Below are 57,671 nucleotides of genomic sequence, written 5' to 3'. Positions count from 1 at the left end.
TATTGATATCATCACAGCACAACTCGGACGCACTCCAAGCGGCATTAGTGCCATTGCTCATTATTCGCCTAGCGGCATACCTCAAGTATTAGAGATGGAGACTTGGGTTTTCGAGCAGCCATTCCCAACTCTATATTGGCTTTCTAGCAAAGCCATCGACAAAGCTTTGGCAAAAATAGAAAGTCATGGTGTTGTAAAAGAGCTTGAGCAGCGCATCAAAGACGACGAAACATTGCGAGAAGCACATCATGCTTCTCACCGCGATTACATCGCAAGGCGTTGGGAAGTAATGAGCGCTGAGCACAAAGCCATTATTGAAAAAAAAGGCTTCAAGCCTTTGTTTGATAAGCTTGGAATTGGCGGCATTGCGAATTGGGATCAAGTACGATGCTTACACATGCAATATGCACATCACCTTGCCGGTAACAATGTTATCGGGCGTATTCTAGACGAAGAATACGGCATGAAAGCCATCGCTGACGCAGAATAAATCCAACCAAAAGACAGATATAAAAAAGGGGAAAGACCTATCATGCCATTCCCCTTTTTATTTTTTAAACCTTGAGTTTGAAATAACTACTTATTTCAAACTTTTAAGAATGGCTCTCAATTCATCAGCGGTAGTTGCCTTTGGCAAAACTTCACGGATACGATTAAAAGCGGCCTGAGCAACAGCTGCACGCTGAGCATAAGTAGTCAATGCGCCACCAGTCCAACCTGCTAATTTCACCATTTCATTCTTGAAGTTATTACCACCAACACCATGTCCGCCTAGCGACATCAATGCATCTTCGATTTCTAAGTAGCTTGGACGCTCACCACCAAACTTCATAAAATCATCTTGCTGTACTTCGGCAAACTGTTTCGACATTCTCTAAACCCTTTGTGAATAAACATCCATTGTTAAAGTTAGCCATATTTGCCTTATCACACAAGACAAAGCATGTATCAAATCGTAAAAATTAGTCTCGTGTACGCACACGATCCACTGCTTTTTGCCAACCTTGATACAATTTATCGCCTGTGCCTTTTGCCATTGTGGGCTCAAAACATTTATCTGCTTTCCACAAGACTTCAATCTCATCCAAAGACTGGTAAAGGCCAACCTGCAAACCCGCTAAAAATGCAGCGCCCAATGCAGTGGTTTCAGTCACACAAGGACGCTCTACCGTGATTTCTAACAAATCACTTAAGAACTGCACCATCACATCATTTATAACCATTCCACCATCGACACGTAAAGAGCTGAATGTTGCGCCATCTTGCGCCATGGCACCAACTAAGTCTTTTGTCTGGTAACACACAGAACGCAAACCAGCACTAACGATATCAGCGACACTAGTATCACGAGTTAACCCAATCATGGCACCACGGGCATCAGGATCCCAATATGGCGCGCCTAGCCCTGTAAAAGCGGGGACGAGATACACCGAATCATCATTCAAAGCCTGCTTCGCCAAACTTTGCGTTTCTTTGGCATCAGCAAATAGCTTCAAGCCATCTCGTAACCATTGAATCGCGGCGCCAGCCACAAAAATACTACCCTCTAATGCATAAGTGACTTTGCCATTTAGGCGATAACCTACGGTAGTGAGCAACTTATGTTCAGATCGAATCGCTCTATCACCGGTATTCAAAATCATGAAACAACCAGTACCGTAAGTACTCTTCACCATACCGGGCGTAAAGCAAGCTTGCCCAATTAAAGCGGCTTGTTGATCACCTGCGATACCATTGACTGGAATTTCAGCACCTAACCATGCAGCATCAATGAGACCAAAATCAGCACTACAATCCATCACTTCAGGAAACAATACATCACCAATTCCTAATAGCTCGATCAGTTCATCATCCCATTCCTGCGTATGTATGTTAAACGCCATAGTACGAGCGGCATTTGTTGCATCGGTTTTATGGGACTTGCCATTTGTCAGTCGCCATAATAAAAAGCTGTCAACCGTACCAAAAGCCAAACGACCTGACTGAGCTTTTTCGCGTGCACCATCAACATTATCTAAGATCCAACGAATCTTAGTTGCAGAAAAATATGGATCGATTAACAGCCCGGTTTTTTCTTGTACTTTTTCACCTAATCCTTGATCACTCAAAGACTGACAAAATCCACTGGTACGTCGATCTTGCCAAACAATTGCATTATAAACAGGCTTTCCAGTGTCGATGTCCCATAAAATGGTGGTTTCGCGCTGATTGGTGATACCTATAGTTGCTATCGCTTGTGCGTCGATCCCTGTATCCTTGAGAACAGAACGACACACAGCTAAAGTAGATGACCAAATATCTTCGGGATCATGCTCAACCCAACCATCATCGGGGAAAATTTGTGGGAATTCTTGCTGAGATTGGCCAACACGAGAGCCTTTTTCATCAAATAAAATAGCCCGAGAACTGGTGGTGCCTTGATCAATAGCCAGAATATAATGTGTCATGGTGAATTCTCTTTGAAATCACAGTCACTCAAAAAAGTAAGCGACTCAATTGTTGTTTTGTTTTTTGAACATGAATATTCAAATACGAATATTCCCTATTAAAAACCAATGCGCACTCGTTTAGCAAGCTTCGTTTAACAAGTAATGTCTTTTATCAGGAGAAGAAAACAAGATGGGCCAACTCTCTCGCCAAGACAATATTGTCGCCATAGTGAAAGAAAAGGGATATGTGACAATCGATGAATTGGCCAGCCAGTTTGCTGTCACACCGCAGACCATTCGCCGTGATATTAATGAGTTGGCAAAGGCAGATCAAATACGCAGACATCATGGTGGTGCGAGTTACGATTCTAGTACTACCAACGTGGCTTATGCGACTCGACAAATTTTGCAACTACCTGCGAAAGAGCAAATTGCCAAACGAATCGCCGCCGAAATTCCAAATAATGCCTCTTTGTTTATTAATATTGGCACTACAACCGAAACCGTTGCACGTGAACTATTGAATCACCAAGGTTTGCAAGTTATTACTAACAATCTCAACGTTGCTGCGATTTTAAGCGGAAAAGAAGACTTTACAGTGATTATTGCGGGCGGTACCGTTCGCTCACGGGACGGCGGCGTTATGGGTGAAGCCACTATCGACTTCATCAATCAATTCCGTGTTGACTTTGGCATCATAGGTATTAGTGGTATTGACCCTAACGATGGCTCACTATTGGATTACGACTACCAAGAAGTTCGAGTAGCGCAAAGTATCATCAATAACTCACGTACTGTTTTTCTCGCTGCTGACAGCGCTAAATTTGGTCGCAATGCCGTTGTTCGTTTAGGCAACATCACCCAAGTAGACCGACTCTTTACAGATGAGCAGCCACCAAAGGCCATCATCAAACTAATGAAAGAGCACAAAGTTCGATTGGAAATCTGCACGCCCAAGTAACCCTTGGGCCCAGTACCATCAGGGTAATTCACTCAGCTGACTTCAATTTTCACCCTTCTTCAAACCTAAAAAAGATCAAATCTTCACCAAAACTTCACAAAGCGTTATTGTCATAATCGCTTTAGAGGTTTAATATCGAACACAAATGTTCACTTTCGAACATAAACATTCGCATTTTAGATCGTGAGGCTTAGTATGAATCACTCCCATTTTGACCTATTTGTTGTTGGCGGCGGCATTAACGGCACAGGAATAGCCGCTGATGCAGCAGGACGAGGCCTAAATGTGGGTCTTTGCGAAATGGGAGATTTGGCTCATGCTACGTCATCGTCGAGTAGTAAATTGATTCATGGCGGTTTGCGCTATCTTGAGCATTACGAATTCCGCCTTGTAAAAGAAGCCCTAACAGAACGTGAAGTATTGTTAAATGTCGCTCCTCACCTTGTGACGCCGATGCGCTTTCAAATGCCTCACAGACCACACCTACGTCCAGCTTGGCTAATTCGTATTGGCTTGTTCCTTTATGACAACCTCGGTAAGCGCGAGACACTGTTAGGTTCAAAAGGCGTCAAGTACGGTGCAGATAGCCCATTAAAAGACGATATTACGCAAGGTTTCGAATACTCAGACTGCTGGGTTGATGATGCTCGCTTAGTGGTAACCAATGCGCTTAGTGCTCAGCAAAATGGCGCGTCTATTTTTGCTCGCACTCGTTGCACTTCTGCTAAACGTATCGACAACCAATGGCACATCAGCCTAGAGGATCAAATAACCAAAGAAACTCATGAGATAACAGCCAAAGCCTTAGTAAACGCTGCAGGCCCTTGGGTATCGTCGTTTATCGAAACGAAACTAGAACAAAAAGCCCCTTACGGCATTCGCATGATCAAAGGCAGCCATATTGTTGTACCGAAGCTGTATCAGCATTCAAACGCTTTCATTATGCAAAATACCGACAAACGTATCGTTTTCGCGATTCCTTACCGTGAACACTACACACTGTTAGGCACAACCGATGTTGAGTACAAAGGCGATCCAAACGATGTAGCGATTTCAGAAAATGAAACTCAATACATATTGAAAGTGGCGAACGATCATTTCAAAAAAACACTCACACCAGCGGATGTTGTCTGGAGCTATTCAGGCGTAAGACCTCTATTGGAAGATGAGTCGTCTGATCCTTCGGCCGTCACTCGCGATTACACATTGCACCTTGACGACAAAAATCATCAAGCACCATTGCTAAGTATTTTTGGCGGAAAAATCACTACCTACCGCAAACTAGCCTTATCTGCGATGAAAAAGCTTACACCCTACTTTGATAACCTTGAAAGCGAATGGACTCACAGCAAACCACTACCTGGCGGTGACTTAGGTATGTCTCTTGATGGTTTTGCGATGAAATTACAACAAGATTATCCTTTTATCGGTGCACACCTTGCCCATCGATTCGCCAATAGCTACGGTACACTAACTCATGCATTACTAAATAAAGCGAATTCAGAAAGCGACCTTGGCCAGCACTTTGGCAATCAGCTTTATCAAGTGGAAGTGGATTATTTGATCAAGCATGAATGGGCGCATTCAGCAGAAGATATTCTATGGCGTAGAACTAAGCTTGGCCTTGAATTTACTCCGAATCAAGAAAGCACTCTCGAAAGCTACATCCAAACAAAAATTTAATTTAGTTCGATAAAATACTCTACTATTACTACTCATTAGCCCGCCTAAACGATTGTCTAGGTGGGCTTTTTTTGCTCTACTAAAAAGCATCGTACATCTATCCCTACAGGAATAAACACTCAATGGACTTTGTTTTTTTCGATATCTCTATTTGGATCTATCTTGCACTCTTTGCTGCCGCTTTTTTTGCAGGCGTCATTGATGCCATTGCAGGCGGTGGTGGCTTAATTACTGTGCCGGTTCTATTAGCAGCAGGACTGTCACCAGCCGAAGCGCTAGCAACCAATAAGTTACAAGGTTGCGCGGGGACAGTATCGGCGTCTTACCACTTTATAAAAAAAGGACAAGTAAAGCTGTCTGATATGTGGCTCCCCATTTTGATGACAGCCATCGGCGCTATCTGCGGCACACTATTAGTCTCTTATTTAGACAGTAGCCTACTGCTAAAAGCCGTTCCAATTATCTTAATCGCGGTAGCCATTTTCTTTTTCTTCTTACCCAAGGTTCAGCCTTACATTGCCAGTAAATTTTCCCTTACTCACATACAGTTTGCGGTAATTATCGGTACCAGCATTGGCTTTTATGATGGATTGATTGGACCAGGAACTGGCGCTTTCTTTTCTACTGCTTATTTGTGTTTGATGGGGCTCACTGTCGTTTCAGCAACGGCTCATACAAAAGTACTCAACGCGACCAGTAACCTAGCCTCTTTGGCCATGTTTGCCTTTAGCGGTCACCTTATTTGGGCATTGGGTATCGTAATGGGAATTGGACAATGGTTTGGTGCGCAAATTGGCTCACGCCTCGTTATCACCAAAGGTGCGAAGCTTATTCGCCCAATGGTGATTATTATGTGTTTGGCGATTTCAGTTAAATTACTATTAGATAACTAATTATAACGAAATCAGACCATCGGGTGTCGTCAAAGCATCCTCTGGTGAATATTCGTAGCATTGCGCGACTAACCAACTGAGTAACTGCTGAACCGGCTCTCGCTGACGCTGCATTTCGGGACAAACAAATAGATAGGCATGACCTTCATCTAATGTTTCTGAAAACGGCCTCATCAATCTTCCCTGCTGAATATCATCCATCACCAAAGGCGTTCTCCCTAAAGCAACGCCTTGTCCAGCAACAGCTGCTTGCACAGCAAGATCACCACGATTAAAACTGATGCCGCGCGAAGGCTTAATGCCTTTTGCATTAGCCAATAACAGCCACTTCTCCCACTCCGCATATGGACTAGAAAAACGCCACTCAGAGTCATCATTTAATAAAGGCACTTGCGCTAATTGGCTTGCTTCAGTCAAAGCTCGCTGCTCTGCAAATGCAGGACTGCAAACGGGAAAAACCTTATCTTTCATTAAGGGAACAATATGCCCTTTTGAGCTATGCACATGGCTATGCACTATCGCTACATCAATTCTGTCGCGCTGGAAATTCACCTCTCTATCATTGGCCTGAATGCGTAGCTGTAAATCAGGATAGGCTTCTTGCAAACTCCCCAGACGAGGAATCAACCACTTAGTTGCAAAGGACGGCATAACAGAAACCGTCAAAATATTAGACGTTTCTTCTTCCTGCAACTCTAAAACCAAATCATTAATTTCAGTAAAGCTATGATTCAATTGCACAGCCAAACGCACACCGGCCACGGTCAGCTCTAGACGTCGATGATAACGAACAAACAAAGTAAGTTTTAAACGCTCTTCTAACTGACGAATTTGCTGGCTCACGGCCCCCTGTGTAAGGTGCAGTTCTTGCGCGGCTTTAGTGAAACTCAAATGACGAGCCGCGATAGCAAATGTACCCAGCCCAGCTAAAGGAACAGACTTCATAAAAAAACCACCATAAGACGATCTCAGCTACTGCAAAATTAGACATACACTGAATTAAAAAACCAATGAAAATAAAGCTAAAACTGCAAAAAACACATCATAAATATGAAATAATTTTTTAATAAACAAATACTTAACAAAAAAAATATCACTTAATAAAAAATCAAAATCATTGATTTAAAAATGCATCCTATATTTTGCATTAATTCAGCTAATCCAACAAATCAATTTATATCGTTTGTAACACCGATCCAAAAAGATAGAATTAGTTAATCTCTTAGGTTGAACAGCGACCTAATATTTACTGATACAGCCCTAACTGTATTACTTCTAAAACCTGTCCCACAGTCATGTTTTAGATGAATATCACCATTCCCCACAGGATGATGTTATTCGCAACTGCTAGTTACTTTTGTTGAAGCCGGATTTTATCCGGCTTTTTTTTGCCTCGAAATTATGTCTGTAAATTTGAGGCAAAAAAAACGGCGACTCAAAGGCCGCCGTTAAATAACACACGTTAAATGTGTCCGGTCATATCTTAAGCTGCTTTTGCTTTGTCTTCGAGCAATTCAGCCTTAGTAAAATTTGCCTGTGCAAGCTTCTCCATCAAACGCACAACCTGACAGCTGTAGCCATACTCGTTATCGTACCAAACATATAAAGTTGCTTGATTGCCACGAACTTTCGTCGACAAAGAATCCAAAATACCTGCTTGCTGAGAACCGATAAAGTCAGAGCTTACCGCATCACGTTCTTCGCTGTAGCCGATCTGACCTGTCAATTCAGCGCTATTTGATGCCGCTTTCAACAACTGATTAATCGCTTCAACCGACGTCGCAGACTTCAAGTTCAAACTTAATACCGCAATCGAAACGTTGATAACAGGAACACGGATCGCACTACCGCTCAACTTACCTTCTAGAGAAGGAATCGCTTTTGATACCGCTTTAGCCGCACCAGTTTCAGTCATCACCATGTTCATGCCTGCAGCACGACCACGGCGATCACCTTTATGGATATTATCGATTAGGTTTTGGTCATTAGTATAAGCATGAACCGTTTCTACGTGACCAGATTCGATGCCGTATGTTTCCTCTAGTACAGACAAGATAGGCGTAATCGCGTTTGTCGTACAAGATGCAGCAGAAACAATACGGTCTGCGTCTGTTACATCGCTATCGTTTACACCGAAAACGATGTTTTTCATTTCCTTACCAGGTGCAGTCAGTACAACACGCTCAATACCTGGACGATTTAAGTGAACACTCAAACCGTCATGATCACGCCAGCGACCTGTGTTATCAACAAGCAAAGCATTATTAATACCATGGGCTTGGTAATCAACTTCAGCAGGATCAGAAGCATAAATAACTTTTACTGGCGAACCATTGATGATCAGAGTTTGATTCTCTTCATCAACTTTTACTAAACCGTCATATATACCATGAACAGAATCGTATTTAAGCAAACTAGCACGTTTAGAAAGATCATCATCACATGCTTTACGCACAACAATCGCAGCTAATGCCATGCCTGGAGTTGTATGGCCAAGCGTACACATACGACGTGCAAGTAAACGACCGATACGGCCGAATCCATATAAAACAACAGGAGTTTCTGTGCCATCGTTTGGCTGAGCAGCTAGTACAGACTCAACATCCGCTTCCGCAATCAAAGATTCTAGTTCTACAACGGTATGAGCGGTGTTACTTGCTAACACTTGCTCCAACACTTGATAAACTTGGACAAGGTCTAATTCAGGATGCTGATCAAACGCAGCCATCAGACCAGTCACAGAATCCGCCATTAAGGTGTTTCCTGCCAACTGAACTTTTACCGCTTTTTCGCGACCAAGTTTACCTAAAAGAGGAATCATAGATTCTGCTTGTGAAAGTGCTTGTAACCAAGTGCTTGTCATTTTCTGCCCCCGAAAAAAGACTCTGTTATATCAATATGGGCGCAGTCTAACGGCAGATTAGGACAAAAACAAATTGTAAGAAGACTACAAAAAACCTTTAAAATCGGGTATTTAGCGTGTTTTTTTATAGAAATAACGAAATAACAAAGAAGGTCTAGAAACTTTACTACATAATCACGCAATTACATGGCTGATCCATAGTAATGGTGCGATTATGTTGTAATTTGGCAACGAAAACTGACAGGAAATTTCATGAATTATTTTACAAATGACGCTTTCTTTCAGCCAAAACACCCAAAAGACAAAAACAAAATAGGATTAAGACCGGTCGATACACCAAATCAACTCGTGTAATTCCCCAATATATTAATGGCTGACTCCATAATGTCAGAAGCCCATAACCAAAAGTACACATCAAAATAAACGCCATCACTCGAGCAAGAAACACCCAAGAAGACACCAAGCTTTTAAGAAAACCATTCACCTTATCCCCGTAAACCACCAAACAGGTTGCTACCAAAGCTAAAGAAATATCCTGAAGATAAGGTTGAAGAAAATGGGCAAAACGAAGATTGAGATCAAGAATAAACATAGATAATTAACTACACGATAAACAAACTATAAGATTATTGCTTTTTACGAGACAGGGCTTCAACATCAATTTGCCCAGATCGAATTGCTACCTTTGGACTTTCATCAACGTACATGAGAGAGACGTCATAAGTCGTGTTATGAAATTCTATCATGGTGCCATCTTTAAACAGCCATTTCGAACGCCCAATACCATTACTAAGAAAACCTTCACTAGGTTTACCGTATTTTTGTGCAAGCAACTCACCTAGCGCTTTACGTTTTTCACTGCTTTCCACAACACCGGATAACAGCGCCTGACGAACATAACCCGATCCATTGGAATAAATAGTCGCGTTTGTGACTCCTAAAATACCTTCAGGCCCTAAGCTGTAGCTTATAACACCATCTTTATAAGACGGATAACTATGCAATCCCATACTATTAAGCTGATTTTCTAATTGAGATACTCTCAGATCATTTAATGGTAAACCAAACAACTCTGCCACATTAGAGGATCGAGAAACATCACTTGCTTCCGCCTTAACTAATGTCGCAGTCCCCATAGAAAGAGCAAAAATAAACGAAGCAAACATTGGAGCAACTTTCGTACGCATTAATCCTTCCTTTGAGATTTCATGCTTCAGTTTGACAGGCAAAAATGATCAAACCTGATATATAATACAACATTATAAACTCCTTAAACTCAAGGAGTACCAAAACTTTATTTTCTGAGGTAATACATGGCTCTTGTTATTGGCATCACCGGCGTATCCGGCAGCGGAAAAAGCCGACTTTGTTCTTTATTAGCGGAAGGCCAAGGTGACAAAATCACAACCCTATGCCAAGACAGTTTTTACAATGGATGCGGCAGTATTGATCCAGACGTTTACAACTTTGACGACCTAAGCTCGTTAGACCTTGAAAGCCTCACTCTGGCTATTCATAACTGTAAGAACCGTCAGCAACCAAATGAAATTCCGGTTTACGATCACTCACAACACAGACGTATAGGTTATCGCAATCTAGATCCAACACATGTTGTTCTAGTGGAAGGTCATATGATGTTCCAAGACGCCGGGATACGAGATGCTGTTGATTACCTTCTGTACGTCGATACAGATATGGATATCGCCGTAGTACGACGCTTAAAGCGTGACATTGCAGAACGTGGACGCGACGTCAATGAGGTTACCAGCCGCTATATGCGCCATGTACGCCAAGCATCACTTAAAACCATCGACATTCGCAACAAAGCGGACTTTATTATTCCAAATAATAAAAGCTTCACCAATGCAGCAAGCTTATTACGCAACCATATTGACTACCTACTAAAAGAGAAAGGCGCCAAATAGGCGCCCTTCTCTTTTATATTGCCGAGGTAATAAAGTTTTATTTCTTAATATCATCAAAGAAACGCTTCACACCATCAAACCAGCTTTTCTGCTTAGGTGAATGATCTGTTCCTTCACCCATACTTTCAGCCAATTCCGTGAATAGCTCTTTTTGACGGGACGTAAGATTTACTGGCGTCTCAACAACGACCTTACAAATCAAATCGCCAACTGGACCACCACGAACAGGTTTCACGCCTTTATTACGCAAGCGGAACAACTTGCCAGACTGACATTCAGCAGTCACTTTCAAACGCACACGACCATCTAGCGTCGGTACATCAATTTCGCCACCTAATGCCGCTGTTGTAAAGCTAATTGGCACTTCGCAATATAGGTTCGCACCATCACGCTCAAAAATGCTATGCGGTTTAACAGAGACTTGAACAAACAAATCACCTGCAGGACCGCCATGAGTTCCTGCTTCGCCTTCACCAGACAAACGAATACGATCGCCTGTGTCTACGCCTGCAGGAATTTTTACATTAAGAGTTTTGTATTCTTGTACACGGCCTTGGCCATGACAATCTCTACAAGGATCACTGATCACTTGACCAGCACCATGACATTCTGGACAAGCCTGTTGAACAGAGAAGAAACCTTGTGACATACGTACTTGGCCTGCACCACCACATGTTCCACATGTCTTAGGCGTTGAACCTTTTTTAGCACCAGAACCATCACAGGTATTACAGTTCACCAAAGTTGGTATGCGGATTTTTTCTTCACATCCCCAAACCGCTTGTTCAAGATCAAGCTCTAAGGTGTAACGTAAATCGGAACCGCGACGAGTTCGGCTTTGACCGCCACCACCGCCGCCAAAAATATCACCGAATACATCACCAAAAATATCACTAAAACCACCCGCTCCAGCGCCGCCGCCATAGCCACCAGCCTGACCATTTACGCCGTCATGACCAAATCGATCGTAGGCTGCGCGTTTGTCATCAGAAGACAGTATTTCATAAGCTTCAGCCAGCTCTTTGAACTTATCTAGTGCTTCTGGGTTGTCTGGGTTCTTATCTGGGTGGTACTTATTCGCCAAAGAACGATAAGCTTTTTTAATGTCTTTCTTATCCGCGTCTTTGGCCACCCCAAGAACGTCGTAATAGTCTCTTTTGCTCATCGCAAGCATTCCTGAATTGAAAAGTCTGAATTAAAAAGTCTAAATCTAAAAAAACTGAATTTTAAAAATCGTCAATCTCATATTTTGCAAACAGCAAAGCACGGTCTAAAACCGTGCTCGCTATAAACAACCCCATTATTAATGGGCAAATAAGTGCTTAGCGCTTATTTTTTATCTTCTTTCACTTCCTCGAATTCTGCATCAACAGCATCATCCTGAGACTTAGCTTGCTCGCCTTCAGCTGGTTGTGCACCAGCTTCAGCTTCTGCATACATCTTCTGAGCCAAAGTACCAGATGCTTGAGTCAACGCATTAGTTTTCTCTTCGATCTTCTCTTTGTCGTTAGATGTTAGAGCTTCTTCAAGCTCCGTGATCGCTGTTTCAATCGCCTCTTTCTCTTCAGCCGTTGCTTTATCACCAGCATCAACCAGAGTTTTACGAGTTGCGTGAATCATGCCATCAGCTGTGTTACGAACTTGTACAAGCTCTTCGAACTTACGGTCTTCTTCAGCATTCGCTTCAGCGTCTTGCACCATTTTTTCAACTTCTTCATCGCTCAAACCAGAAGAAGATTTGATAACGATAGACTGCTCTTTACCAGTCGCTTTATCTTTCGCAGAAACACTCAAGATACCGTTGGCATCTATATCGAAGCTTACTTCGATTTGTGGCACACCACGTGGAGCAGGTGGAATATCAGCCAAGTCGAAACGACCTAGAGATTTGTTCTGAGACGCTTGTTTACGCTCACCCTGCAATGCGTGGATAGTTACCGCATTTTGATTGTCTTCTGCTGTAGAGAAAGTCTGAGATTTCTTAGTAGGAATCGTCGTGTTTTTCTCGATCAATGCTGTCATAACACCACCCATTGTCTCGATACCTAGAGACAGTGGAGTAACGTCTAGAAGAAGAACGTCTTTCACATCACCAGAAAGTACCGCACCTTGGATAGACGCACCGATTGCAACCGCTTCATCTGGGTTCACGTCTTTACGTGGCTCTTTACCGAAGAACTCAGTTACTTTCGCTTGCACTAGTGGCATACGAGTCTGACCACCAACCAAGATAACTTCATCAATATCAGAAGCAGTCAAATCAGCATCTTTCAATGCTTGACGGCAAGGCTCAAGAGATTTCAATACTAACTCTTCAACCAAAGACTCCAACTTAGAACGAGTCAATTTCACGTTCAAGTGTTTAGGGCCAGTTGCATCTGCAGTGATGTAAGGCAAGTTAACTTCTGTTTGAGAAGAAGAAGACAACTCAACTTTCGCTTTCTCACCCGCTTCTTTCAAACGTTGTAGAGCTAATGGATCGTTGTGTAGATCGATACCAGACTGTTTTTTGAATTCAGCTGCCAAGTATTCGATAACACGCATATCGAAATCTTCACCACCTAGGAAAGTATCACCATTTGTAGACAATACTTCGAATTGTTTCTCGCCATCTACGTCAGCGATTTCGATGATAGAGATATCGAATGTACCACCACCAAGGTCATAAACCGCGATAGTAGAGTCACCAGAGCTCTTGTCTAGGCCGTAAGCCAAGGCAGCCGCTGTTGGCTCGTTAATAATACGTTTTACTTCTAGACCAGCGATTTTACCAGCGTCTTTTGTTGCTTGACGCTGAGAGTCGTTGAAGTAAGCAGGAACAGTGATAACCGCTTCTGTTACTTTCTCGCCTAGGTAGTCTTCTGCTGTTTTCTTCATTTTCTTAAGAACTTCAGCAGAGATTTGTGGTGGCGCTTTCTTATCGCCTTTTACTTCTACCCACGCATCGCCGTTATCTGCAGCAATAATTTTGTAAGGCACCATAGAGATGTCTTTTTGAACCACGTCATCTTTAAATTTGCGGCCGATCAAACGCTTAACCGCATACAAAGTATTTGTTGGGTTTGTTACCGCTTGACGTTTTGCAGATTGACCTACCAAGACTTCGCCGTCTTCGGTGAAGGCAACAATAGAAGGTGTGGTGCGATCGCCTTCAGCGTTTTCAATAACGCGAGCCTTTTCGCCATCCAAGACGGCAACACAAGAGTTTGTTGTACCTAAGTCAATACCAATGATTCTACCCATGGTTTGTATCTCCAATAAATTCGTTTATGACGATGATAATTCTGTATTTGGGTACGCTTAAAAGTATTTCAAGCGTCCAGTGTCAAAAAAATGACAGTATTTTTTTAGGCTGCGCTTGAAACCACTACCATTGCAGGACGTAATAAGCGGCCATTAATTGTGTAACCCTTCTGCACTACATCCATAACGGTGTTCGCTTCTAACTCAGGGTTTGGCACCATAGTGATAGCTTGATGCAACTCAGGGTTGAACGGTTCACCATGTGGATCAACCACTTTCACTTCAAAACGAGCCAAAGTCTCAAGCAAATCTTTTAACGTTAGCTCTACACCTTCACGAACAGGGTCAGATTCACCTGTATCTGGTGCAGAAGCTAAAGCACGCTCTAGATTATCCGCCACGTTCACAATCGATTTAGCAAACTTTTCTAAACCAAACTTGTGCGCTTTCTCGACATCTTGTTCTGCACGACGACGTACGTTTTGTGCATCCGCATGAGCGCGAAGTGCCGCTTCTTTATACTGAGCGACTTCTTCTAATGCTTTTGCAAGCTCATCATTTTCAGTAACTTCTTCTAAAGTCTCTACTTCAGGCTCTAAAAGTTCTTCTACTGTTTCGTTTTGCGTTTCGCTTTTCAAATCATGCTCCGCGTCTAGATTAGGATTTTTTTGCTGCTCACTCATTTTCAACTCCAAATAACAGAAACAATGCTTCCTATGTGCAGGGTATATGGGGTCAGCTTTTAACCTTTCAACACTAAAGCCGTATTAATTTCATGGGAATTAAATTTGCGATCAAGACTTGTCAAAAAACAACCAAGTACTGTATAAATAACCATATAAATATATTCTCTCTTTGGAGCCCTCTATGCTGACCAGCATCGCTATTTCCAACTTCGCCATTGTTGAATCCCTAGAATTGGAGTTCAAGAAAGGTATGACCGTGATTTCAGGTGAAACAGGGGCAGGTAAATCCATCATGGTGGATGCCTTGTCACTTTGTTTAGGTGATCGTACCGATGCTGCTGTCGTAAGACATGGGCAAAAAAGAGCAGATATCAGCGCAAGCTTTGATATACAAAACTATCCACACGTACATAAATGGCTAGAAGAAAGAGATCTAGAACACGATCAACATTGTATATTACGCCGTGTTATCAGCAAAGAAGGTCGTTCTAAGGCTTACATAAATGGTCGCCCTTGCACGCTAAGCGATCTAAAGGACGTTGGTAGCCAATTAGTTGATATTCATGGCCAACACGAGCATCAGTCATTACTCAAAAAGAATGCCCAAAGACAACAAGTTGATGAATATGGCCGACTCACTGAGCTAAGTAAAAAAGTCAGTCAGCAATACGCAACATGGCGACAACTAAAAGAAGAATTGTCTGCTCAGCAGAATCGCTCATCAGAACAAGATGCCAAAATCCAACTATTGTCTTATCAAGCACAAGAGCTGCAGCAGCTTGATCTAAAAGAAGGCGAAATCGAAGAATTAGAGAACGAGCAAGCGTTTTTGTCGAACATTGCCGATTCACAATTTAAAGCCTATCAAGCCAGCGGTATTTTGATAGACAGCGACGAGGGCAATATTTGCTCTTTGTTGCATCAAGCAATTAATAACGCCAGCCAAATTCGTCCAGCCACAAAAGAATTAGAAAATGCGTTAGAAATGATGAACGTAGCCCTAATTCAGGCACAAGAAGCGGCAGATAGTTTGCATCACTACCAAGATACTTTGGAGCAAAACCCCGAACGCCTTATCGATATAGAACGTCGCTTATCTGATATTTACGATACCGCTCGCAAACACAGAACCTTACCAGAAGGACTTTTATCCTTACGAGAAAGTGTGGAAGCAGAACTGGATAGCTTACAAGGCAGCGAAGAAAGCCTAGAGTCATTAAAAGAAAAAGAAGAGCTAGCCTACGAAAAGCTCACTGCCCTTGCCACCACATTGACCGAAAAACGCATTATCGCAAAAGACGAACTAGCGCAAAAAGTTGAAGAGCAAATACATGGATTGGGTATGCCATATGCGCGTTTTTTTATTCAATGCCAACCACTAAACCAAGTCTCGGCAAATGGTTTTGAAGACATCGAATATATGATCGCATCCAACCCAGGCCAACCTGCTCAACCATTACGCAAAGTTGCCTCAGGTGGTGAGTTGTCACGTATTAGTTTGGGCATTCAAGTGGTTACCGCACACACCTCCATTATCCCAACATTGGTATTTGATGAAGTAGATGTGGGCATCAGCGGTGGTATTGCTGAAGTCGTTGGCCGCATGCTGCGCTCTGTAGGCAAACGCGGACAAGTCTTTTGTGTGACTCACTTGGCGCAAGTGGCAGCGCAAGGCAATCAGCATCTACGTGTCAGTAAACTGGTTGAAGATGAAGCAACTTCCTCTCAGGTCGAGCTACTCAAGGATCAAGACCGCACACAAGAGATCGCACGTTTATTAGGTGGATTAGAACTTACCGAACAAACCTTAGCTCACGCTCGCGAAATGCTTGGCAATGTTCAACTGCAGTAGCATTTCATTAAGATAAAATTGAAGCTAAAACAAAAAAGGGCCTAAACTCTGCTATTTAGGCCCTTCTCATGCATTACCCTTAGGTAAACGAACTTTTATTTCTTCTTTGGACGCACGTAGATAATCAAGCTGTGATCTTCAATATCAAAACCATGCTCTTCTGCGATTTCACGCTGACGTTTTTCAATAATTGGATCAACGAATTCAATGACTTTGCCAGTTTCTAGACAAATCATATGATCGTGATGGTCCCCCTTCGCCAACTCAAAAACAGCTGTTCCTGCTTCAAAATGGTGACGCTGCACCAAACCCGCAGTTTCAAACTGAGTTAGCACACGGTAAACTGTCGCCAAACCAACATCTTCACCTTGATCAAGTAGAGTGCGATAGACATCATCAGCACTCATATGGCGGTCGCCCGCACCTTCAAGAATTTGTAAAATTTTCACTCGTGGTAGAGTTACCTTGAGTCCCGCTTTCTTTAGCTCTTGATTTTCGCTAGTCATGAGTCATTCTCTATTCGATCTTGTTGATAATTACTTTATCATTAGCACACCGGAGTAAGGATAATACAAATGAAAAAATCAGTTTTAATATTATGCGCAGCACTTTCACTTAGCGCATGCAGTTTATTTCCACCACCTTACAAGGTTCCAGTAACACAAGGAAACCTTGTAACGAAGGAACAACTATCACAGTTACAAATTGGCATGTCTGAATCTCAGGTCACTTATCTACTGGGTAACCCCATGCTAAGAGACACTTTCAAGCCAGACGAATGGCATTACCTATATACAGTTCTATACGCAACACCAGACACCAAGAAAAGTGATGCAAACGACCTAGTGCTAATTTTTAGCGACGGCGTTTTAACACAAATCAAAAACAACTAATCTTTAGTTGTTTTTGCTGCACGGTTGGCCCTAGCTTGTTTTGGGTCAACCTTCAGCTCACGATATAACTCAACTCGCTCGCCTTCTTTTAACTCTTGCTCTTCTGCATTTCGCACGGCTTTACCGAAGATACCCACTTTTACGGTCTCCACATCCACATCAGGAAAGAAAACTTGGATATTCGAACGGCGCACAGCATCACGCACGGTACAACCATCTTCAACCTCTAGAGCAATAATTTTTTGCTTCTCAGGCAAAGCATAAGCTACTTCAACTCTCATACTATTCACCGTATACCACTTTTGCACGCTTGCTAAAAGAATCCACCATCGTATTGGCAATTTGGCTAAACACGCCGCCAAAGGCAAATTTCAGCATACCGCTTAATTCAAACTCAATACTCAGCATGATTTTACAACTCGTCGGAGACAACTCCGTGAAAGTCCATACGCCATGCAAACTCTTAAACGGCCCTTTTACCAAGGTCATCTCTATTCGACTAAAATCTTCCAGAAAGTTCCTCGTGGTAAAAGATTGCCTAACTGGTCCCTTACCTACATCCAAAGACGCAACGATTTCCGTTGGCGTTTTTGAAATTAATGTAGAACTCAAACACCCAGGTAAAAACTCAGGATAACCATCGATGTCGTTTACCAAGGCAAACATTTGCTCGCAACTGTAATTAACATGTGCGAAGCGTTCTATATGACTCAAACTACACTCCTATCCAGCCAGCAAGAGTAATCACAATCATTGCTGGAATACTTATGTATTTCAATGTCTTATACCACCATTGAAAATGATTTGCTTGTTTTGTGATCATCTCATTTTGCAACATAGAATGTGGAATAAACCAAGCCACCAAAACAGACAACAAAATAGCTCCCACTGGTAAAAGAATCAAAGACGTAAATTCATCCAACAATTCAAAGAAATTTAGCCCAAAGACAATTTTGCTGTCCCAATGATTAAAAGACAACAGTACCGCAATACCAACAAACCAAACGGCAATCCCCATCAGTAGCGCAGCCTTCAAACGGGCGATATAAAATTTTTCATGCAGCCAAGCAACGAACAATTCTAACATGGATATGGCTGACGTAAGAGCAGCAACCACAAGTAATAAAAAGAACACTCCTGCAAAAAACTGACCGCCTGGTAAACTACCAAAAATGATAGGCAAAGACACAAAGGTCAAACTTGGCCCAGCTTCGACATCAATATTAAACGAGAACACCAATGGAAAAATAACCAAACCTGCCAAAATAGCCACTAGCAGATCCACACCGACGACTATGCTACAAGCTCGGGCAATAGACATACGCTTACTCATATAAGCGCCATAAGCAAACATTGCACCCATTCCGACACTCAAACTGAACAAAGCAAGTCCAACTGCAGATAAGACAACCTCAAAGGTAATATCCTGCCAAGACCAACGAAACATAAAGTTCAGCGCTTCATTCATATTACCAATAGTCATGGAATAAAATGCTAACAACAGTAACGTCACTACCAAAACCGGTAACAAAATCCGTACTACAGCAGACAAACCACGCGTCACCGACTGTCCGACGGTTAACACCACCAATCCCATAAATACAGAATGCCATAACAACATTTCTGTCGGTGTGGCTAACAAATTATCAAACATGCTGGCCGCGCCAACTTGCGTGATGTCTTTAAAGTCGCCAGACACTGCACGATCTAAATAGGCAAGAGACCAACCCGCAATCACACTATAAAAAGTCAGAATTAAAAAACCTGTTATACCAGCCAACCAAGGCACAAACACCCAAGCTGGATGAACAATACGACGCTCACTTAAATCGTTTACCGTATCAATTGGATTAGAACGAACCGTACGACCCAAAGCAACTTCTGCCATTAACACAGGCAAACCAACGAGTAACAAACAGAAGCAATACACCAACAAAAATGCACCGCCACCGTTTTGCCCGAGCACATAAGGAAACTTCCAAATATTCCCTAATCCCACTGCAGATCCACTGGCCGCAAAAATAAATATCCACGGACTTGACCAGATACCTTGTAAACATCGACTTTCCGGCATAAATTTAGGCTCTAAATACACAAGATGTGTTTAAGGATAGGAATAAAACGTAAACGTGGCCAACACATCCTCGCTACCTAACCTGACAAATTAATTAACAAGTGCGAATTTTCCAACATTCAGGCGCATACCTCAAGAAAAGCATAGGTTTTTGCCACTATCGACCGTATAATTTGTAACTATGAGTAAAGTAAAGAAAAAATCCACCAGCACGGGCACCATCGCGCTTAATAAACGTGCAAAATACGACTACTTTGTCGACCAGAAATTCGAAGCCGGTTTGGTTTTGTCTGGTTGGGAAGTAAAAAGCCTGCGCGAAGGCAAAGCCCAATTAGTAGACGCATTCGTCATCATCCACCAAAACGAAGCGTGGCTCGTCGGTGCGCGTATTACGCCACTGCTTAGTGCCTCAACGCATGTCGTTTGTGAACCGATGCGCCAACGCAAATTGCTATTAAACCGCAAAGAGCTTGAGCGCATCATCCAAGTCACCGAGCAAAAAGGCAAAACTTGTGCGGCCATGGCGCTGTACTGGAAAGGCAACAAAATCAAATGCGAAGTCGCCTTGGTAACAGGCAAAAAAGAACACGATAAACGTGATACCGAGCGTGATCGTGATTGGTCAAGAGACAAAGAACGACTAATGAAACACAATGCTTAATAGACGCCATTCAAAATTAGGTTGAATTAAGCATTTCAGCGTTATCTCTAGCGTAAGCAGATTGTTTGCGCTAGACTAACGTTACTTTTTGGGGGCGACATGGTTTCGACGTCGGTTACAAACCCAAAGGTGCATGTCGAGAGTGATGCGTGATCTCGTTAATCCCCCGCATCAATTTTATAGTCGCAAACGACGAAAACTACGCTTTAGCAGCCTAAACCGCTGCTAGTGTGCTGCCCTCAGGTTGCTTGTAGCCAGAGATTCTGCAGTATCATAAATTACAAGATGCTAACTGATGCCCCGCCTAGGGATAAGGTTCTAAGATTAAGTAGGCTCGCCATTAACACCCTGTCCTTCGGGCGGTTCGTGGTCAAATAATAGAAGTGACTATGCATGTAGAGCCGATGGCAGAGGACTGACGGACGGGGGTTCGACCCCCCCCGCCTCCACCACTTAAACGGTTGTTTTTAGAAGGGTTTGCACTTTTTAAAAGGAACTGGATGCACGTATGAAGCATCGAATTTAAAACCACCTTCGGGTGGTTTTTTATTGCCTGAAATTTATTACCTCTTTGTTAAATATTAAGTCTAGCAAGTCATATACCTTACAAACCTCCTTAAACTCTATCATTTAAGTGCTACGTTAGAGTAAGGTTTTTGAAAAACACGTGGAAGGTGGGACGCTTATCTCGGTTTTGTGTGTTATCTGTGTTTTGATGTTGGTCGGAAAATTGTTTTTGATACGCAATGGAGAACGCGACTATGAGACTTTTCATTTTTTTTGTGCTGTTTTCGGCTCTTCTCTCGGGCTGTTCATCCAATGTAAAGTTGGCAGGACAAAATGTCAGTAATGTTGACTCGAATGTAGATATTGATAAATCCGCTACGATTGCTGTGGTTCCAAGCAAAGAAGGCGATGATCTGACGAATAAGCGATACATCCCCGATATTATCAATGCATTGAAAGAGCGCGGCTTTACTAATGTCTCGGATTCTCAAAACAATCCTGACTATCACCTATCGGTTAACTTTACGTCTGAAGAAACCACAGAAACGAAGAAGGTTCCTGTGTTTAATAACGAGCGAAATATTCCTTATACCGTTTGCCATAGAAACCCAAGCACAGACGCTCGTACCTGTGTCACGCGTTATCGTCAATTTATGGAGCCCATTGTTAGCGGTTACGATAAGGTAGAAACACCAACGAAGGTTTATACCTTTCAGTACAAGTTGACGGATAAGAAAAACAAGTTAATTTTAGATTCTAGCAATACTGTGGTTCACCCTACTTGTTCAAAATGGAAAATGTTTGAGTTCTTAGCCAAAGAAACCATCGCCAGAGCCAATTTTAATGATCCAGTCGACAAACCTTACAGTGTTGAGATGAAACAAGACTATAACTGCCAATAGTTTAAACAAGAAAAGGAAGGATGATTTAAATCCTTCCTTTTCTTGTTTTGAGATTGGTGACAGACACCGTATTAGAGAGTCAATTCACTGAACACTGCATCTAACGTAGAGAGGATAAAATCTGCTTCTGTTTGCGTTAATGTCATGACGGGACACAAGCAAAGAGTATTGTTGAGCTTTTCAAAAGAACGATTGGTTCGTCCTATAATCAAACCTTTCTGCATACACATACTGGCAATTTTCATCGCAACTTGCTCAAGCACAGGCGTTTTTTCTTGTCGATCTGTCACCAGTTCAATCCCTAGTAGCAGACCTTTACCGCGAACATCGCCGATAATATCAAATTTCTCTTTTAAGTTGCTCAAGCCGTCAAGAAGGTATTTCCCCATGACGGCACTGTTTTCTACTAAACCTTCGTCTTCAATAATACGCATGTTTTCAATGGCTGCAGCAGGCCCACCAGTACAACCAGCGTAGGTACTGATGTCTCTGAAATACACATCTTTATCAGTGCCCTCACCTAGGAATTCATTAAAGACTTCTTCTGTCGTAACGGTACAAGAAATAGCGGCATAACTCGATGCTACGCCTTTTGCCAAAGTCACAATATCTGGTTTGATGCCATAGTGCTGATAACCGAACCACTCTCCTGTACGACCCAAGCCACACACGACTTCATCAATATGAAGCAGCACATTATACTGCTTACAGATTTCCATAACTTTGGGCCAGTAGCCTTCTGGTGGCGTAATCACGCCACCACCAGCGGTAATGGGTTCTAGGATGACGGCGCCAACCGTATCTGCACCTTCTCGTAAAATCGCTTTTTCAAGCTCTAATGCAGCCAGCTCACCGTAATTGTCCACTTCGCCAAACTGACTACGATATTCACAGCAATGTGGAAACTCGACAAAACCCGGTACAAACGGACCATATTGCTCACGACGCTCTTCTTGTCCGGTAGCGCTCAATGCAGCAATAGTCGAACCGTGATAATCGCGCTCGCGATATAAGATTTTGTATTTTTTGCCACCGTATTTCTTATGGGAGATTTGACGAACTATTTTAAAGGCTTTTTCATTCGCTTCTGATCCTGAACTAGCATAATAAACTCGGCTCATGCTTGGCATTTTACTCACCAATTTTTCGGCAAACTTAGCTCCTGGAATTGTTCCCGCTGTACCTGCGAAGTAATTCAACTCACAAAGCTGATCACGAATCGCATCAGCAATCGACGTACGTCCATAGCCAACATTGACACACCAAACACCACCAGCAGATGCGTCTAGATAAGAGTTTCCTTTGATATCCCAAACACGAGAACCCTCGCCTTTCACCATAATCATAGGATCTTGTGATTTTAATACACTATGTTGGCTAAGGTGATGCCATACATGCTTCCTATCTTGTTCAATGGTTTTATTATCAACAACAGACATAGGTTTCTCCGCTAATTCGATTCAATGTTTTTAACAGTTAAACCCAGCTTAGCCCATGTCTCTACGAGGCTTTAGAACCAACAAATGCAATCAATGGAACCAGACAGAAAAGATCAAAATCTGGCGCTATGAAGACTGCTAATTGGTTCTAGTAAGAAGACAAAAGTAACTGAGATACTCTCTCCTTATTTACTTTTATTGAGACCTGCCTTACATGGAAAATTTAGCCTATTTAGTCCCTATCGTTTTTTTTGCGGGTATCGTCAGAGGGTACTCTGGTTTTGGTTTCGCTGTGATTGCTGTGATTGGGCTGAATCTTTTTTTGGCACCCGCTGAAAGCGTGCCAATAGTTTTAGGATTAGATTTTATTTGCAGCATTGGCGTACTAAAACAAGCATTAAAACAAGCCCATATAGACACCTTTAAAATGCTAGTCACCGGTTCGGTGGTCGGTATTCCAATGGGGTTATTATTGCTTTATATCGTACCTGCCAATTGGCTAAAGCTTGTCATTTGTGCCCTTGTATTGGTTCTGGTCATTCTTTTATTACGCAAGCCAAAGCCAATAAAAAACGATTCGACTAGAAGGAAGTTCGTCACTGGCGTCGCATCAGGAGCAGGTATATCGAGCGCTTCTATTGGTGGCCCTATGGTGTTGTTTTATATTTTATCCAGTCCACTGGATGTGAAAACACAACGCGCCACCATGATTCTCTTCTTTATCGTTAGCGATCTAATGGCGCTGATCGGCCTTGGTTTAAGTCAATCGTCTAACCATACTGTTTTTCTCTATCTCGCTTGGCTTCTACTTCCTACGCTAGCAGGTGTTAAAGTAGGTCAATACCTTTTCAATAAACAACCACCTAAATCCTTTAAAACACTGTCTCTGCCATTAATGGTAATAGTGGCTGTGATCGGCTTGGTCAACGCATTTGATGCGCTTTATTAGCATCAGCTACTGTCTCCAACACTTTTTAGTGGCAATAAAAAACCAATGCCGTTTTATCGGCATTGGTTTTTAAACGAAATGAGTCAGCCCTTATTTCATGGCAGCGTCAACATACTCAGAATTAACAAACTCCGCGTAATTGTCTTTTAATCCACTTATCTTCTTCTGTTCAAGCAAAAACTCAGAGGTCGCTTTAAGCGAAGCAACCGCGCCACTTTTATCGCCACAACCTAACCAAGCACAAGACGCTTGCTCTTTTAATGATGGGTATTCGTATAATGCCATAACCTCTGGCACCGTACTCACATCACCACCAGTCACCTTACTAATCGATTTAGCAATGGGACTTTCAGAAGTAAAACTTGCTTTGTTGTCGTTGTACTCTTTATCAACAGAAGCAATCATTTTAACAAAATCCACTAAAAACGCTTTATGTGTTATCGCAAATTTCTTATTAGCAACAAGTCCATCAAACGTTGGTTTCCCCCAAGAACTTAAGGTTTTAGAAGTAACCAACACATGGCCGCTTTGCTTAATTTGCCCTAATACTGGATCCCAAATAAATGCTGCGTCAATATCGCCTCTCTGCCAAGCGGCATAAATAGCGCTAGGCTGCATATTAAGTAGCTTCACTTCATCTTTTTTAATACCAAACTGCTCTAAAGCGAACATGGTGTGGAAATGCGTAGTAGACACAAAAGGCACAGCAATGGTTTTGCCTTTTAGATCGGAAGGTTTCATGATGCCCGATCCATCTCGAACCACCATCGCCTCGGCATCGCCGATATTTTCTAGAATCCAGAAAAGTTCAGCTTTCACACCATTACTGACCGCAGCAGCAATCGGACTAGAGCCAGCCGACGTGATATCCACGCTGCCAGAGGCAAGCGCCGTCATGGCTTTTGCACCTGAATCAAAACGACGCCAATTAATCGTTACACCAAGCTGCTTTTCCAACATTTTTTCGTCAATTATCTGCTTATAAGGATTGAACATCCCTTGATAGCCGATGGTAATTTCCTCTGCCATAGCACTAAACGATATTGCCATTGCGCCAACTAACAAACCTACTTTTTTAATAAATTTCATAGTCACTCCTTCAGTGATATTTTTATAAAGTTGCAATCGATCCTATTTGTTAGTTATGCCCTTTCCATGGAACAAGTTTTCTTTCTAAAAATCGCATAAACAAATCGAAACAGTAGGCAATCACACCAATAACAATGATGCCAGCGATGACCACATCGGTACGTAAAAACTCAGAAGCGTTTAATACCATGAAGCCAATACCTCGCTGAGCTGCCACCATTTCGGCGGCTACCAGAGTGGTCCAACCAAACCCGATAGCGATGCGCATGCCGGTTAAAATATCGGGTAACGCACCTTTCGCAATAACTTGGGTAATCACTTGCCAACGGCTTGCCCCCATTGAGTAAGCAACCTGAATTTGTTCCATACGAACCGATGTCACACCTGAGCGAGCACTCAATATGATCGGCGCCAACATAGCCAAAAAGATCAACGTCATCTTGCTGCCTTCATCAATACCCAACCAGATGATTATCAAGGGTAAATAGGCTAACGGTGGTAATGGACGATAGAATTCAATTAAAGGATCAAAAATGCCTCTTAAGATGTAACTACAACCAATCAAAATGCCCAGTGGAATACCGATGAGGCAGGCGAAAAAAAACGAACCAAAGATACGCGTTAAACTGGCCGCTAAATGCTGAATCAAGGTCGCTCCAGCAAAGCCATTGGTAGCAATGTCGACAAACTTTTGAAACACATCAACTGGAGACGGTAAAAACAGCGGTTCAATAAATCCCAACTCCGTTACCACCGCCCAAATAGCAATAAAAAACACCGTCGACACTACCGAGATAATTCGACTATCGCCTGCTCCTGGTGAACCATAGAACTCGCCACTTTTAATGCTCGGTTTGCTAATTTTTAATTTCGTATACAGAATGAGTTTCTGAATAAGCGGCGTAAACTCTTTGCTTGGCAAAGGCGTCACATCCCTAAAAGAATGAGTGTCCGTTCTGCTAGATACAGTGGACTCTGATGTAGTGGAGATAGGTTTAGTATTCATATTAGGCATCTTTTTCACCCGTTTCATCACCGTGAATGATTGATAAAACCTGCTCGCGTGTTTTGATGAATGCCTCGCTAGACTTCACCTTTCGAGCATCGCGGCACGCTAAAAACTCTCTGTTGAAATCAAGATCAAACTGATGAGTAATACGCCCCGGCCTTGGAGACATGACGATAAGTCGAGTAGCCAGCAAGAGTGCCTCATCCACACTATGAGTGATGAAAAACATCATCTTGTTGGTTTGCTGCCAAACATCTAACAGCAGCTCCTGTAGGGACTCTCGAGTTAACGCATCCAATGCGCCTAGTGGCTCATCAAGCAATAACATTTCTGGATTATTGGCAAGCGCTCGGGCAATACCAACACGTTGCTGCATACCACCAGAGAGCTGATAAACTTGGTGATGATGAAAGTCTTCTAAACCAACCAGTTTGAGGTATTCAGCGGCTTTTTCACGGCGTTCTTGCTTGCCTACACCTTGCAGTTTGAGACCAAACTCGGTGTTGCTAATAACATCCAACCAAGGCAATAACGCATGCTTTTGAAAGACAACACCACGATCAGCACCAGGGCCCAATACCTCATCACCAAGATCCAAGCCACAGGCCACTCTGGGATAGCCTTTTATCGAGCTATCACCCAAGGTTAAATAACCTTTCGTTGGCGCAATAAATCCAGCAATCAAACTCAGTAATGTGGTCTTACCGCACCCAGAAGCACCAAGTGCAACCACCAAGTCTCCCTGCTCAATCGTCAGGTTAATATCAGACAATGCAGTGACCGCTTCTCCCCCTTGAGAAGCGGGATATATAACCGATACATCTCGAATGTCTAATGTATTCATTTGCTACTTCTAACCTCTTCCAAATTCAGTAATTTTAAAATACGTAAATTAAATCATGTTATTTACGTTACTGACCTGTTCAACAAAGCCATAGAGCCAATCGTTTAAATTGATGGTCCAGCTATAAAACAACGATATTATGGCGGGTTTTTTGCTTCTTTATTTAAGACGTTTGGTAAAGCTTGCTTAAAATGAGATAGAAGGAAAGATAATGACTGACTGTCTAATTAATGTTGAATTTCAATCAGGAAGAAGCTTTCAGCAACAAATCAGAGAAAAACTCGTTGATTTAATTCAAAAGGATTACTTTGGAGACGCACCCTTGCCTTCTAGTCGTAAGATGGCACAACTACTAGGTGTGTCACGAAATACGGTCATGCTTGTATATGAAGGACTGGTGGATGAATGCTATTTGATATCAAAAGAACGCAGTGGTTACTTTGTAAATCCAGAACTCAATGATTACGAACTGCCTGAAACGGTGCATGCTCTCAATAAAACCCAAAAAAACGACCTAGGATGGAGCAGCAGACTCAAGAAAATACCCTCGTCTTTTAATACATTAACCAAGGACAAAAACTGGATAACCTACTCTTATCCTTTTATCTACGGTCAAATCGAACCAATACATTTTCCACTTTACCAGTGGCGTGAATGTACTCGTGTGGCACAGAGCCGAGGCAATGTTCATGAGTGGATTGAAGATTATATTGATGCCGACTCTAAAGAACTCATCAGTCAAATACGTCAAAACATCTTACCAAAACGAGGCATCACGGCTCGTGCTGACGAAATACTACTGACAATGGGAACCCAGAATTCATTTTCTCTACTCGCTGGGTTATTAACGAACGAGGACACCTTGGTTGGGTTAGAAGACCCAGGCTACCCTGATCAGCGACATATTTTTAACGCTTCTCGCTCCAAATTAACCTTTCTAAAATTGGACGATAAGGGCGTTATCACTGGCTCTCAACTGAGTCACTGCGACTATGTTTGTGTTACTCCAAGCCACCAGTACCCTACAACCGTCACCATGCCATTAGAACGACGTATAGAACTGTTAGCTCAGGCTTCAAAAGACGATTTCATTATTGTGGAAGACGATTACGAAAGCGAAGTGAATTTTCATGAACGCCCGCTCCCATCCTTAAAAAGCATGGATGAAGAAGGCCGCGTAATTTACACCGGCAGCTTGTCTAAATCTTTATCACCAGGGCTCAGATTAGGCTATCTCGTTGCTGATGCAGAACTCATCAAGGAGCTTCGAGAGTTGCGCCGTTTACAATACCGTCATCCACCCGCCAATAATCAAGCGGTGACCGCTCTATTTATCAGCCAAGGTTATTACGATAGTCACCTTAGACGCATGAAAACACTGTATGAGACAAAGTGGAACTTAATGTCTCAAGGAGTTAAAAAGCATTTAAAGCACTGCCAAATAAAAGAAACTCGCGGTAGTTTTTGTTTTTGGATAAAACTACCTGAACCACTTAAAAGTTCAGACTTAGTTCGTTTTGCCTCAAATTACAGCATTCTTGTAGAGTCTGGGGACAGCCTTTTTGCTCAGTCACCTTCACCACAAAACTACATGCGACTGGGCTTTTCAGCCATTCCAGAAACTAAAATAGAAAAAGGACTTGAGATACTCGGAGGTCTTATTGATCAACTTTTAAAAGAGTACCCTAAAAAAGTCCATGCTATGAATTAGAGACCTTTTTACGAAGTCACGAGTAAAGGTCTTCATTACCTCCAAAAACCATTTCTAAAAAACATTGGTACTCAAAGTTGATTAATTTGGCTCTATTGAAAGGATATCTATCTCGTTATCGTTAAGTCACAATCCATTTAAGTGCGAGTGACTTACCCATGAGCCAATCAACTATCAATAAAAGTGTATTAATCACCGGTGCCACTTCTGGCTTTGGTTTAGCCGCAGCGAAAAAATTTGCTCAAGAAGGCTGGAATCTTATTTTAACGGGAAGACGCCAAGAGCGTTTGATCAGCTTGGCAGATGAGTTAAGCAAACTCACGCTAGTCTATATTGCTACACTGGATGTTCGTAATAGCGAAGAAGTCACTGCCTTTGTTGAAAACTTACCTAATGCTTTTATGAACATTCAAACGCTAGTAAATAACGCTGGATTAGCGCTTGGTACAGACCCAAGTTACACAGCCAAATTGTCCGACTGGCATACCATGATAGATACCAATGTCATCGGACTGGTCAATGTCACTCATGCCATTTTACCTCTTATTGTTAATAAAGAAGGGGCGACTATTATTAACCTTGCTTCTATTGCTGCAAACTGGCCTTATCCTGGCAGTCATGTTTATGGCGCTTCTAAAGCCTTTGTTGCGCAATTTTCGCGTAATATTCGTGCCGATGTGGCTGGAAAGGGTGTTCGCGTTACCAGCCTAGAACCAGGTCTTTCAGAAAGTGAGTTCAGCCTAGTTCGCTTTGGCGGCGACCAGAAAAAGTACGATAGCCTCTATAAAGGCGCCCAGGCAATTCAACCAGAGGACATTGCTAATATTATGTTCTGGATCGCCTCTCAACCACCTCATATCAACATAAATAGTTTAGAAGTCATGCCCACCTCACAAGCGTGGAATAACTTTAATGTTATAAAACAATAAAAACCTTATGTTGAGACTGGTTTTAATTTTATTATTACTAGTCTCCCTTTCTACCCTTTATTTCTCTAGCCTTTACTACTAAATAGTCTGAGCAACTGAGTACTTATAAAAAAACGTTATCATCTTTTCGGTCTATTTCTACGTATCCATCTATACTGTTATAAGCCACTTTTGTTTGGGCGTGGCTGTATCAGGACTTTTTCCAAATCCATTATGCTCACTCTGTGAGACAAGGGGGAATCCATGATCAATCATGTTTGGGGTCTTATTCATCATCCAGATAAGGAATGGCGCGAAATAAATAAGGAACATGAGTCGGTAAGTCATCTGTACTTACATCATGTTCTTTGGATGGCAGCTATTCCCGTTGTCAGTACTTTTATTGGCACGACGCAATTTGGTTGGACGTTCGGAGGAGATGAAGCCATCAAGGTGTCTTTAATGGATGGCCTTGGTTTAGGCGTGTTGTTTTACGCTCTAATTCTTGTCGCTGTGGCGATGGTCGGTAGTCTAATTCACTGGATGGCGCGAAACTTCCCGAATCGCCCTCCTCGTCAAGAGTGTATTGTCTTTGCAGGTTATATTGCTACACCCATGTTTTTAAGCGGTATTTTTGCCATTTATCCGATTATTTGGTTATGTCTACTCGCTTGTGTTGCTGGTGTTGCGTATACAGGTTATCTATTGTACCGAGGCACTCCTAGTTTCTTGGGCATTAGTCATAAACAAGGCTTTATTCTCTCCAGCACCACTCTTGGTATTGGGGTTTTAGTATTGGAGGCTTTATTGGCAGCAGTGGTATTACTTTGGAGCCTTGGTTCTGAACATAGTATTGTTTGGAGCTTCTTCCAGTAACAATATCCTATTCATTAGTTTAAGCTAAAAGTGTGCCTCCTCATCGGTCTAGGTGGCACACTTTTTTGAATCTAACCACATATAAAATAACGCAATGTTACAATTTTCCAACAAACTTCCAGCCTTTTATTGATAATTCTCACTAATCACAGATTACTAATTCGATACACTGTCGATTCAACTTTATAGCTTTATACCTAAGTCTGGATCGGACCTCTTTTATGTTTTTCAATTCTGAATTAAAACAACAAACGAAAACTCTCACACAACAACTCGAAGTAGAACGAGCGTCCCACCAGCTAAGCTTAGAAACGCTCAAAGCTGAGCTGGACTCGGTGAAAGCAGAGTTGCAACAATTTAAAAGTCATTCAGGAGATAATGTAGAGTTAATTCGCTATCAGCTGCGCGGAGGAGAAATGCTTAATTCTATTCGCTTTGGATTGGCGGATAGCGCTCAGAATTTAATTGAAGAACGTGTTGCCTTGTCTGAATTAGACAATGTATTCGATGAAACGAGAGTCGCATTAAATCGCTTAAGCGAACGCGCGAGTCTAATCAATGAACAAGCCAGCGACAGCATGGGGGCGGCCAACGTACTCGATAAAACAGCCAATGGCATTAGTCAGCTTGTTTCAAGTATCCAAGAGATTTCTGCTCAGACCAACTTATTAGCACTCAATGCTGCTATCGAAGCCGCCAGAGCAGGATCTGCTGGTCGTGGCTTTGCTGTAGTTGCAGATGAAGTTAGAAATTTGGCTGGAAAAACGCATAGCGCAAGCGAGCAAGTAGAAACATTAGTCAAACAGGTTATCGTTCAAACCGAACAGATCAAGAACATGGTGAACCAAAACCAAATCAGTGCAATGGACATCTCTTCATCGTCGGTTCAGATTGATAAAGTGGTTGATGATGTTATTTCACGTTCAAATCACATGCAGGGAGTGATTAGCATTGCTGCCACACACTCTTTTTTAAATACAGTAAAATTAGATCATGCGGTCTGGAAAAATGACGTTTATAACCGTATCGATAAAAAGAAATTCGATGAAGAGGTCAACCTGCATACCGAATGCAGATTGGGTAAATGGTATTTCGAAGGTTACGGCAGTCGACACTTCCAACAGTCACCGAGCTTTAAAGCAATTGAAACGCCACACAGAGCAGTGCATGAATCAGGCCGTGCAGCACTAAAAGCAGCACAAACTGGAAATACGAAAGAAATGCTAGTTCAACTAGATAAAATGGAAGTTGCCAGCCTACAGGTCGTCGTACATATAGAAGGTCTAATGGAAGAAGTAAAGCATCTATAATACTGTCTGAACCTATCATACAGAGCCCAGAAGAAGTGATTTTTCATTAATGGGCTCTCTATCCTTCAGTTAATCTAAGCAACTGTCGACTAAACTTACTTAATCAACAAAACCTGTTTTAAAGGAACTTTTTTTAAGTTAAGGGTTCTTATTGTTCGGCTTTATGAAAACGAATCGATACTATTTCTTGCTGTAAAAACAGTTTTAGCCTATTGATTAGATTGATAAAAGGCTATGCTTACAGGGTAGCTACTCTGTCAGTTTGTAGAGTAAACAATGTTGAAGAACCACACTTAGAGAACGATTGTTAGGATAACAACCATGCTCGCACAGCACATTCATATTATATTACCGCTCACTAGAAAGGAGTTTTGCCTTTGAGTTCACTTATCTGGCTACCTTTTCTTCCTTTATTAGGTACGTTAATCCCGCTTATTACCGCTCGCTTTAGTCGCACCGCTTGTGCGTTTATGACAGCCGCATTACCTGCTTTAACTCTCTTTTTAGTCCTTACACATGCTGGCGATATTTTCCAAGGTGAACGCTTTCAAGCAGCACTACCGTGGATTCCTGCTATTGGGTTAGAACTTGCCTTTCGTTTAGATGGTTTGGCGTTGCTGTTCTCTATTTTGATTCTGGGTATTGGTTTACTTGTTATTCTGTATGCTCGCTATTATTTATCAGCGAAAGATTCCATTGGTAAGTTTTATTCATACCTAATCCTATTCATGTTTGCCATGCTTGGCGTGGTGCTATCTGATAACTTGATTCAGCTCTGGTTTTTCTGGGAATTAACCAGTATTAGCTCCTTTTTGTTGATCAGCTTCTGGGGGCATAAAACAGAAGCCAGAAAAGGCGCAAGAATGGCGCTAACCGTCACAGGCGCTGGCGGTTTAGCCTTGTTAGCCGGTTTGTTGATTCTAGGTAACACGGTTGGTAGTTTTAGCCTACAAGATGTTTTAGACAGTGGCGAATTGATCAAAGCCAGTGCAAATTACCCGATTATTGTGGTTTTGGTTTTACTTGGCGCTTTTACAAAATCGGCTCAGTTTCCATTCCATTTTTGGCTACCTAATGCCATGGCAGCACCAACACCAGTGAGTGCCTATCTACATTCTGCAACCATGGTAAAAGCCGGTATTTTTTTGATGGCGCGTTTTTACCCAGCGCTTGCGGATACTGATCTTTGGTTCATGATAGTAAGTCTGACAGGTTTAGCGACCTTCCTTGTGGGTGCTTACATCGCGATATTCCAGCATGATTTAAAAGGGCTGTTGGCGAACTCGACCATCAGTCATTTGGGTTTGATTACCTTGTTGCTCGGCATGGGGACAGACCTTGCTGCTGTGGCCGCTATCTTCCATATAATCAACCACGCTATTTTCAAAGCCTCCTTGTTTATGGCAGCGGGGATTATTGATCATGAATCTGGCTCACGCGATATGCGTCAGTTAAATGGTCTCTGGAAATACATGCCTTACACGGCGACTTTGGCTATGGTTGCGTCGGCTTCTATGGCAGGTGTGCCATTGATGAATGGTTTCTTGTCGAAAGAGATGTTCTTCACTGAAACATTGCATCAGGCATCACTTGGATCCTTGTCTTGGTTTATTCCGGTACTGGCGACCTTAGGTGGTGTATTCGCTGTTGCATATTCGATGCGCTTTATTCACGATGTGTTTTTTAATGGTGAGCCAATTAACTTACCTAAAACACCTCATGAGCCACCGCGCTACATGCGTGTACCAGTAGAAATTTTGGTTGGGCTTTGTCTAGTTGTTGGGATTTTTCCAAGTTTAGTCGTGGGCGATCTATTATTTGCAGCGGCGGAAGCAACACTAAATGGTCCAGCACCAACATACAGCCTTGCAATTTGGCATGGTTTCAATTTCCCATTACTAATGAGTGTGATTGCTTTGCTAGGTGGCTTGTACATGTACCATAACCGCCACCATATGTTTAAGTTTCAAGCACAGTTCCCAACCAGTGACCCTAAGTTGGTGTTTGAAGGGGTTATCCAATACCTGACGAACAAGGCCAGCCGTATTATTGCCTTCACGGAAAATGGCTCGCTGCAGCGCTATACTTTCTTTGTTTTGGCTTTCGCTATTGTGATGACGGCGTCTACCTTGATGAAGCTAAATACAACCGCGGGACAACGCCCTGAGATTCCTCTTGATGCATTGTCTATCACTTGCGCTGTGCTGCTATGCGTTTCCGCTTTGGCTACCGTGGTATGGCACAGAAGACGGGTTATCGCTTTGCTCACCCTGTCTGTTGTAGGTTTGATTGTTTCGTTGGCATTCGCTCAGTTTTCAGCACCTGATTTGGCACTTACTCAGCTTTCGGTTGAAGTTGTGACGGTTATCTTGTTGATCTTGGCACTGTTCTTTTTGCCACAAAATACGCCGAAAGAATCTTCTCCTCGCCGAGTGGTTCGCGACTTAAGTCTCGCGTCATTAATTGGTGGAGTTATTGGTACTATTTCTTATGCCTTGATGACTCGCCCTCTCGATACGATTTCGACATTTTTTACCGAGAACAGTAAAACAGGTGGCGGCGGAACCAATATTGTAAACGTGATTTTGGTGGATTTCCGTGGCTTCGATACACTAGGTGAAATCACCGTGTTAGGTATTGCCGCATTAGGGATTTATAAGCTGATCGCTAAAATGCGTCTTTATATGCCATCCAGCGACGATAACGGATTGGCTTGGTCGGAAGACCGCTACCCTATTCTTTTGGCCGTGATTTCCCAGAGTCTTTTGCCATTAGCACTGTTAGTTTCTGCGTATATTTTCTTACGCGGACACAACATGCCTGGCGGTGGTTTTATAGCTGGCTTAATTACATCGGTTGCCATTATTCAACAGTATGTGGCACACGGTGTTGACTGGATTAAGACTCGTCTCAAGCTGGATTATCAAATCATGATTGGTTCAGGCATTGGTATCGCAACTCTAAGTGGTTTGGGTAGTTGGGTCTTTGGTCATACTTTCTTGTCATCTTGGTTTGATTACTTCTACTTACCAGTGATCGGCAAATTCGAATTGGCCAGTGCCATGGTTTTTGATCTTGGTGTTTTTCTTACTGTGGTTGGCGCCACTATGTTGATTCTTGCCAATCTAGGTCAATTGACCACCAGTGAGCGTCCTATTCAAAAGGAGCATGATTAATGGAAGGTTTATACGCATTTTGCGTTGGCTTATTAACAGCCTGCGGAATCTTTCTTGCCTTACGAGGCCGCACTTTTTCCGTGGTTATCGGCTTAACTCTACTGTCTTACGCTGTGAACTTGTTCTTGTTCGCCAGCGGCAGACTCAAACTTAATGCAGCAGCCGTTCTGGGTGAGTCCGAGCAATACAGCGACCCGCTTCCTCAGGCTTTGGTATTAACCGCCATTGTTATCGGTTTTGCGATGACAGCCTTTGCGGTTATTTTAGCGATGCGTGCTCGCGCTGATTTGGGTAATGATCATGTTGATGGCACCTTGCCTGCGCAACCGGGCGACGCCTCGAAGAAATCAGGAGGGAGCCAATAAATGCAGCACTTGAGCATTTTTCCGATTCTGATTCCTTTGCTATTTGGCGCCATCATGTTGTTGCCGCCAATATCTCGTGATATCAATTCGCAACGTATCACATCGATTGTCGGCACCTTGTTTTTACTGATTTCATCAGCCGCTTTGCTGTATCAAATAAATACCGAAGGTGTTCAGCTTTATGCGTTAGGCGGCTGGCAAGCGCCTTTTGGTATAGCGCTGGTTGCGGACAAGATTTCTAGCCTTCTTGTATTATTAACGGCTTTTTTAGCCTTCTGTGTGATGCTATATGCTGTCGCAGGACAAGACAAAGGTGGCGCGTATTTCCACCCACTGTTTATGTTCCAAATTATGGGCATTAACGGCGCTTTCTTAACAGGCGATATATTTAACTTATTCGTCTTTTTCGAAGTATTGTTAATCGCGTCCTATGCACTATTAATCCATGCTGGCGGCAAACAGAAAACTCAAGCTGCTTTGCACTATGTCATTCTTAACCTTGTTGGCTCTAGCCTATTCTTGTTCGGCCTTGGCATTTTATATGGCACGCTTGGCACGCTAAATATGGCAGACATGGCAATCAAAGTCGGCCAACTGCAAGGTGAAACGGCGACATTAGCAAAAACCGGTGCGCTGTTATTATTAGTCGTATTCGGCTTAAAAGCCGCCATGCTGCCAATGCATTTTTGGTTACCCAAAACCTACGCCAGCGCTAGTGCACCAGTCGCTGCACTATTTGCCATTATGACCAAGGTGGGGATTTATAGTATTTTCCGCGTCTATACGGTTATTTTTGGCGACGATGCTGGCGAACTAGCCAACATTGCCACACCTTGGTTATGGCCAATGGCCTTGTTAACCATCACCATTGGTACCATAGGTGTATTCGCAAGTCCTGGAATCAAAACGCTCAGCGCCAATTTAGTCATTATTTCCAGTGGCAGTTTACTGGCTTGTGCAGCAATCAATTCAGAAGCAGCAACCTCTGCGGCTCTGTATTACATGGTGCATAGTACTTTGGCATCAGCTGGATTATTTTTGCTCGCCGATGTTATGTCTCGCCAACGAGGCAAAGCCGAAGACCGTTTCGTTCGCTCACGTCCTTTTGTTCAACCTAGATTACTAGGCTTTGGATTTGCAATTTCTGCTTTGGCATTAATCGGCATGCCACCATTATCTGGGTTTGTTGGCAAAATCATGATACTGCAAGCAACACAGTCTTCTGCACAAACTATGTGGGTTTGGCCTTTGATTCTAATTGGCAGTTTAGCGGCCTTAATTGCTTTCTCACGAGCTGGCACAACGCTTTTCTGGCGTCACAATGGCAGCGTGGCTGCAGAAGCAGAACCCGCTAAAACAACGGAAATCATGGGTATCGGCTTATTGTTATTGGCCTCTCCGATTATGGTTATTTTTGGTGGCGATATCAGTGAATTTACTCAACAAGCAGCGCGTTATCTTCACGATATCCAAGCTTCTGCTTACGCGTTATTACCAGGAGTAGCCCAATGAAGTTATTCCCTATGCCATTTCACAGCCTGCTACTGTTTGTGGTTTGGCTGTTATTGAACAATTCTATTAGTGCTGGACATATGGTGTTGGCGGTTTTCTTTGCGATCACCATTCCCTTACTAGTAAACAGTATGCGTGATGAACACCCTAAGATTCTTAAGCCTTGGCTGGCGATTCGATACATACTCATGGTGTTAAAAGATATTTTGACCGCCAATGTGGAAGTGGCGCTGCTGATTATTGGTCCGATCAAAAAGTTAACTCCGGGCTTCGTCGCGATTCCGATCAATATCGACTCAGACTTAGGTATCACTATTTTAGCCAGCACAGTGTCTCTTACTCCGGGAACCGTGAGCGCAGAAGTATCGAAAGACAAAGCCTGGCTATATGTCCATTCACTTCACTTAGATGACGAAGCTGAACTGATTAAATCGGTTAAGCAACGCTATGAGAAGCCAATCAAGGAGATATTTGGATGCTAAAGATAACCATCACCATAGTGGCGGTGTGTATTTGCATCGCGCTGATTTTGAACTTATGGCGTCTCCTAAAAGGCCCAACCATATCAGACCGAATTCTGGCACTAGATACAATGTACATAAACGCCATTGCACTTATTTTGCTCTACGGCATATATGTAGAAAGCGCGTTGTATTTTGAAGCGGCGCTATTAATTGCCATGCTAGGATTTGTCAGTACTGCGGCTCTATGTAAATACTTACTTCGCGGCGACATCATAGAATAAGGATCAGTTATGCCTTTTTATCTCGAAATTATCATCTGCGTGTCTTTGCTTATTGGCGGCATTTTTCTATTGATCGGCTCTTATGGTCTTGCTCGTTTGCCTGACATTTACATGCGCCTTCACAGTCCAACGAAGGCATCGACTTTGGGAATTACTGGTGTTTTAGTTGCATCAATGATCTTTCAAAGCCACTTGAAAGGATTCCTTTCCATTCAAGAGTTTTTGATCACTTTGTTCCTGTTGATTACCGCACCAGTCGCGGCAAATATGATTGCAAAAACGGCACTGCACTATCGCACTAAGCCGTTAGAAAAAACACAGAACCAAGAGCTTATGGAAACTATCCGTAATAGAGAAACACCTAACCAATCACATGATCAGCAATAAGCAACTTGGCAATATCAGCACTTATCATGGGTTTATGGAAGTAGTAGCCTTGAAATATCTCACAACCTAGCGACTTCAACATATCCGCTTGCGGAGCGGTTTCTACACCCTCCGCAACAATCACCAGTTCTAAACTTCGCGCCAAGTGAATAATGGTTTCACAGATTTTAGCGTCTTCGATATGACGATCGCATTCTTCAACAAATGATTGATCAATTTTCAAGATATCCAATGGCAGCCGTTTTAAATAGCTTAGCGACGAATAACCCGTTCCAAAATCATCTACTGAGATTCTAATATCTAACTCTTTCAATTCTGCCATCACCTCAATACAACGCTGAATATCTTGGAGCAAAACCCCTTCTGTAATTTCAATTTCTAGCAAGCAACCGTCAATACCATAAGCAATTAGTTTCTGCGAGATATAAGGTACCAGAGAGTCCGATACCAAATGCCGCCCAGAAAGATTCACAGCAATAGGAACAATCCGTAAACCTTGATCACGCCATGCTTTTTGCTGTAATAAAGCTTGATCAATCACCCACTCATCAATTCTAGAGATTAAGTTAGACTCTTCCGCCATTGGAATAAAGTCAGCGGGCGGAATAAGCCCTTTCGTTGGATGATTCCAGCGGATCAACGCCTCTAAGCCGAGGATATTTTCTTTTTCCATAAAGACTTTTGGTTGAAAAACTAAAGAGAACTGTTCTGATGCAAGTGCATCATTAATCTCTTTCTCAAAACCAAACTTTTTCGTGACAATATTGGACATTTCAGGTGTAAAGAATTGCGCATTATCACGGCCTTTTTCCTTAGCCCAATACATTGCGATATCAGCTTGTTGAATCAGCCTATCGGCATCCAAACTTTGCTCGCCGGTATAGGCAATACCAATACTCGTTGGTATAGTGAAATATTGCTCGTTTAAATTCACTGGCGCTCGCATGGCCTCTAAAATTTGTTGCGCTCGCTTAGCCAAACGACTTTCATTGACATCTTTCGTCATCATAAAGACAAATTCGTCGCCGCCCCAACGGGCGATGACATCAAACTGATCAGACACTGCAATTAAACGCCTTGCAACTTCACACAGCAGCTCGTCACCAGCTTTGTGGCCTAACGTATCGTTAATAATTTTGAAGTTATCTAAATCCAAAAATAACAGTCCGACAGACGTCTTCTGTTTGGTTGCAAAAAGCAAAGCGCTAACAAGTGAGTCCATTAGATAAGTACGATTGTACAAGCTGGTCAATGGATCGCTGTACGCTAAAAACTTCAAGCGTTCCTGCAACTTCACATGACGTGTCATATCTCTAATATGAAGTGTATATTCACTTTCTTGTGAAGAGTCAGCATTGGCCTTAGTAATCGCAATTTCAGCAGGAAAATCATTGTTAGGGCTACGCTGTAAACGAAACGGATTACGCCGATTCAATATCAAGCCATTTGATGTCGAGAAACCCGAGTTCAAACTTTCAAAAATCTTTTTTCTATCTTCTTCGCGAATAAAAAGACCAATAAAGCTTTTACCTTCAACTTGTTTTTTCAGACACCCAAAGGTTCGTTCGGCTGCAGGGTTAAACTCCATTACAGAACCAAAGCGGTTAATGGTCACAATACAATCCATTGATGAATTCAATATCGCTGACTTACGCATTTCACTCTCTTGAAAACGCATCAAAGCGTCATCTCGCTGCGCAATTTCAGTACTCACTCGATCAATAACTTGATTATATTTTCGAGCAATCTGCCCAACTTCTGTAAAAGGCTCCTCAGGAACAGGTTTTGAAAAATCAGCATTATTTTGTTGGTATTGCATGGAGGTTAACAAATCAAATAATTCTGTTGTCGCTCTATGCTCTGCTACATTTAAACCTTGCTCTTCTTGCTCTTTACTCGCTCGAAGCGGCATAAAACGATTCAGTAGCCACATGCAGGTATAACCCACCACAAAGCAATAGAGCCCGATAACGACAATACCTAATGCTTGAACCCCAAGCTGCCCTAAAAACCCCAAACCATTATCAATTTTATCTGTTTGTCCAAACAAAGCGACGCTCAAAGTCCCCCATATGCCCGCAAATAAATGCGCTGGAACAACATCCAATGCATCATCTAAACGCCAGCGCTCCATCAGTAAACTACCGAAATACACAACTACGCCAGAAACAGCTCCAATAATAACGGATGCCCCAGGTGACACTACATGACAAGAAGCAGTAATGCCTACCAAACCAGCAATTGTGCCATTCAGCACAAAGCCCACCTCAATATAGCCATCGCGGAAATAATTAATTCCAGCAGCGATTAGCGCCCCCCAAGCAGCAGAGATAAAGGTATTTAGAATGATCATTGGCACAGCATCGGTTAGCGCTAATGTGCTACCGCCGTTAAAACCAATCCAACCAAACCAAATTAATAACGTTCCTAGAGCAGACAAGGGGAGATTATTACCAGGTGGTAACCGTATCCCCTCTTCAAAGCGTCCAAGGCGAGGTCCAATAATGATAATCGCGGCTAATGCTACCCAGCCACCAACAGAGTGCACCACGGTTGAACCCGCAAAATCAATAAAACCAAGAGCCTCAAGCCAACCTTCTGGTCCTTCTGAAGGATACACACCAGACCAAGCCCAATGCCCAACGATAGGATAAATGAATGCACTTAGAACAACAGTGATTGCCAGATAGCCAATGAACGTCATGCGCTCAGCAACCGCTCCAGACGTTAACGTTGCTGCGGTACCACAAAACATCATTTGAAAAAGAAAAAAACTTATTTCCCAAGGCGTGTGCCGATCATCAAAAAAGAAATCGCTCGCACCAAACAACCCTGCCACAGAGTCACCAAACATGATGCCAAAGCCAAACAACCAAAATAATGTCGTCGATATTATAAAATCGGATATATTCTTCGCCGCGACGTTAATGCTGTTTTTACTACGAATACGGCCACTTTCTAAACACAAAAAACCAGCCTGCATCATAAATACAAACGCAGAGGCCACCAACAACCAATAGTATTCTGCCATATATATCCTAAACAGTTAAAACCGCACCAAAAAAGCTCATGCTAAATAACGTGGGGCGAATTACGCACACCATACAAGGGCACAAGAACAAAAACGTAAAGACAAGCAACAACAATAGAAACACTAGCTTAGTCATTCAATAGTTAAGCCAACTATTGAGATTAACCAGTTATAAAAAAACAGAGCAATAAAAAAGGCTACTCAAATGTAATTGAGTAGCCTTTTTCAAACAACCATCATTCGGTGTTTAACTAAATGAAATTAACCATTTAGTGTAAGAACATTGGTTTTACTGATGCGATGACGATAAATTTCACGAAGATATTTGATCGCATTTTTAACGTTGTTTATATCCAAGCGAATATCATTAATAGATACGAAACGCTGATTGTTATCAATAAGCTCACGGTACTTTTTCTCATACATTGGCTTAATTGCATACCAGTTGGTATCTAGAATTTTTGCTGGGTTTTCATAGGTCGTAAAGAACTTATCTACCAAGGCGTCATCAAAATCATCATCTTGAATCATTTTAATTACCGCTTTGTCTATTTCATCCGTGTATCGATAATCATCACGAGCAAAACAGCGCTTCATGTAAGCGACCATTAGCGTCAAAAAGTCATCACTTAAACACGGACTTTTGGCAATAAGCGTCGTTAATGATAAGTTTGCTGATGCACCAATAACAAGTGCGTAACGCTTTAATGTTGTATTTGGACATAAGCGGTTCAAATGCATTTTTAAGCGGTTCAATGCGGTGAAAGACAGTTTGTAGTCTCTTGGCAAAGAAATAATGGAAACAATAGACGAACAGTTCTTGAAGAAATGTAGATGGTTCAATGCCGTCGCGTCATAACCACTTTTGCGATAGTTCTTAATCGCTTCTCGGTATCGATCAGATTCAACTGGCAACACACTAACACCTTCAATCGCAGATGTGTCGTTATTAAAGTGCGGCAACTCAATTGAGCGACAGAACAAGTCATCAATATCAACGCTATCCTGACGTGTCCCTTCGTTCACCACGCTTTCAGCGTAAGCCACAGCAACTGGGCCCGCTAAACTCATAAATAAATCGTTAGCGTCTAAACGAATGGTTTCTGCAATATCAATACCTGCACGGCGAAAGTAGTCTTCGTCGTAATCAGTTGTTACTGCTTGAGCGGTCAAGATGTTAAAAATTTGCTGAGAAATATACTGGTTAGCGTATTTCTCCATGGTGTTAACATCGATATTATCAGAATCGCCGCCATTTTCCTCTTCCGCATAACGCATAATATCGTTGGATATCAGCATCATAGAGTTCCACGGACGAATACGCTCCATTACATCCGCTGGTACTTCGTCGTCTTCACGCTCTTCGTTATACGAGAAATTCCACTCTTCAGAAATATATTTAGTCAACAAGCGGCCTGCGTTAATATGCAATGCCTCAGAAATCTCAACATTTTTCCCAGATATGTTCGGTAGAATACAAATACCAGAAGTAAAAATGGGCTCAAAAACAAAGCTATGACGCTTATCCGCCATTTGGCTTTGATCGGAACGATAATCAAAGGTTTTACTTAAGTAAGAGAATTGTTGCGCCAGACCAAATTCAGACGCCATACCAGAACCAGTACCACCACCAGCACTAAAAATATAAAAATAAAGGCGCGATTGATTGGCTTTAATACCACAAGAATCAACTAGATAAGAATGCATCTGTTTCCAGTTTTCATTACGGAATGTCGTTGCATCTTTGTTTAGGATAATTTTTGCAAGATATTGTCCTAAAATCGGAGCATTACCTGCGCCACCAGCATGCACTTCAGACAAATCCATTATTTGCAACTTGGTGTATTCTTCTAGAAATTTAGTTCGTCCTTCCTGATTAGAAAAACGAATTCTTCCTTCAATATCTTTATCCAAATCACCCAGTAAAACGATGGGCTCAATAAGAAATACCGGCTTAACGCCATCTTTATCTTCAAGTGGCAAATGCTTGCGAATCCAGCGCATAGGTCTGAATTCACTCTCACTATCTAATATTTCTTGGCTTTCTACTTCCCGCATGTAGCTTGTTCTAGCATCGTATACTAGTGATGCGACATCCAATGCAATATTAGAACCACAACGCCCCAAACCAATTAGGCAAACAGATGGAAACACCTGTTCATTTATGCCTTCTTCATTTGTCGCCTGTGGATGGATTCGATTACGAACTACATCTAGATTTTCTAAGATCTGCTCTAAATTTGTCTCAGTAAAATAAAGATGTTCTATTGGGAGATTTTCTTGGCTCATGCGGCATCCTTTTTGAAGCAAATAACCTACAACAGATAATCATTCACGTTACCGATGAAACGACATGATATAAAGCAGAATGCTCACCTGTTAAATGCACTATTTAATTAATTGTCTTGCTGATAGACATTGTGCAAACAATATCATCCTTACATAACAATGACACTAATATGGTGAATGTGTGCATAAAATAAATAGCAAAATGACCACTCTGAAATTTTCCTGAAGGAGATAAACAAATCTATTTAGCTCGATAAAAAGCTATTTTTTGCATTCATACTTAATTTGAGACAATAAGAGCATAAAACATACAAATAGATCATTTTTTGTACTACTCTATAGGATATCTCAAACAACTATCTCAGGTGGCTGTTTTGTCGATTTCATCTGTATCTAGCAAACCTTTGTATCTGCCTAGCATGTCAGCTTCGGCAGATGCTTCTGTGCGCCAAGATTCACCTCGACAACAAGATCCTGTTCAATTATCTGATCGTGCTAAACAACTACTGGCAAATCAGCTAGCCCCTGCAAAATCGGAAGACAAAGACAACGAAGGTAAAGAGTCCGTGCAAATTTCGTCCAGTATTGGACGTTTATCACGAGTGACAGGACTTCAAAGAGAAGAAGTCGCTGCCCTTTATAGATCAATAGATAAGCTAACCTAAGACCAAGGCAACGACTTTTTTATCTTACTCAACTAAACGTGAGAGTATATCCATCAGAAATCAATGACTCAGCTTCTCGCTGAAGATTGGCTAAGGTGAGAGGCCTACTATCTAACCATTCAGGTAAGAACTCGGCATGAAGACTTTTGTTATCTGCTTTTAATGTGAAAATAGGCATGTCGCCTTCTTTCCTATCGTGGTGCAACAAAATAGACAATCGAAGTAAAATAGACAAACGATCCAAGTCTTGTTGATCACTTTTCGTAAAACGGTAATCCAAAGATTGAGTAAACTTGCGGCGATGCCTAAGAATTAAGTTAGCCAGCGCTTGCTGCTCTTGTTGAGAGAATCCCGGCATATCCGATTCACGGATAATATAAGCACCGTGTTTATGATATCGACTATGCGAAATACCAGCGCCTACTTCATGAAGAAGCCCTGCCCAACGCAATAAATCTTCACTGGAGATACTGTTTAAGTTCCAATCTTCTTTAACTTGAGCTAAAGCAGATAATGCAGTGTGTGTAACGAGTTTTGCTTGCTCTGTATCGATGTGATATTGGTTCAACATATAGTTAACGGTACGCTCACGAATATCGGTTTCAGCGTAACGACCCATAATGTCATACAGCACACCTTCTCTTAATGCGCCATTAGAAAAATCCATTTGCTTAATATCAAAGCACTCAAATACAGCGGTTAATATCGCAATCCCCGCTGCGAAGGTACTTTTCCGCTCAGGCTTAAGGCCTGGCAACTCGATATTGTCAGCATGCCCTGCGGCAAACAATGCTTTTTGAATTTGTTTCAGTGTTTTTAGAGTAATGCCCTTCTTATTCCAATTGTTTTCCTTAACAATATTGAAAGCGGCTTTAATCGTTCCTGATGAACCAATCGCTACATCCCATGTTTCATCAAGATAATCATCTTGAATACTAAGTAGTTCTAGACGTGCAGCGGTTACGGCTTTCTGAAAGTTGGACTTATTAATCACGCCATCATCAAAAAAACGCTGTTTAAAACTCACGCAGCCCATATGAAGGCTTTCCGTTAATATCGGCTCAAGCTGCTTACCAATAATGAACTCTGTACTACCACCACCGATATCAACAACTAGTCTTTTAGCATCACCATGATCCATTGTTCTAGAGACACCCACGTAAATCAAACGCGCTTCTTCTCGACCCGCAATGATTTCGACAGGATGACTCATAATATCCATCGCTTTACCGATGAAGTCATAGCGGTTTTTGGCGACCCTTAAAGCATTGGTACCGACAACACGAACAGAGCCAGGCGGCATGTCTTCAATCACTTGTGCAAATTGCGCTAAGCAGTCCAACCCTCTTTGTTGAGAGGCGTCATCTAGGTGACCGTTAACCAAACCTGCGGCCAACTGAACCTTTTCCCCAAATTCTCCAGTGATTCTTAACTGCCCATGAGTAACTTGGGCGACAACCATATGAAAGCTGTTTGACCCCAAGTCAATGGCAGCAATTTTTTCAAATGGAAAGTCATGAGATTGTTGCAAAAAAAGTGATTGCATTCAGAAAGCCTTATGTTGCAGAAGTCTTAATAAGGACAAGAGTATATCAGTTACTGGTCGATGTCATTGGCAACAAAACACCAAAAACAACAGAGTATTTGATGAATTTTTTATAATTTTTAGCGTCTTTTAGCGAAAATCAAGTCCTAATAATGACTTAATTCTAAAAAAACACTTAGCGAATACCCCCAAAAGCCTGTGTTTGATCAAAAAATTACCAGAAAGTGTTTTTTTCCTGAATTTCACTATAGACCTCGCCTTTAAGTCGAACTATAGTATGGATGGTCTTGATAGTGATAAAGCAGTAAGTAGATCACGTTTAGATCCCAATCAAATTGTTTCGCGCTGTATTGGCTTTTGCCCTATCCGGGCTAGTGAAAAACAGAACAAAAATCTAACCATCTTGTTTTGTGTTTTTGGTGCCGAGTAGCTGATACATTGTAAAATACTTCCAGACACAAATTATTGTTACTAATTGATTAACTCTAATTCCGTCAATTTTCCTCAAATGAGCTAATACAAAACCCGTTTATGAACCTTACCGACTTAAAACAGAAATCAGTACACGAACTTTTAGAAATCGCAGCAGAAATGGGCCTAGAAAATATGGCTCGTTCTCGCAAACAAGATGTTATTTTCTCAATCCTAAAGCGTCATGCGAAAGGTGGGGAAGACATTTATGGCGACGGTATCTTAGAGATTCTTCAAGATGGCTTTGGCTTCCTTCGTTCACCTGACTGTTCATACTTAGCAGGCCCGGACGACATTTATGTATCACCAAGCCAAATCAGACGCTTTAATCTTCGGACTGGCGACACTATTGCCGGAAAAATTCGTCCACCAAAAGATGGCGAACGTTATTTTGCACTATTAAAAGTCAGTGAAATCAACTTTGATAAGCCTGAAAGCGTTCGGAACAAAATTCTTTTTGAAAACTTAACGCCTTTATTTCCTGATGAACGTCTATTGATGGAAGCTGGTAACGGCTCCACTGAAGACGTGACATCTCGTATCATTGACCTTGTTGCCCCAATGGGTAAAGGTCAACGTGCATTGGTTGTTTCTCCGCCGAAAGCCGGTAAAACTTTTATGTTACAAAACATCGCCAATGCAATTACTCGTAATAACCCAGAATGTCATTTAATCGTGTTGCTGATTGACGAACGTCCTGAAGAAGTAACCGAAATGTCTCGTACCGTTCGCGGAGAAGTGGTTGCCTCTACATTTGATGAACCACCAACTCGCCACGTTCAAGTAGCTGAAATGGTACTCGAAAAAGCAAAACGCCTAGTTGAGCATAAGCGTGACGTTGTTATCCTATTGGATTCCATCACACGTTTGGCACGTGCCTACAACACTGTTATCCCTTCATCAGGCAAAGTATTGACTGGTGGTGTGGATGCAAACGCACTAGAACGTCCGAAACGCTTCTTTGGTGCCGCACGTAACATCGAAGAAGGCGGTAGCTTAACCATTATCGCAACGGCGCTTGTTGATACTGGCTCCAAAATGGATGAAGTTATCTTTGAAGAATTCAAAGGTACAGGTAACTCCGAATTGCACCTAGACCGTAAAATTGCTGAAAAACGTACTTTCCCTGCAATTAACATTCGTCGTTCAGGTACTCGTCGTGAAGACTTACTAACATCTGAAGATGAATTACAGCGCATGTGGATTCTTCGTAAACTACTGAATCCAATGGAAGATGTAGCAGCGACAGAATTTTTGATTGACCGCCTAAAAGTAACTCAAACTAATGATGAGTTCTTTGAGTCAATGAAAGGCAAAAATAAATAAGTAAGTAGATATTTCTGCAGCAAGAAGTCTGCGATAAAAAAGCCACTTCCTGAAGTGGTTTTTTTTTACTTAAATGATCAACTTAATTCCACCGCCACCACTTTAAGGTGAGCGTGACTTATATTGGAGTAGTTTAAATGAAAGAGATTACCGCGACGGTAAATGCAGTTGAATCAATCAACCCAAATGTATATCAAATTACTTTAAAGGTGGATGATCTAACGTTTGAAGCTGGCCAATATCTAATAGTGGTATTACCAACTGGCGAACAAGTTCCTTATTCCATCGGTAGTGCACCACATGAACTGCCATTTTTGACGCTGTATATTCTAGTTTCAGATTCTGCGTCTCTGGCAAACAAAGTTGTTGAGCATATTAAATCTAACGATAGCATTACCATTAAAGCACCGGGTGGCGACTGCTATATTGCTAATGGTGTCCTAGACTCCAACCCAGAAAACATCTTGCTGATTGCTGGCGGAACAGGTTTCGCTCAGATTAAAAGTCTGTATAGCCATTTGGTTGAGCAGAACTTCACTGGCAATGTGTCATTCTACTGGGGATTAAGAACACCAGAAGATGTTTTTGCTCAAGAGTGGTTAGAAGAAGCTCACAAATACACACCTTTTACACTAGACGTCATAGTGAATGAGAAAGGCGACGAATGGCACGGTCGAAGCGGCTGGTTGTATGAAGCGGTTCTAGCAGATCATCCGGATCTAAGTAAAAGCGTTGCTTTTATCAGCGGATCGGTTGGCATGGTGTATGGCACGCTTGACCAGTTAGAACTAAAAGGTCTTAGCAAAGAAAACTGTTTTTCTGATGTCTTTGCTTATGCGCCACACCCAGATAAACCAGTACTCTAATACTATTTATTAAAATACCAAGTAATGGATAGAAAAAGGGAGCGCCAAAGTCATTTGGTGCTCCCTTTTTATTATTCATACGGTATATCAACAACTAAGCCGCAGTGGCTCTTACCGTTTCCCACAATGATTTAATGCTTTCTTGATCGCCATCCGTTACGCCTTCAGCTTCCAACGTGTCTTGCAAGATCCCAGTGAAAGCATGATCGAACTCATCTCGCCCTTCTCCTTCAGTACTGCTATGTAAGCCCAAAAGTCCTAGAAGATACGCACAGTAAAACAGCTGATCACCTTCTTCCGCTTGATGCTCCCTGTCTCGTAATCTGTCACACAACTGATCTGCGCGCTCAGCAAAGGTTATTGTCATATTCAATCTCACAATGATGGTATTAATGTAATATACAAAAAAGCTGGGGATTCCCAGCTTTTGAAAACTTATCCTATCGACGTAAATTACGTTAAGGCTTTAAGTTTAGAGTCTCTAATGTATTCGCTCGGATAGAAAGAAGTAAGTCGGTATTTTCTACCAGTGATTCACCGTAAGAAGGCACCATTTCTTTCATTTTCGCTTGCCATTCAGGCGATGCTACACGCTCATGAAAACAGCGCTCTAGAATACCAATCATAGTATTTACCGTTGTTGAAGCCCCTGGCGAAGCACCCAACAAAGCAGCGAGAGAGCCATCTTCGGTGGTAATCGCTTCGGTTCCGAACTCTAGCTTACCGCCCAACTTTTCGTCTTTCTTGATGATCTGAACACGCTGCCCAGCGTACGCAAGCTCCCAATCTTCATCCTTTGCATCAGGAAAAAACTGACGCAATGAATTACAGCGATCTTTATGTGATTGCATTACCTCACTAATCAAGTAGCGAGTTAGATCCATATTATTCTTACCAACACTTAGCATCGGCTTGATATTGTCAAAACGAACACTTTTCGGCAGATCGAAGAATGAACCTGTTTTCAGGAATTTTGTCGTAAAACCAGCAAATGGACCAAACAAAATAGCTTTTTTGCCATCGATGATACGTGTATCCAAGTGCGGCACAGACATAGGCGGCGCACCAATAGGAGCGGCGCCATAGACTTTGGCAAAATGCTGTTCAACCAATTCTGGTTTTTCACACACCAGCCACTGACCACTGACAGGGAAACCACCAAAACCTTTACCTTCCTGCACTTCTGCTTTTTGCAACAAAGGCAAAGCACCACCGCCAGCTCCTAGGAAAACAAATTTAGCGTCAATAGTTTTACGCGCACCATTTTGCTCAATTTCAACATCCCAACGACCGTCAGAGCGTTTATTTAAGTCTTTCACTTCACAGTTCAAACTCAACTCGAAGTTATCCAAGGTCTCTAGATGTTTGCTCATATTACGAGCGATAGCACCAAAGTTTACATCGGCACCATGTTCGATACGTGTTGCAGCAAGCGGTTCGCTGTCATTACGGTTGTTCATAACAAGAGGCATCCATTCTCTCATTTTTTCACGATCTTCAGTGAATTGCATTTCTTTGAAAGCTGGATGAGCACTCATTGCTGCATGACGTGCTTTTAACATGTCAACATTGCGCTGCCCCCAAACAAAGCTTTGATGTGGCACTCGATGAATAAACTCTTGTGGCGCCGGCATCAATCCTTGTTTCACAAGGTAAGACCAGAACTGGAGACTAATTTCAAAGGCAGCATTAATTTTAACTGCTTTATCAATATTAACGGAGCCGTCATCATTTTCAGAAGTATAATTAAGTTCGCAGTATGCGGCATGGCCCGTACCAGCATTGTTCCAGCCATCGGTACTTTCCTTTGCGATACTACCCAAACGCTCAACCATTAATAGGGTCATGCTAGGGTCTAATTGCTTTAGTAACACTCCTAGGGTGGTGCTCATGGCACCGCCCCCGACTAGTAAAACGTCTACAGAATTTGAGGTCATATGATTTCGCCGTGTCATAGCCAATTGTGAATTTGAGAGTGATGTAGAAAAGAGGCTTTTGGCCAGCAGTAATATTTCAGAATGCACTGCTTTACTTTCTCCACCCTCTCCTCAGAACGCCTTTGCTCGTATGCCAAAAATCCATAGAAAATCAGCTTAATAAGGGATTCTGAGCAGGTGTGAGTTAATTATACGGATTTTAAAAATAATGTCTTGAGACCTTAGTATAAGAATGTAGATATATCCACATTTCAACTTTCACGATAGCGCTCATTTTATTGACTTTAGCGACAAGAAAGGCGATGTTAACAACATTAAGAAAAAACATGCTTCGATTTGGCTACTATATTTAAATATTAATGTTCAGTATAAATATACTAAATTCTATAATTTAGGGTACTGGGGAGTATGGCAATGAAAGCACAAGATATCATGGTAAAGAATGTCATCTGTGTCGACATGGATGAGCGCTTACCCAATGTCAAACAAATTATGGAAACGAATGGCTTTCATCACCTTCCGGTTACGGAAAAGGGTAAACTGGTTGGTATTATTTCAGACAGGGATTTGTTGCGCCTAATCAGCCCTTTTATAGACAGTGCTTCAGAGCAACCTAGGGATCTAGACACCTTAAATAGAGCTGCTCATCAAGTGATGACGCGCCAGCCCATTACAGTAAAAGCAGAAACACCAGTAGAAGAAATTGTGGCGTGGCTAAAACGCGTAGATATTTCCTGCTTACCAGTAACAGACGATGAAGATCATGTCATTGGTATTATTTCGTGGCGCGACCTTGTCAATCACGCCACGTTTTAGCGTCCGTAGTCTTTTAAATTAGTGAGTTTTCGCTTGATCACCAAGCAAATCAACCAAATCGGCTTCGGTAAATTCATATTTTTCTGCACAGAATTGGCAGTCTACTTTTACGCTACCTTGCTCAATAAGAAGCTCACGTATTTCTTCAGAGCCTAGTGACATCACAGCATCTAAAGTACGCTGACGAGAACATGAACAACCGAATTGCATCACTTTAGTATCATAAAGACGAACTTCTTCCTCGTGGTATAAGCGATGAAGCAACTCACCAGTTTCAAGTCCAAGCAATTCATCTTCTTTAACCGTAGAAGCAAGATGAGTCAAACGCTCCCAAGCATCCTCATCACCTTCTTTCGCTTGTTCTTCTGGCAAGCGCTGCAAGAACAAACCACCACATTGTGCGCCATTAGCCGCCAACCACACTCGGCTTGGCAACTGCTCAGACTGAGAGAAATACTGTTCAAGACATTCAGCCAAGGTGTCACCAACGATCTCGACAATGCCTTGGTAACGCTGGCCATTACGTGGTTGGATAGTAATCGCTAAATAACCACCTTCAAGTACATCTTTTAAAGAAATAACCTCTGGCACTTCTTGGCTTTCATCCCATTGAGCAATGCCACGAAGATTTTGATGCTCGTCACACTCAGTCATCAAAGTCGACAAAAAGCCGTAGCCCTTAGCTTGAATAGATAACACACCATCTATTTTGACAATGTCTCTTAATAACGCGATTGCAGCTACAAACTCACCAAGGAGTTTTTCTAACGCTAGCGGATATTGCTTACGCTTAATGATTTCTTGATAAGCGTCATTCAGTAACACGCGTTCACCACGAACATTACTATTATCAAAGGAAAAACGCTGGATTTCGTTTATGGTTACATTGTTCACAAAGCACACCTTGTTCAGGCCGAAAAGCCTAACTAAAAAAGTTCAAATAAATATTGCTACCATTTTACCCTTGAGACGATCAATCATCTACTTTAAACCGTGATTAACTGGGAAATGTACTGTGAATATGCACGCTTGCTATTTCGTTTAGTCTAGCAGCACTCTAAAATGTTTCGTATTGTACTTTCTATTGAAACGACCAACATCACTTCTCATTAATAGAGATAAGAGATTCCTAGTTTTTATGATCCAATTTACTGAAGTTAGTTTACAGCGTGGCACTCAGTTCCTACTTGAAGACGCCGACCTCACCATTTTTGAAGGTCAAAAAGTCGGTCTGATTGGTGCTAATGGCGCAGGCAAATCCTCTTTATTCGCCATGATCAAAGGCGAACTGCATGCTGATACTGGTGAAGTTATTCTGCCGGGACAACGCCGTATTGCTTTTATGGCTCAGGAAGTTGAAGAAACACAACGCAGTGCATTGGATTACTGTCTAGATGGCGATGATCGACTCAGAGACATAGAAAACAATATTGCCAAAGCACAAGCAAGTGGCGACGATCATGCTCATGCAAGTTGGCTAGGTGAATATGAAAATGCTCATGGCTACACAGCTCAATCAAGAGGCGAAACACTTCTGCAAGGGCTAGGCTTCAAAATGACAGACATGCAGAGGCCCGTGTCTGACTTTTCTGGCGGCTGGCGAATTCGCCTTAACCTTGCCAAAGCCTTGATGTGCCCTTCCGACGTGCTCTTGCTCGACGAACCAACCAACCACTTGGATTTGGATGCTGTCATGTGGCTGGAAAACTGGCTACGCCAATACCCCGGTACCTTATTATTAATTTCCCATGACCGTGATTTCTTAGATGGTATTTGTAGTCATATTGTTCACCTATATCAAAAGCAATTGGTGCTTTATAAAGGTAACTACTCGGATTATGAACGCCAACGTGCTGAACACTTAGCGCAACAACAAGCCAACTACGAAAAACAACAAGAGAAACGTGCTCACCTACAACAATATGTGGATCGCTTTCGTTACAAAGCCGATAAAGCCAAGCAAGCTCAGAGCCGCTTAAAAATGCTCGAGAAAATGGAAATTATCGGCCCAGCACATATTGATTCGCAATTTGAATTTACAATCCCTGTGGCCGAGAAAACCTCACAATTGTTGATTAATTTATCTCAAGCAGACTTGGGTTATACATCAGAATCAGGCACAAAAACCGTTCAGCTTGGCAATACAAACTTTGCCCTTCGAGATGGACAACGCATTGGCTTACTTGGTCCTAATGGTGCTGGTAAATCGACTCTAATCAAATCCATTGTTGGCGAAATTAGCATTTTGGCTGGTGATCGCATCTTGGGAGAAAACCTAAAAACCGGTTATTTCTCACAGCATCAACTAAGCGCTCTCGACTTAGAAGCCTCGCCATTACTGCATATTCAACGACTCACCCCAAAAGTGCTTGAGAGTGATATTCGTCGTTACCTAGGTGGTTTTGGTTTTATTGGTGACGATGCACTTCGTGCGGTAAAAGGCTTTTCAGGCGGAGAGAAAGCACGTTTGGCCTTGTCATTAATTTCTTGGACCAAACCAAACCTATTAGTACTCGATGAGCCAACCAACCATTTGGACATCGAAATGCGCCAAGCATTAACTGAAGCCTTGCAAGAATTCCCAGGTTCCATTTTATTGGTATCACACGATAGACATTTGCTAAACAGTACCGTCGATGAGTTTTACCTTGTCGCTGACCATCAAATCCAAGCGTTCGATGGCGACTTACCTGCTTATCATGCATGGTTACAAGCAAGACAAGCCAGCGCCGCGCAACTTGAAAAAGGCGAGTTAGCTGGAGATAAAATCGATAAAGTGGATCGTAAGGAAGAACGCCGTAAAGCGGCTGAAATGCGCGAAAAATTACGTCCGCTGCGCAAACAAATCGAGAAGTATGAAAAGGCAGTTCAAGCAGCACAAGAACATCTTGATCGTATTGCCGAAGCAATGGCTGACTCAAGCCTTTACGAAGCCGATCAAAGAAACAAACTGCAAAGTTTATTGAGTGATGAGGCGAAATGGAAAAAAGCCCAAGCTGAAAGTGAAGAAGCGTGGTTCGAATCACAAGAGGAACTTGAAGAAGCCGAAGCGCAACTAATCTAAACTTAAACCCAAAAAGAACGGATAAACAAAGACTAAGTGCTAGAAATCCGTAAAGTTTTGTCTTAACACAAAGCTTTTAATCTGGCACTGTCTTAATATTGTAACAATACTAAAGTACATTCATACACAGCGAAAAGGAGAGATATTGGATGACATTTCCATACACTCGTATGCGCCGCATGCGTAAAAATGATTTTTCTCGCCGCCTGATGCGCGAGCATCGCCTTACTGCAGACGATTTAATCTACCCAATGTTTATTATTGAAGGCAATAATGTGCGCGAAGCCATTCTTTCCATGCCAAACATTGAGCGCCTTTCTATCGACTTACTGTTAGAAGAAGCCAAAGAGCTTGTCGATTTGGGCATTCCTACTATCGCGCTATTTCCTGTTATTGAAAGTGATAAAAAATCCTTGCTTGCCGAAGAAGCCTACAATCCGAATGGTTTAGTACAACGTGCTGTTCGCGCCTTAAAAGACGCTTTCCCAGAACTTGGTGTGCTAACAGATGTCGCGCTAGATCCTTACACTACTCACGGTCAAGATGGCATCATTGATGACTCTGGCTATGTGCTGAATGATATCACCGTCGACACACTGGTAAAACAAGCCCTTTCACATGCTAAGGCAGGTGCTGACATCGTTGCACCATCTGACATGATGGACGGACGCATTGGTGAAATCCGTGATGAACTTGAAGCCGAAGGTTTTATTAATACACTGATCATGGCATATGCAGCCAAATACGCTTCGGCATATTACGGTCCATTCCGTGACGCGATCGGCTCAAGCGGCAACCTTGGTAAAGGCAATAAATTTACGTACCAAATTGACCCAGCTAACTCTAACGAAGCCATCCGCGAAGTGATGCTAGATATAGAGGAAGGAGCTGATATGGTCATGGTAAAACCTGGCATGCCTTATTTAGACATCGTACGCCGAGTGAAAACAGAACTTGAAGTGCCGACGTTTGCTTATCAAGTAAGCGGAGAGTACGCAATGCACATGGCCGCTTTTCAAAATGGTTGGCTAGATAAAGATACGGTAATGATGGAATCACTCCTAGCATTTAAACGCGCTGGTGCAGATGGCATCCTGACTTACTTTGCAAAAGATGTAGCACGCCTGCTGAAAACTAAAAGCTAACGACTTTTAGTATAAATAAACACACAGAATCGGTGACCAGCAGGCTGCGTTGGTGTAATTTGTTAGTATATGCCTACATACTGTAGGCAAAGGAACAATGATACCAACAACACAATAAAACGGTATTTAGAGAGAATTAAAGCGCATGTCTGAGCAGTCGGTGAACGAAATAGATAAAAAAGAAACCATTCCTAGTCCACCCTTAGAGTTGGATGCAGAGCTTGTTCTAGAGCCAATTCCGGAACAACCACAAGATCCTAATAAGGTAGCAATTGAAGAACGCCTACCTGAAGAGATTGATCTGGCTGATCCAGAGCTCTACTTCAACCGCGAGTTAAGTCACTTACAATTTAACGCACGTGTTCTTGAACAAGCCATGGATGAAAATCATCCAATCTTAAACCGACTGATGTTTCTGTGTATCTTCAGCTCAAACATGGACGAATTTTTCGAAATCCGCGTAGCGGGTTTAAAAAGCCAATTAGAATACAGCCGTGAAAAAAATGGTCCTGATGGCATGCACCCGAAAAAAGTACTTGGCTTAATTAGCGAACAAGCTCACAAGCTAGTACGTCGTCAGTACCGTATTCTTAACGATATTATTTTGCCTAAACTGGCGAACGAAAACGTTAAGTTTATTCGTCGTACCGTATGGAATGAGAAACAAGCCGCTTGGGTAAAACGCTATTTTCGTGACAATGTGCTGCCTATCATCAGCCCAATTGGGCTCGATCCAGCACACCCGTTTCCAAGACTAGCGAACAAAACCTTTAACTTTGTTGTTGAATTGGAAGGTCGCGATGCCTTTGGTCGTGAGAATGGACTTGCCATTGTTCCAGCGCCGAGCTCGCTTCCTCGTTTGGTTAAACTACCAGATGACGTTTGTGAAGGTGGTGATAATCTAGTTTTCCTTTCTTCCATCATTCACGCCCATGCTGATCAGTTATTCCCGGGCATGACAGTCAAAGGTTGCTTTCAATTCCGTCTGACTCGTAATGCTGATTTAGAAGTAGACTCCGACGATATTGGTGTCGATTTGGCTGGTGCGCTGCGCACAGAATTACAAAGTCGACATTACGGTAGCTCGGTACGATTAGAAATCGCCGAAAACTGCCCTCTTCATATCGTCGATTCTTTGCTTAAACAATTTGATTTAGAACAGCAAGATTTATATCGCATAGATGGCCCAGTTAACTTGAGCCGTCTTATGGCAGTACTAGAACTCGTTGATCGTCCAGACCTGATGTACCCTCCTTTTTCACCGGGTTTGCCTAGAAAACTAGCCAGCTCTGGCGGATTATTCGAGGCTATTCGCCAGCGTGATTATCTATTAATGCATCCGTTTGAGAGCTTCTCACCTGTTATCGATTTATTAAGCGAAGCAGCAAAAGATCCAAACGTTGTAGCAATTCGCCAAACTCTATACAGAACAGGTTCGCGTTCACCAATTGCTAATGCATTAGTTGAAGCAGCTCGAAACGGCAAAGAAGTCACTGTCGTTATCGAATTACGTGCTCGTTTCGACGAAGCTGAAAACTTAGCCTTAGCTAGCCGCTTACAAGACGCTGGCGCGATTGTTGTCTATGGCGTTGTTCGACATAAAACACATGCGAAAATGATTCTGATCGTCCGTAGAGAAGGTGCAGATCTGACTCGCTATGTTCACCTGGGAACTGGTAACTACCACGCAGGTAACGCTCGTCTTTACACCGACTATAGCTTTATGACTTGTGATAAAGAAATTGGGGACGATGTACATCGCGTCTTCCAGCAACTCACAGGTATGAGTAAAGAGTTGAAAGTGAAAAAACTACTACATGCTCCTTTCACACTTCGTGACCGTTTGCTTGACATGATAAATAGAGAAGCCGAAAACGCACTGAAAGGCGATCCGTCTCGTATCATAATTAAGGTGAACTCTTTAACTGAGCAGAGACTTGTTCAATCTCTGTATAAGGCGTCTCAAGCAGGTGTAAAAATCGACCTAATTGTTCGAGGCATCTGTACACTACGTCCAGGCATCAAAGGGATATCCTCTAATATTCGAGTGCGAAGTATCATAGGAAGGTTCCTAGAGCACACTCGTGTATATTATTTCTACAACAACCGTAATCCACAGGTTTATCTATCTAGTGCTGATGGCATGGATAGAAACTTAAACAACCGTATTGAAGTAGCCTTTCCTCTTCAGGACTATAAACAAACACGCCGAGTGAAAAAAGAACTTGAGTATTATCTCACAGATAATACTCAAAGCTGGATTCTTCAAAGTGATGGATCGTATCAGTTGTCAAAGCCAAGAAAAGGCGAGTATCGCAGTGCTCAGAGAGCATTACTCAGCGAATTAGCAGATAACACTAGGTAGTCAAACAAATAGCTATACACAAAGCCCAGCTCCGAGCTGGGCTTTTTTTGTGAATAAAATCTAGGCTTATCCCCAAAATTATTTAACACATCTTGTCACCCGCTATTAACAAACCTTCACGCACAACAACCAAACTAGTCATCAACTATTTCCGAAAACCTAGCATCGTTACTTCTAGCACCCTCCTGAAGTCTTTATAAAAAATGTCCATTAACTTACATATAATTAGCGCTCACGCGTTAAGGTACGAGACAGGCG

50 protein-coding genes and 1 other RNA gene (1 of these 51 running past the window's edge) are annotated in these 57,671 nt (G+C 42.3%); 28 read left to right on the top strand and 23 right to left on the bottom strand.

Annotated features, from left to right (window positions below; all coding sequences use genetic code 11):
* Positions 1-490, top strand: partial view of a DUF501 domain-containing protein gene (locus tag CCS02_RS11305; protein WP_100186489.1) — the 3' portion only. It extends 26 nt beyond the left edge of the window; only the last 490 of its 516 coding nucleotides appear in the window; the start codon falls outside the window, past its left edge; its stop codon occupies positions 488-490.
* Between the two features lie 90 nt (positions 491-580).
* Here the strand turns inward: CCS02_RS11305 and CCS02_RS11300 are convergent, their stop codons facing one another.
* Together CCS02_RS11300 and glpK are read right to left on the bottom strand one after the other, a co-directional pair.
* Complete coding sequence (locus tag CCS02_RS11300; protein ID WP_072840185.1) at positions 581-871, bottom strand: hypothetical protein; 291 nt, start codon at positions 869-871, stop codon at positions 581-583.
* Between the two features lie 91 nt (positions 872-962).
* Positions 963-2,447: a glycerol kinase GlpK gene (gene glpK / locus CCS02_RS11295; protein WP_100636609.1), complete on the bottom strand. Its 1,485-nt coding sequence runs from the start codon at positions 2,445-2,447 to the stop codon at positions 963-965.
* 172 nt (positions 2,448-2,619) lie between these two features.
* On the opposite strand from glpK, the gene CCS02_RS11290 reads away from it, so the two are divergent.
* From CCS02_RS11290 to CCS02_RS11280, 3 genes are all read left to right on the top strand, one after another.
* Positions 2,620-3,390: a DeoR/GlpR family transcriptional regulator gene (locus CCS02_RS11290; RefSeq protein ID WP_012071616.1), complete on the top strand. Its 771-nt coding sequence runs from the start codon at positions 2,620-2,622 to the stop codon at positions 3,388-3,390.
* A gap of 195 nt (positions 3,391-3,585) precedes the next feature.
* Positions 3,586-5,073, top strand: coding sequence for a glycerol-3-phosphate dehydrogenase (gene glpD / locus CCS02_RS11285; protein ID WP_100636608.1), 1,488 nt, complete (start codon positions 3,586-3,588; stop codon positions 5,071-5,073).
* A gap of 122 nt (positions 5,074-5,195) precedes the next feature.
* A complete protein-coding gene (locus CCS02_RS11280) occupies positions 5,196-5,966 on the top strand; it encodes a TSUP family transporter (protein WP_012071618.1) in 771 nt (256 codons plus the stop codon).
* Here the strand turns inward: CCS02_RS11280 and gcvA are convergent, their stop codons facing one another.
* The 4 genes from gcvA to CCS02_RS11260 all read right to left on the bottom strand — a co-directional run bounded on the left by gcvA (position 5,967) and on the right by CCS02_RS11260 (position 10,016).
* A complete protein-coding gene (gene gcvA / locus CCS02_RS11275; protein WP_100636607.1) occupies positions 5,967-6,911 on the bottom strand; it encodes a transcriptional regulator GcvA in 945 nt (314 codons plus the stop codon).
* A gap of 538 nt (positions 6,912-7,449) precedes the next feature.
* Complete coding sequence (locus CCS02_RS11270) at positions 7,450-8,829, bottom strand: glyceraldehyde-3-phosphate dehydrogenase (protein ID WP_100636606.1); 1,380 nt, start codon at positions 8,827-8,829, stop codon at positions 7,450-7,452.
* 262 nt (positions 8,830-9,091) lie between these two features.
* Positions 9,092-9,421 (bottom strand): DUF3392 family protein, encoded by a 330-nt coding sequence (locus tag CCS02_RS11265; RefSeq protein ID WP_072840191.1) that lies wholly within the window; start codon positions 9,419-9,421, stop codon positions 9,092-9,094.
* 34 nt (positions 9,422-9,455) lie between these two features.
* On the bottom strand, positions 9,456-10,016 hold the full coding sequence (locus tag CCS02_RS11260) for a uridine kinase (protein ID WP_100186495.1): 561 nt from the start codon (positions 10,014-10,016) through the stop codon (positions 9,456-9,458).
* A 126-nt stretch (positions 10,017-10,142) separates the two neighbouring features.
* Between CCS02_RS11260 and CCS02_RS11255 the strand changes: the two genes are divergently transcribed.
* Positions 10,143-10,754, top strand: a complete 612-nt coding sequence (locus CCS02_RS11255) for a uridine kinase family protein (RefSeq protein WP_100186496.1) — start codon at positions 10,143-10,145, stop codon at positions 10,752-10,754.
* Between the two features lie 37 nt (positions 10,755-10,791).
* Here the strand turns inward: CCS02_RS11255 and dnaJ are convergent, their stop codons facing one another.
* The 3 genes from dnaJ to grpE form a co-directional block, all read right to left on the bottom strand.
* Positions 10,792-11,919: a molecular chaperone DnaJ gene (dnaJ, locus tag CCS02_RS11250; protein WP_072840194.1), complete on the bottom strand. Its 1,128-nt coding sequence runs from the start codon at positions 11,917-11,919 to the stop codon at positions 10,792-10,794.
* Between the two features lie 164 nt (positions 11,920-12,083).
* On the bottom strand, positions 12,084-13,997 hold the full coding sequence (gene dnaK, locus CCS02_RS11245; protein WP_072840195.1) for a molecular chaperone DnaK: 1,914 nt from the start codon (positions 13,995-13,997) through the stop codon (positions 12,084-12,086).
* A gap of 104 nt (positions 13,998-14,101) precedes the next feature.
* Positions 14,102-14,680 carry a nucleotide exchange factor GrpE gene (grpE, locus tag CCS02_RS11240; RefSeq protein WP_072840196.1) on the bottom strand — a complete coding sequence of 193 codons (579 nt, stop codon included), beginning with the start codon at positions 14,678-14,680 and terminating at the stop codon, positions 14,102-14,104.
* A gap of 184 nt (positions 14,681-14,864) precedes the next feature.
* Here grpE and recN point away from each other — a divergent pair, with 184 nt between their 5' ends.
* The gene (recN, locus tag CCS02_RS11235) at positions 14,865-16,535 is read left to right on the top strand and encodes a DNA repair protein RecN (RefSeq protein WP_100636605.1); all 1,671 of its coding nucleotides are present in this window, start codon (positions 14,865-14,867) and stop codon (positions 16,533-16,535) included.
* Positions 16,536-16,630: 95 nt separating this feature from the next.
* On the opposite strand, the gene fur is transcribed toward recN, so the two are convergent.
* A complete protein-coding gene (fur, locus tag CCS02_RS11230) occupies positions 16,631-17,041 on the bottom strand; it encodes a ferric iron uptake transcriptional regulator (protein WP_012071629.1) in 411 nt (136 codons plus the stop codon).
* A 69-nt stretch (positions 17,042-17,110) separates the two neighbouring features.
* Between fur and CCS02_RS11225 the strand changes: the two genes are divergently transcribed.
* The gene (locus CCS02_RS11225) at positions 17,111-17,428 is read left to right on the top strand and encodes an outer membrane protein assembly factor BamE (RefSeq protein WP_072840198.1); all 318 of its coding nucleotides are present in this window, start codon (positions 17,111-17,113) and stop codon (positions 17,426-17,428) included.
* Here CCS02_RS11225 and CCS02_RS11220 read toward each other — a convergent pair.
* Genes CCS02_RS11220 through CCS02_RS11210 form a run of 3 tightly spaced genes read right to left on the bottom strand, consistent with a single transcriptional unit; the run spans position 17,425 to position 19,502 of the window.
* Entirely contained in the window at positions 17,425-17,709 is a 285-nt protein-coding gene (locus tag CCS02_RS11220; protein WP_072840199.1) for an RnfH family protein, read from the bottom strand. The genes CCS02_RS11225 and CCS02_RS11220 overlap by 4 nt on opposite strands.
* A gap of 1 nt (position 17,710) precedes the next feature.
* A complete protein-coding gene (locus CCS02_RS11215; protein ID WP_012071632.1) occupies positions 17,711-18,142 on the bottom strand; it encodes a type II toxin-antitoxin system RatA family toxin in 432 nt (143 codons plus the stop codon).
* Position 18,143: 1 nt separating this feature from the next.
* A complete protein-coding gene (locus CCS02_RS11210; RefSeq protein ID WP_100186498.1) occupies positions 18,144-19,502 on the bottom strand; it encodes a sodium-dependent transporter in 1,359 nt (452 codons plus the stop codon).
* 181 nt (positions 19,503-19,683) lie between these two features.
* On the opposite strand from CCS02_RS11210, the gene smpB reads away from it, so the two are divergent.
* The 3 genes from smpB to CCS02_RS11195 all read left to right on the top strand — a co-directional run bounded on the left by smpB (position 19,684) and on the right by CCS02_RS11195 (position 21,572).
* Positions 19,684-20,163: an SsrA-binding protein SmpB gene (smpB, locus tag CCS02_RS11205; RefSeq protein WP_012071634.1), complete on the top strand. Its 480-nt coding sequence runs from the start codon at positions 19,684-19,686 to the stop codon at positions 20,161-20,163.
* Positions 20,164-20,253: 90 nt separating this feature from the next.
* Positions 20,254-20,615, top strand: a transfer-messenger RNA (tmRNA) gene (ssrA, locus tag CCS02_RS11200).
* A 309-nt stretch (positions 20,616-20,924) separates the two neighbouring features.
* Positions 20,925-21,572, top strand: coding sequence for a hypothetical protein (locus CCS02_RS11195; protein ID WP_100186499.1), 648 nt, complete (start codon positions 20,925-20,927; stop codon positions 21,570-21,572).
* Positions 21,573-21,643: 71 nt separating this feature from the next.
* Here CCS02_RS11195 and CCS02_RS11190 read toward each other — a convergent pair whose 3' ends face one another.
* On the bottom strand, positions 21,644-23,011 hold the full coding sequence (locus CCS02_RS11190) for an aminotransferase family protein (protein ID WP_100636604.1): 1,368 nt from the start codon (positions 23,009-23,011) through the stop codon (positions 21,644-21,646).
* A 214-nt stretch (positions 23,012-23,225) separates the two neighbouring features.
* Here CCS02_RS11190 and CCS02_RS11185 point away from each other — a divergent pair, with 214 nt between their 5' ends.
* Positions 23,226-23,960 carry a sulfite exporter TauE/SafE family protein gene (locus tag CCS02_RS11185; RefSeq protein ID WP_100636603.1) on the top strand — a complete coding sequence of 245 codons (735 nt, stop codon included), beginning with the start codon at positions 23,226-23,228 and terminating at the stop codon, positions 23,958-23,960.
* A gap of 90 nt (positions 23,961-24,050) precedes the next feature.
* Here CCS02_RS11185 and tauA read toward each other — a convergent pair whose 3' ends face one another.
* The 3 genes from tauA to CCS02_RS11170 are packed head-to-tail and all read right to left on the bottom strand — an operon-like array spanning position 24,051 to position 26,902.
* Positions 24,051-25,049 carry a taurine ABC transporter substrate-binding protein gene (gene tauA / locus CCS02_RS11180; RefSeq protein WP_100636602.1) on the bottom strand — a complete coding sequence of 333 codons (999 nt, stop codon included), beginning with the start codon at positions 25,047-25,049 and terminating at the stop codon, positions 24,051-24,053.
* 49 nt (positions 25,050-25,098) lie between these two features.
* Complete coding sequence (locus CCS02_RS11175; RefSeq protein ID WP_100636601.1) at positions 25,099-26,055, bottom strand: ABC transporter permease subunit; 957 nt, start codon at positions 26,053-26,055, stop codon at positions 25,099-25,101.
* A 1-nt stretch (position 26,056) separates the two neighbouring features.
* Positions 26,057-26,902, bottom strand: a complete 846-nt coding sequence (locus CCS02_RS11170) for a taurine ABC transporter ATP-binding protein (protein ID WP_100636600.1) — start codon at positions 26,900-26,902, stop codon at positions 26,057-26,059.
* A 211-nt stretch (positions 26,903-27,113) separates the two neighbouring features.
* Between CCS02_RS11170 and pdxR the strand changes: the two genes are divergently transcribed.
* The 10 genes from pdxR (at position 27,114) to CCS02_RS11120 (ending at position 37,892) form a co-directional block, all read left to right on the top strand.
* Positions 27,114-28,613 carry a MocR-like pyridoxine biosynthesis transcription factor PdxR gene (pdxR, locus tag CCS02_RS11165; RefSeq protein WP_100636599.1) on the top strand — a complete coding sequence of 500 codons (1,500 nt, stop codon included), beginning with the start codon at positions 27,114-27,116 and terminating at the stop codon, positions 28,611-28,613.
* Between the two features lie 158 nt (positions 28,614-28,771).
* Positions 28,772-29,542 carry an SDR family NAD(P)-dependent oxidoreductase gene (locus tag CCS02_RS11160; protein ID WP_232728867.1) on the top strand — a complete coding sequence of 257 codons (771 nt, stop codon included), beginning with the start codon at positions 28,772-28,774 and terminating at the stop codon, positions 29,540-29,542.
* Positions 29,543-29,785: 243 nt separating this feature from the next.
* Positions 29,786-30,397, top strand: a complete 612-nt coding sequence (locus tag CCS02_RS11155; protein ID WP_100186500.1) for a Yip1 family protein — start codon at positions 29,786-29,788, stop codon at positions 30,395-30,397.
* A 221-nt stretch (positions 30,398-30,618) separates the two neighbouring features.
* On the top strand, positions 30,619-31,707 hold the full coding sequence (locus tag CCS02_RS11150) for a methyl-accepting chemotaxis protein (RefSeq protein WP_100186501.1): 1,089 nt from the start codon (positions 30,619-30,621) through the stop codon (positions 31,705-31,707).
* Positions 31,708-32,084: 377 nt separating this feature from the next.
* Positions 32,085-34,883: a monovalent cation/H+ antiporter subunit A gene (locus tag CCS02_RS11145; protein ID WP_100186502.1), complete on the top strand. Its 2,799-nt coding sequence runs from the start codon at positions 32,085-32,087 to the stop codon at positions 34,881-34,883.
* Positions 34,883-35,248, top strand: coding sequence for a Na+/H+ antiporter subunit C (locus tag CCS02_RS11140; protein ID WP_012071644.1), 366 nt, complete (start codon positions 34,883-34,885; stop codon positions 35,246-35,248). Before CCS02_RS11145 ends, CCS02_RS11140 begins: the two co-directional genes overlap by 1 nt.
* Positions 35,249-36,760 (top strand): monovalent cation/H+ antiporter subunit D, encoded by a 1,512-nt coding sequence (locus tag CCS02_RS11135; protein ID WP_100186503.1) that lies wholly within the window; start codon positions 35,249-35,251, stop codon positions 36,758-36,760.
* A complete protein-coding gene (locus tag CCS02_RS11130; protein WP_072842406.1) occupies positions 36,757-37,242 on the top strand; it encodes a Na+/H+ antiporter subunit E in 486 nt (161 codons plus the stop codon). Before CCS02_RS11135 ends, CCS02_RS11130 begins: the two co-directional genes overlap by 4 nt.
* A complete protein-coding gene (locus CCS02_RS11125; RefSeq protein WP_012071647.1) occupies positions 37,236-37,505 on the top strand; it encodes a K+/H+ antiporter subunit F in 270 nt (89 codons plus the stop codon). Before CCS02_RS11130 ends, CCS02_RS11125 begins: the two co-directional genes overlap by 7 nt.
* 9 nt (positions 37,506-37,514) lie before the next feature.
* Positions 37,515-37,892: a Na+/H+ antiporter subunit G gene (locus tag CCS02_RS11120; protein ID WP_072842407.1), complete on the top strand. Its 378-nt coding sequence runs from the start codon at positions 37,515-37,517 to the stop codon at positions 37,890-37,892.
* Here CCS02_RS11120 and amt read toward each other — a convergent pair.
* Positions 37,867-40,923: an ammonium transporter gene (gene amt, locus CCS02_RS11115; protein ID WP_100186504.1), complete on the bottom strand. Its 3,057-nt coding sequence runs from the start codon at positions 40,921-40,923 to the stop codon at positions 37,867-37,869. The two genes, CCS02_RS11120 and amt, sit on opposite strands and share 26 nt — an antisense overlap.
* Before the next feature lie 261 nt (positions 40,924-41,184).
* Positions 41,185-43,212, bottom strand: coding sequence for a hypothetical protein (locus tag CCS02_RS11110; protein ID WP_100186505.1), 2,028 nt, complete (start codon positions 43,210-43,212; stop codon positions 41,185-41,187).
* A 374-nt stretch (positions 43,213-43,586) separates the two neighbouring features.
* Here CCS02_RS11110 and CCS02_RS11105 point away from each other — a divergent pair, with 374 nt between their 5' ends.
* Complete coding sequence (locus CCS02_RS11105) at positions 43,587-43,877, top strand: hypothetical protein (protein ID WP_157807989.1); 291 nt, start codon at positions 43,587-43,589, stop codon at positions 43,875-43,877.
* A 28-nt stretch (positions 43,878-43,905) separates the two neighbouring features.
* Here CCS02_RS11105 and CCS02_RS11100 read toward each other — a convergent pair whose 3' ends face one another.
* Positions 43,906-45,423 carry a Ppx/GppA phosphatase family protein gene (locus CCS02_RS11100; protein WP_100186507.1) on the bottom strand — a complete coding sequence of 506 codons (1,518 nt, stop codon included), beginning with the start codon at positions 45,421-45,423 and terminating at the stop codon, positions 43,906-43,908.
* A gap of 531 nt (positions 45,424-45,954) precedes the next feature.
* On the opposite strand from CCS02_RS11100, the gene rho reads away from it, so the two are divergent.
* Entirely contained in the window at positions 45,955-47,220 is a 1,266-nt protein-coding gene (gene rho / locus CCS02_RS11095; protein WP_072842412.1) for a transcription termination factor Rho, read from the top strand.
* A 137-nt stretch (positions 47,221-47,357) separates the two neighbouring features.
* On the top strand, positions 47,358-48,086 hold the full coding sequence (locus CCS02_RS11090; RefSeq protein ID WP_100636597.1) for an NAD(P)H-flavin reductase: 729 nt from the start codon (positions 47,358-47,360) through the stop codon (positions 48,084-48,086).
* Between the two features lie 94 nt (positions 48,087-48,180).
* Here the strand turns inward: CCS02_RS11090 and CCS02_RS11085 are convergent, their stop codons facing one another.
* Together CCS02_RS11085 and mqo are read right to left on the bottom strand one after the other, a co-directional pair.
* Complete coding sequence (locus CCS02_RS11085) at positions 48,181-48,453, bottom strand: hypothetical protein (RefSeq protein ID WP_100636596.1); 273 nt, start codon at positions 48,451-48,453, stop codon at positions 48,181-48,183.
* Between the two features lie 91 nt (positions 48,454-48,544).
* Positions 48,545-50,092, bottom strand: coding sequence for a malate dehydrogenase (quinone) (gene mqo / locus CCS02_RS11080; protein ID WP_441854611.1), 1,548 nt, complete (start codon positions 50,090-50,092; stop codon positions 48,545-48,547).
* A gap of 345 nt (positions 50,093-50,437) precedes the next feature.
* Between mqo and CCS02_RS11075 the strand changes: the two genes are divergently transcribed.
* The gene (locus tag CCS02_RS11075) at positions 50,438-50,839 is read left to right on the top strand and encodes a CBS domain-containing protein (RefSeq protein WP_100636708.1); all 402 of its coding nucleotides are present in this window, start codon (positions 50,438-50,440) and stop codon (positions 50,837-50,839) included.
* 18 nt (positions 50,840-50,857) lie between these two features.
* Here CCS02_RS11075 and hslO read toward each other — a convergent pair whose 3' ends face one another.
* Complete coding sequence (gene hslO / locus CCS02_RS11070) at positions 50,858-51,733, bottom strand: Hsp33 family molecular chaperone HslO (RefSeq protein ID WP_100186510.1); 876 nt, start codon at positions 51,731-51,733, stop codon at positions 50,858-50,860.
* A gap of 244 nt (positions 51,734-51,977) precedes the next feature.
* Between hslO and CCS02_RS11065 the strand changes: the two genes are divergently transcribed.
* From CCS02_RS11065 to ppk1, 3 genes are all read left to right on the top strand, one after another.
* Positions 51,978-53,903 (top strand): ABC-F family ATP-binding cassette domain-containing protein, encoded by a 1,926-nt coding sequence (locus CCS02_RS11065; protein ID WP_100636595.1) that lies wholly within the window; start codon positions 51,978-51,980, stop codon positions 53,901-53,903.
* Positions 53,904-54,052: 149 nt separating this feature from the next.
* Positions 54,053-55,048 (top strand): porphobilinogen synthase, encoded by a 996-nt coding sequence (gene hemB / locus CCS02_RS11060; protein WP_100186512.1) that lies wholly within the window; start codon positions 54,053-54,055, stop codon positions 55,046-55,048.
* A gap of 145 nt (positions 55,049-55,193) precedes the next feature.
* Complete coding sequence (ppk1, locus tag CCS02_RS11055; protein WP_100186513.1) at positions 55,194-57,413, top strand: polyphosphate kinase 1; 2,220 nt, start codon at positions 55,194-55,196, stop codon at positions 57,411-57,413.
* Positions 57,414-57,671 lie beyond the last annotated feature (258 nt).

Source organism: Marinomonas sp. ef1, assembly GCF_002806845.1.
GTDB lineage: Bacteria > Pseudomonadota > Gammaproteobacteria > Pseudomonadales > Marinomonadaceae > Marinomonas > Marinomonas polaris.
The sequence above is the reverse complement of the archived record's forward strand: the minus strand, read 5'-3'. Positions and strand labels throughout refer to the sequence as shown.

Coding starts and splice junctions, on each gene's coding strand:
- CCS02_RS11175 (WP_100636601.1), bottom strand. CDS start 26,055: ATGAATACTAAACCTATCTCCACTACATCAGAGTCCACTGTATCTAGC.
- pdxR (WP_100636599.1), top strand. CDS start 27,114: ATGACTGACTGTCTAATTAATGTTGAATTTCAATCAGGAAGAAGCTTT.
- CCS02_RS11190 (WP_100636604.1), bottom strand. CDS start 23,011: ATGTCTGTTGTTGATAATAAAACCATTGAACAAGATAGGAAGCATGTA.
- CCS02_RS11140 (WP_012071644.1), top strand. CDS start 34,883: ATGGAAGGTTTATACGCATTTTGCGTTGGCTTATTAACAGCCTGCGGA.
- CCS02_RS11075 (WP_100636708.1), top strand. CDS start 50,438: ATGAAAGCACAAGATATCATGGTAAAGAATGTCATCTGTGTCGACATG.
- CCS02_RS11125 (WP_012071647.1), top strand. CDS start 37,236: ATGCTAAAGATAACCATCACCATAGTGGCGGTGTGTATTTGCATCGCG.
- dnaK (WP_072840195.1), bottom strand. CDS start 13,997: ATGGGTAGAATCATTGGTATTGACTTAGGTACAACAAACTCTTGTGTT.
- CCS02_RS11120 (WP_072842407.1), top strand. CDS start 37,515: ATGCCTTTTTATCTCGAAATTATCATCTGCGTGTCTTTGCTTATTGGC.
- CCS02_RS11300 (WP_072840185.1), bottom strand. CDS start 871: ATGTCGAAACAGTTTGCCGAAGTACAGCAAGATGATTTTATGAAGTTT.
- dnaJ (WP_072840194.1), bottom strand. CDS start 11,919: ATGAGCAAAAGAGACTATTACGACGTTCTTGGGGTGGCCAAAGACGCG.
- CCS02_RS11255 (WP_100186496.1), top strand. CDS start 10,143: ATGGCTCTTGTTATTGGCATCACCGGCGTATCCGGCAGCGGAAAAAGC.
- CCS02_RS11135 (WP_100186503.1), top strand. CDS start 35,249: ATGCAGCACTTGAGCATTTTTCCGATTCTGATTCCTTTGCTATTTGGC.
- CCS02_RS11090 (WP_100636597.1), top strand. CDS start 47,358: ATGAAAGAGATTACCGCGACGGTAAATGCAGTTGAATCAATCAACCCA.
- CCS02_RS11225 (WP_072840198.1), top strand. CDS start 17,111: ATGAAAAAATCAGTTTTAATATTATGCGCAGCACTTTCACTTAGCGCA.
- CCS02_RS11260 (WP_100186495.1), bottom strand. CDS start 10,016: ATGCGTACGAAAGTTGCTCCAATGTTTGCTTCGTTTATTTTTGCTCTT.
- CCS02_RS11065 (WP_100636595.1), top strand. CDS start 51,978: ATGATCCAATTTACTGAAGTTAGTTTACAGCGTGGCACTCAGTTCCTA.
- glpD (WP_100636608.1), top strand. CDS start 3,586: ATGAATCACTCCCATTTTGACCTATTTGTTGTTGGCGGCGGCATTAAC.
- CCS02_RS11220 (WP_072840199.1), bottom strand. CDS start 17,709: ATGAGAGTTGAAGTAGCTTATGCTTTGCCTGAGAAGCAAAAAATTATT.
- CCS02_RS11150 (WP_100186501.1), top strand. CDS start 30,619: ATGTTTTTCAATTCTGAATTAAAACAACAAACGAAAACTCTCACACAA.
- CCS02_RS11195 (WP_100186499.1), top strand. CDS start 20,925: ATGAGACTTTTCATTTTTTTTGTGCTGTTTTCGGCTCTTCTCTCGGGC.
- amt (WP_100186504.1), bottom strand. CDS start 40,923: ATGGCAGAATACTATTGGTTGTTGGTGGCCTCTGCGTTTGTATTTATG.
- gcvA (WP_100636607.1), bottom strand. CDS start 6,911: ATGAAGTCTGTTCCTTTAGCTGGGCTGGGTACATTTGCTATCGCGGCT.
- fur (WP_012071629.1), bottom strand. CDS start 17,041: ATGACTAGCGAAAATCAAGAGCTAAAGAAAGCGGGACTCAAGGTAACT.
- CCS02_RS11210 (WP_100186498.1), bottom strand. CDS start 19,502: ATGCCGGAAAGTCGATGTTTACAAGGTATCTGGTCAAGTCCGTGGATA.
- CCS02_RS11185 (WP_100636603.1), top strand. CDS start 23,226: ATGGAAAATTTAGCCTATTTAGTCCCTATCGTTTTTTTTGCGGGTATC.
- CCS02_RS11160 (WP_232728867.1), top strand. CDS start 28,772: ATGAGCCAATCAACTATCAATAAAAGTGTATTAATCACCGGTGCCACT.
- CCS02_RS11155 (WP_100186500.1), top strand. CDS start 29,786: ATGATCAATCATGTTTGGGGTCTTATTCATCATCCAGATAAGGAATGG.
- tauA (WP_100636602.1), bottom strand. CDS start 25,049: ATGAAATTTATTAAAAAAGTAGGTTTGTTAGTTGGCGCAATGGCAATA.
- CCS02_RS11170 (WP_100636600.1), bottom strand. CDS start 26,902: ATGAATACATTAGACATTCGAGATGTATCGGTTATATATCCCGCTTCT.
- CCS02_RS11100 (WP_100186507.1), bottom strand. CDS start 45,423: ATGCAATCACTTTTTTTGCAACAATCTCATGACTTTCCATTTGAAAAA.
- CCS02_RS11085 (WP_100636596.1), bottom strand. CDS start 48,453: ATGACAATAACCTTTGCTGAGCGCGCAGATCAGTTGTGTGACAGATTA.
- CCS02_RS11110 (WP_100186505.1), bottom strand. CDS start 43,212: ATGAGCCAAGAAAATCTCCCAATAGAACATCTTTATTTTACTGAGACA.
- CCS02_RS11130 (WP_072842406.1), top strand. CDS start 36,757: ATGAAGTTATTCCCTATGCCATTTCACAGCCTGCTACTGTTTGTGGTT.
- recN (WP_100636605.1), top strand. CDS start 14,865: ATGCTGACCAGCATCGCTATTTCCAACTTCGCCATTGTTGAATCCCTA.
- rho (WP_072842412.1), top strand. CDS start 45,955: ATGAACCTTACCGACTTAAAACAGAAATCAGTACACGAACTTTTAGAA.
- ppk1 (WP_100186513.1), top strand. CDS start 55,194: ATGTCTGAGCAGTCGGTGAACGAAATAGATAAAAAAGAAACCATTCCT.
- CCS02_RS11270 (WP_100636606.1), bottom strand. CDS start 8,829: ATGACAAGCACTTGGTTACAAGCACTTTCACAAGCAGAATCTATGATT.
- smpB (WP_012071634.1), top strand. CDS start 19,684: ATGAGTAAAGTAAAGAAAAAATCCACCAGCACGGGCACCATCGCGCTT.
- CCS02_RS11280 (WP_012071618.1), top strand. CDS start 5,196: ATGGACTTTGTTTTTTTCGATATCTCTATTTGGATCTATCTTGCACTC.
- CCS02_RS11290 (WP_012071616.1), top strand. CDS start 2,620: ATGGGCCAACTCTCTCGCCAAGACAATATTGTCGCCATAGTGAAAGAA.
- glpK (WP_100636609.1), bottom strand. CDS start 2,447: ATGACACATTATATTCTGGCTATTGATCAAGGCACCACCAGTTCTCGG.
- hemB (WP_100186512.1), top strand. CDS start 54,053: ATGACATTTCCATACACTCGTATGCGCCGCATGCGTAAAAATGATTTT.
- grpE (WP_072840196.1), bottom strand. CDS start 14,680: ATGAGTGAGCAGCAAAAAAATCCTAATCTAGACGCGGAGCATGATTTG.
- CCS02_RS11265 (WP_072840191.1), bottom strand. CDS start 9,421: ATGTTTATTCTTGATCTCAATCTTCGTTTTGCCCATTTTCTTCAACCT.